Raw genomic sequence first — 56387 nt, forward strand, 5'->3', positions numbered from 1 at the left:
GCCCCCGCCGCCCCCGCCGCCCCCGCCGGGAGCCGGCGGCCCCGTCCCCGCCGGTCCCTGCTCGTCCGGCTGCGCCCCGTCCTCGTCTTCGGCGTCGCGCTGAGCGGGATGTTCGCCACCGGCGTGCGCACGTACCACGCGGTGCCCGGCGAGGTGCTGTACCCGCTGAAGCGGGTGGCCGAGTCGACGGTGCTCGTCCTGGCTTACGACGAGAAGGACCGGGCGGAGCGGGAGATGGCCGCGGCCCGGCTGCGGGCGGCCGAGACCGCCTCGCTGATCGGCGAGGCCGCCCCCGACCGCCGCCGGCTGATCGCCCAGACGCTCGACGACATGGAGACGAAGACCAGGGCCGCGCTGACCCGCGTGGCGCTGCGGGGCCATGCCGACGGCGAGGCGCGGCGGTTCGCGCGTCAGCAGCGCAAGGTGGTGGAGCCGCTGCTGCCGAAACTCGACGGGGAGAATCGCGACAAGGCCACGCAGTACCTGCGTTACATCGACACTTTCACGGCTTCCGGACGCTGACACGTCATGTCCCGCTCACGTTGGGGACGGTGTCCGCCGGTTAAGCTGATGAGCCATGAGGCGGCTATTGCGACGGAGGGAAGCGGCGGAGATCGCCGGTGAGGTGGCCGCCGCCGCGGCGGTGTCCGCCCCCGAGGTCGTGCCTGATCTGACCGCGGCGGCGTTCTTCGACGTCGACAACACCATGATGCGCGGCGCCTCCATCTACCACTTCGCGCGCGGGCTCGCCTCGCGGGGCCTGTTCACCACCCGCGACCTGGCGAAGTTCGCGGTCGGGCAGGCGTGGTTTCGCGTCCGGGGCAACGAGAACCCCGAGCACATCGCCAGGGCCAAGGAGATGGCCCTCGCCTTCGTCGCGGGGCTCAAGGTGGACGAGGTCGTCCGGCTGGGCGAGGAGATCTACGACGACGTGATGGCCGACCGCGTGTGGGCGGGCACCCGCGCGCTGGCCCAGGCGCATCTCGACGCCGGGCAGCGGGTGTGGCTGGTCACCGCGACCCCGGTGGAGCTGGCCCGGGTCATCGCGCAGCGGCTCGGGCTCACCGGCGCGCTCGGCACGGTCGCCGAGACCGCCGACGGCGCCTACACCGGGCGGCTGGTCGGCGACCTGCTGCACGGCCCGGCCAAGGCCGAGGCCGTACGGGCGCTGGCCCGGCGCGAGGGCCTCGACCTCGCCCGGTGCTCGGCCTACAGCGACTCGTCCAACGACCTGCCGATGCTCTCGCTCGTGGGTCACCCGTACGCCATCAACCCCGACAGCGAGCTACGCGAGCACGCCAGGGACAACGGCTGGGAGACCCGCGACTTCCGGACCGGCCGGAAGGCGACCATGATCGGGCTGCCGATCGCGGCGACGGCGGGGGCCATAGCGGGCGGCGTCGCCGCCGGCATCGCGCTGCGCCGCCACTACCGCTCCACCCTCTGACGCCCGGGCCGGAACCGCGAGACCGGCCGTCAGATCGGGGGGAACGCGGCCCCCCGGCGCAGCCGCAGGGCGTCGAGCCGCCGCTGCATGGTCTCCCGGACGTGGTCGGTGAGGTCGAAGACCACCGCGGGGTCGTCGGCCTCCTCCGGGTCGTAGGAGTCGGTGCGGACCGGCTCGCCGAACTCGATGAGCCACTTCGACGGCAGCGGGACCAGGCCGAGCGGCCCGAGCCAGGGGAACAGCGGCGTGATCGGGAGGTACGGCAGGCCGAGCAGGCGCGCGAGCGAGGGGACGTCCCCGATCTTGGGATAGATCTCCTCCGCGCCGACGATCGCACATGGGACGATCGGTACACCGGCCCTGATCGCCGAGGCGACGAACCCGCCCCGGCCGAACCTCTGCAGCCGGTAGCGATCGGAGAACGGCTTGCCGATGCCCTTGAAGCCCTCGGGGAAGACGCCGACGACCTCACCCTTGCGCAGCAGGCGGTCGGCGTCCTCGGGGCAGGCGAGCGTGTGCCCCGACTTGCGGGCGAGATGCCCGAGCACGGGGAGCTGGTAGACCAGGTGGGCGCCGAGGAGGCGCAGCGGCCGGCCCAGCTCGTCGTTCACCGCGACCTGGAGCATGAGCGCGTCCACCGGCAGCGTGCCGGAGTGGTTGGCCACGATCAGGGCCCCGGCGTCGGCCGGCACGTTCTCCAGGCCGAGGGTCTCGGTCCTGAACCAGTGCCGGTACAACGGGCGCAGCGCCTCCAGCAGCACCCGGTCGTTCAGCTCGGGATCGAAGCCGAACTCGTCGACCTCGTAGTCGCCGGTGATCCTGCGGCGCAGAAAGGCGAACAGCTCCGCGAGCCGCTCGCCGGAGTCGTCGCCGCTCCCGGGGTCGGCCGGGCGGCCGTTCCCGGCCGCGCGCCGGTCCTGGAAGTCGTTCATCGGGTCACCGCTTCGTCACGAGGCCGGCCAGCCAGTCGACCGCGGCGAGCGGCAGGTGACCGGGGCCGCCCCGGGACCGCAGGAAGTCGTCGAACGCCGCCGCCGTGCCGTACTTCGGGCGCCAGCCGAGCTCGGCGGTGAGCCTGGCGGTGTCCACCGCGCGGCCGTGGCTCATCAGCGTGAGCTGCTCGGGCGAGAAGTCGACCAGCCGGGCGCCCCTGGCCAGCCCGCCGACCAGGCGGAAGGCCGGGGACGGCAGCGGGACCACCGGCCGGCCCGTGCGCCGCGCGCACTGCGACAGCAGCAGGACGCCGTCGCCCGCCACGTTGAACACGCCGGGGTGGTCCGTCCCGGCCGTACGGCACAGCGCCTCGACGGCGTCGTCCTCGTGGACGAACTGCAGCCGCGGATCGAAGCCGAGCACGGTGGGCAGCACGGGCTGCGAGAAGTAGCGCGTGAGCGGCGAGTCGACGCCGGGCCCCATGAGGTTGGCGAACCGCAGCGTGGTCGTCGTCACGTCGGGCCGCCGCCGGGCGAAGCCCCGGACGTACGTCTCGACCTCCGTGGCGTCCCTGGCGTACCCGTGGTGCGCCACCTCGACGGGCTCGGTGTCCTCCGTGAACACGGCCGGAGCGTGCGGCGAGGAGCCGTACACGGCCGTGGTGGAGCGCACGACCACGCGGCGCACCGTGGCGGAGCGCTGGCAGGCCGCGAGCAACTGCATCGTGCCGATGACGTTGTGCTCCTTCATGGCCGGCCGGCCACCGCCCGTCCCGCCGGCCCGGTGGTCTCCACGGCCGCTGCCGCTGACCAGGCTGAGGTGCACGACCGTGTCGACGTCGGCGTCCCGGATGACCCGAGCCAGGTCCGGGCCGCGCAGCGCGACACGGACGAACTCGGCGCGGCCGAGCACCGGGCAGTCCTGCCCGCCGTCCCGCCCACGAAGGGGTGGCGGCGGCTCGGTGTCCACGCCGATGACGCGGTCGATCTCCGGATCGCCCGCGAGCGCGGCCGCCACACGGGCGCCGATGTGACCGCGGACACCGGTGACCAGCACGGTACGAGTCATCGACGCCTCGCCGGGGGTGTGCGTGTGCGTGTTCGACGGTCGCCCGGTCCCTCGGGACCGGTGCGCGCTCCGTCTCGGCTACTTCTTGTTACGCCGCTGGATGCGGGTCTTCTTCAGCAGCTTGCGGTGCTTCTTCTTGGCCATGCGCTTGCGGCGCTTCTTGATCACAGAGCCCACGGGACCCCCAGGTGAAGGTGGTGACAGTCGAACCGGCGCGCGAGCGCACACCGGCTCAACAGACTACCGGCGATCCACGGTAGATCGCTCCCCCGGGGGACCCCGCGTCGGGCGGGGGCCGGCCACGCCGCCGTCAAGCGTGGTCGTCCGAGGGCGTTCAACCCGCTTCGATGAACGCGTCCCGCAAGTAGTCGTGCACCGCCTGCTCGGGCACTCTGAAGGACCGGCCGACACGGATGGCCGGTAACTCGCCCGAGTGCACGAGCCGGTACACCGTCATCTTGGACACCCGCATGACGGTCGCCACCTCGGCCACCGTCAAGAACTTCACCTCGCTGAGAGGTCTTTCGCCTGCACCCATCGGACGCCTCTTCCGCACGTGTTTCCGGGTTATCCCCACTGGTGCCATCGCTCACGCACGTGTACTGCCGTCAGCGTAAGTCCGGACTCCGAGTAGGCAAACCCCCCATTCCATCATCAGCGGAGCCGTGTGCCGTCAAAATCGGGAAAGTCGCTGGCAGCAGCAGGGCCGTGCCCCTCGCCTCAATCTTGGAACGGACCAACTTCTCTCACATAAGAGTCGCCCAGGATCAGAAAAAAGTTGGCAACCGCCCGACACACCGGTGCAAAAGCGGGCGCGAAATGCCCGATTTGGGAGGTCCGTAAGGGTGTCAGAGGCTACGGGCGATGCGCGCGATCAGATACGAGGTCAACGGGGCGTAGTGCCGGGGAAGCACGTTGTCGTCGAGCGGGACGCTGACGGCGATCTTGCCCTCCGCCTCCCCCACGAACAGCGCGGGGTCGTTGCTGTCGGCGAAGCCCACCGTCTCGACCCCGGCCTCGCCCGCCGCCCCCGCCCAGCCGTGATCGGCGATCACCAGGTCGGGGCGCTCCTCGGCCAGCATCGCCCGCATCGGGTGCGGGTCGTGGGTGTGCACGAACGTGCCGCGGTCCTCCAGCATCGCCACGCCGTCGAGGTAGCGGATGCGCCTGCGGCGGCCGAGCCCGCCGACGTACGTCCACCCCTCCGCGGGGGACAGCAGGGTCGCCCCGTTCCCGGCCGCGAACCTGGCCAGGGCGAGGTGGACGGTGAGCAGGCCGGTGGGGTGGCCGGTGGCCACGACGATCCGGGCCGAGCCACGCCGCAGGACCTTGGCGACCCGGTCCCCCATCTCCTCCACCGCGTCGATGGTCCGATCGGGGTCGATGGTGTCCTGGCCCTCGCGGTGGCCGGGGTCGGCCGCCACCCCGGCCCGGTCGGCCATCAGCCGCAGCACGTCGTGGTAGGACCACTCGCCCTCGAAGGTGAGCCCGAAGAGGTAGTGCGGGTCGCGCAGCGCGAGCGACCGGTAGTGATCGAGGTTGTTCTCCCGGCTGGTGGCGACGTCGCCGGCGATGGCGGTCCGTACGAGGTGCTCGCGCAGTTCGGCCCGGGAGGGCGAGGCCGGGGACGGCGGGGAGGAGGATCGGGAGGACGGCGGGGAGGACGGTCGGGTCACGACTGCTACAGCGCTCCTCGGCTCGGCGCAATTCCGGACATGTCAGGGCATGGGATCCAGGCCGTGGAAGGGGAACACCGCCTTCCTGGTCGCTACGACGGCCCGGTCGACGGCGTCGGCTGGATCGTACCCTTCGGAGAAGTCACGCCACTGTGGGTGCCGCCCGTCGGTCATCCGCAACGGCGGGACCTCTCCGGTCCGTTCCGTCACGTACGTCCGCCAGGCCTCCGGCGTGGCGGTGCCGGGGTCGACGGGACTCCCGGCGGCCTCGGCGATCAGGTGCGTCCAGGCTCTCGGCACGACCTGGACGAGTTCGTAGCCCCCGCCGCCCAGCGCGATCCAGCGTCCGCCCGCGGTCTCGTGGGCCAGCCGGTGCAGCGCGGCGTACGTCGTGCGCTGCCCGTCGAGGCTGAGCATGAGGTGCGCCAGCGGGTCGAGTGCGTGGCTGTCGCATCCCTGCTGGGTGACCAGGACCTGCGGCCGGAAGTGCCGCAGCAACGGCGGGACGACCGCGTGGAAGGCCCGTAGCCACCCGGCGTCGCCGCAGCCCGCCGGCAGCGCGACGTTGACCGCGGTGCCCTCGGCGCCCGTCTCGTGCGGGAACCCGGTGCCGGGGAAGAGCGTGCGCGGGCTCTCGTGCAGGCTGATCGTGAGCACCCGGGGATCGTCGTGGAACGCCGCCTGCACGCCGTCGCCGTGGTGCACGTCCACGTCCACGTACGCGACGCGGGACGCGCCGTGCGACAGCAGCCACGCGATCGCCACCGCCGGGTCGTTGTAGACGCAGAAGCCGCTGGCGGCGCCGGGCATCGCGTGGTGCAGGCCTCCCGCGACGTTCACCGCGTGCTCGGCCGTACCGTCCCACACGGCCCTGGCGGCGGCCAGCGTGGCCCCGGTGACCAGCGCGGACGCCTCGTGCACCCCGGCGAAGGCGGGGTTGTCCTCGGTGCCGAGCCCGTACCGCAGGTCGGGGCGGCCGTCCCGGGAGACGGTCTTGACCGCCTCGATGTAGTCCCGCTTGTGGACCAGCGCGATCTCGTCGTCGGTGGCGGGGACGCAGCCGGTCGTCTCGACCGTGTCGAGCACGCCCATCTCGCGGGCGAGCGCCATGGTGAGCTCGACGCGCACGGGCGCGAGGGGGTGGCCGGGCCCGAAGTCGTACGTGACCAGGGCGTCGTCCCAGACGACCCGCACCGCCCGGCTCATGCGGCGACGCCATCGCAGTGACTCATACCAGAACGTTATCGCCCGTACCCGAACCTTGACGCCGTCGCTCCGGCTCGTGTCCGGGCCTCGTGCGTGACCGTCACAGCGGGGCCCCGCCTCGCCCGTGCGTCACGGCTCGCGCGTACGGCCCTCAGCCGGAGGCGAGACGGCGGCTGCGCTCGCAGGCGGCCTCGATCGCGTCGAGGAACGCGGCCCTGACCTTGTGCCGTTCCAGCTCGGCGATGGCGGCGATCGTGGTGCCTCCGGGCGAGGTCACGGCCTCGCGCAGGATCACCGGGTGCTCCCCCGAGTCGCGCAGCATGATCGCGGCGCCGACGATCGACTGGGTGACCATGTCGAGGGCGGCGGCGCGCGGCATGCCCAGCAGGATCCCGGCGTCGACCATCGCCTCGACGAGGTAGAAGAAGTACGCCGGGCCGCTGCCGGACAGCGCGGTGGCGGCGTCCTGCTGCGCCTCCGGGATGCGCAGCACCTTGCCCACCGGGCTGAGCAGCGCCTCGGTGCGCCTGAGGTGCTCCTCGGAGGCGTGCGCCCCGGCCGAGATGACGCTCATGGCCTCGTCGACCAGGACGGGCGTGTTCGACATGACGCGGACGACCGCCACGCCGTCCCCGAGCCTGGTCTCCACGAAGGCGGTCGTGATGCCGGCGGCGACGGAGATCACCAGCCGGTCGGCGGGCACGTGCGGAGCGATCTCGGCCAGCAGCGCGCCCATGTCCTGCGGCTTGACGGCGAGGATGAGCGTCTCGGCCAGCTTGGCGGCCTCGGCGTTGCCCGCCACCCGCACGCCGTACCGCTCGCGCAGCGCCTCGGCCCGCTCGGGCCTGCGGGCCGTCGCCACGATCTCGTCCGGCCGCAGACCGGCGCGTACCAGCCCGGAGAGCAGGGCCTCGCCCATCTTTCCGGTCCCGAGGATCGCGATCATCCCTGTGCCTTCCTGTACTCGCCGGGATCTGCGCGCAGCTTACCGATCCCGCCGGAGGAGCGTGTCGCGGCCCGGCGGCCTCCGACACCTCGCGTCATCCCATGCCCACCACAAATGTTGCGGTTTTGCATCCAAGTGACGGCAAGTGTCGCTTTACTACTCTTTTGCCCGGATGATCGGCCGAGGGTGTCCATGAATCGGCTCCATCGACGGGGCCACCGGCGCCGAAGGGGTGCACGTGAAGAAGATCCTCGTTGCGCTGGCCGCCGCTGGCCTGGGTCTGAGCGGCGTGCTGGCCGCGTCGCCCGCGGCCGGCGCACCCCCGGGCGCCGAGCACGCGCCGCCGGCTCCCGCGCCGCAGTGGACCCAGTGCGAGGGCCTGCCCACGGGCGTCGAGTGCACGAAGATCGAGGTCCCCCTGGACTACGGCCGTCCCAAGGGCGAGAAGATCAAGATCGCGGTCTCCCGCAGGAAGGCGACGGACACGGCCCACTACCAGGGCGTGATCCTGTTCAACCCCGGCGGCCCCGGCGGCAGCGGCCTCGCGTACCCGGCGGTCATGCAGACGCGGCTGGGGCCCACGCTCGCCGCGCAGTACGACCTGATCGGCTTCGACCCGCGCGGCGTCGGCTCCAGCGAGCCCTCGCTGAGCTGCGACCCGCACTTCGCCGACCCGGTGCGGCCCGACTACGTGCCCGCGAACATCACCGAGGAGCTGGCCTGGGCCCAGCGCTCCCGGAACTACGCGGAGGCGTGCGGCCGGATCTACGGCGACCTGCTCAAGAACATGACCACGGCCGACGCGGCCAACGACATGGACCAGATCCGCAGGGCCCTCGGCCAGGAGCAGATCAGCTACGTCGGCTACTCCTACGGCACCTACCTCGGCGCGACGTACGCGACGCTGTTCCCGAACAGGGTCCGCCGGCTCGTGCTGGACAGCATCGTCAACCCCTCGCGGGTGTGGTACGAGGCCAACATCGACCAGAACCACGCGTTCGAGGGCCGCGCCAAGGACTTCTTCGCCTGGATCGCCCAGTACGACTCGACCTACCACCTCGGCACCACCGGCGACGAGGTGGAGAAGGCGTTCTACGCGGCCCGCGCCAAGCTGAAGGACACCCCGGCGGAGGGCCGGGTCGGGCCGGACGAGTTCGACGACACCTACCTGGCGGGCGGCTACCTCAAGAGCCGCTGGCCGCTGCTCGCGGACGCGCTGTCCCGGTACCTGACCGCCGGTGAGGCGGCTCCGCTCCTCGCCGCCTACGGCACGTACGGCGACTCCAGCGGCGACGACAACACCTTCGCCGTCTACTCCGCGGTCGAGTGCTCCGACGCGAGCTGGCCGCGCGACTGGCCCAGGTGGCACCGCGACATGTGGCAGTCGTACCGCGCCGCGCCCTTCCTGAGCTGGGGCAACGCCTGGTTCAACGCGCAGTGCGCCTTCTGGCCGGTGCGCGCGGCGCACGAGCAGCGGATCGACGGCCGGCTCATCAAGAACGCGCTGTTCTTCCAGGACACCAAGGACGGCGCCACGCCGTACGAGGGCGGGGTCGAGATGCACAGGCGCTTCCCGAACTCGCGCCTCGTCGTCATGGACGGCGGCGGCAACCACGGCCTGACCGGACGGGGCAACGCCTGCGTCGACGACGCCTGGAAGGCCTACCTGACCGACGGCACGCTGCCCGCGAGCCGTCCGGGGCCGGACCTGCACTGCGCGCCGTTCGCCGACCCGGTTCCGCCGGCCCGGGCCGCCGCGCTGAACGCGACGCCGACGCAGATCGACGACTGGGTGCCCGGCGAACGCTGACCTCTCCCGGCCCACCCCCCGATACACCCCCCACGGCGAGCCCCCGGCCTGTGACAGGCCGGGGGCCCGTCCGTCTCCGGGCGCCGCTTCACGGCGTACGGCGGCGCAGCGTCACGGCGCCGAGGAGGAGCGCGAGCACGGCCGACCCGGCGACCAGGGCCACGTCGCGCCAGAACTCGCCGCCCGGGCCGGTGTCCGCGCAGGCGTGCGCCATGGCCTCGATCGCGTACGACATGGGCAGGACGTCGGAGATCCATTCGAGCACGGGCGTCATCCGGCCGCGGGGCACGAGGATCCCCCCGAGCAGCACCTGGGGGATCATGACGACCGGCATCAGCTGCACGGCCTGGAACTCCGTACGGGCGAACGCGCTGCACAGCAGGCCGAGCGCGGTGCCGAGCAGGGCGTCGAGCAGCGCGACGAGCACCAGCGGCCACAGGGGGCCCGGGATCTCCAGGCCGAGCCAGGTGAGGGAGACCGCCAGCGCCAGCGCCACCTGGACGCAGGCCGCCAGGCCGAAGGCGAGGCCGTACCCGAGCAGGAGGTCGAGCCGCCCGAGCGGCATCGCCATGAGCCGCTCCAGCGTCCCCGACGTACGCTCGCGCAGGGTGGCGATCGAGGTGACGAGGAACATCACCAGGAACGGGAACACGCACAGCAGGACCGGAGCGAACCGGCCGAACGCCCGCTCGTCGTCGATCACGTAGTAGAGCAGGATCATCACCAGCGTCGGCACGAGCACCATCAGCGCGACGGTGCGCCTGTCGTGGCGGAGCTGGGTCAGGATGCGGCGCGCGGTGGCGAGAGTGATCACGAGGCTCATGCCGCGGCCCTCTCGGCGATCAGGCGCAGGAACGCCTTCTCCAGATCGGACGTGCGGGTGCGCCCCCGCAGCCCGTCGGGGGTGTCGTCGGCGAGGATCTCCCCCTGGCGCAGCACGACCAGCCGCTCGCAGCGCGCGGCCTCGTCCATGACGTGGCTGGAGACGAGGAGCGTCGCGCCGCGCTCGGCGAGGCGGTGGAACAGCGCCCACAGCTCCTGCCGCAGCACCGGGTCGAGCCCGACGGTCGGCTCGTCGAGCACGAGCAGTTCGGGCCGGCCGAGCATGGCCACCGCGAGCCCGGCCCGGTTGAGCTGACCGCCGGAGAGGGTGGCGCCGAGCTGGTGGGCGGCGTCCGCGAGTCCCACCTCGGCCAGCACCCGCTCGGGGTCGTCCTTCGGCGCCCCGAGCACGGCGGCGAAGTAGCGGAGGTTCTCCAGCACCGTCAGGTCGCGGTAGACGGCCGGGCTCTGGGTCGAGTAGCCGATCCTGCGCCGCAGGCCCGCGCTCCCGGCGGGCTCGCCGAGCACGGTCACCTCCCCGCCTGAGACGACCTGGACCCCGACGACCGCCCGCATCAGCGTCGTCTTGCCGCAGCCGCTCGGCCCGAGCAGCCCGGTGACCTGACCTCGGGGCACCTCGAAGGTCAGCCCGTGCAGCACTTCCGCCCTACCTCTGGACACCCGCAGACCGCGTACGGCGACCGCGGGAGCCGATAAATTCATCATGTGATGAAATTAAGCCCACGCAGCCCGGCCCGTCAATGAACCACCGGCGCTTGACAGCCGTGTAAGGGACATGAGAAAGCTCTGGCTCGTGGCCCTCCTGTTCCTGGCGGTCGCCTGCGGAGGGGCGTCCTCCACCTCGGCCCACCCCGAGCAGCCGGAGGGCTCGCCCTCCGGCGCCGGGACGGGTCCCCAGTCGGCTCCGGCTCCGGTCGTCCCGCCGGGGGCCGGGACCGTCGCGCCCGGCGCCTCCGCGTCCCCCGTGACCCCGGCGGGGCCCACCCTGAACACGCGCGCGGTCCCGTGGGAGAGCGCCACACCCGCGGACGGCGGCCGCTCTCTCGACGTCGTGTGGTGGTCGGGTGTGGAGCCCTGCCAGGTGCTCGACCACGTCGACGTGAAGGAGACCGTGCGCGAGGTGACGGTCACCGTGTACGAGGGGCAGGACCGGCGCTCCCCCGACGCCGTCTGCATCGCGATCGCCATCCGGAAGACCACGCAGGTGCGGCTCGAGTCCCCTCTGGGCGACCGGAAGGTGGTGGACGGCGCAAAGTAAGGCAAAGCCGGGCCGTGAGCTTCGCCCTGGATGGGGCAGGCGCGGACGTGGTGCGGGATCGCGGATGCGGGGACTAAATCCGCGCGCCCCGGGGTTGAGCCTCGTAGACTCAAGACGTTTGACAGGAACCCGGATCGGGTCCATCATTTGAGTCTGACCGACTCAACTTTGACTACAAGGACGTACTCATGGCACGTGCGGTAGGTATCGACCTGGGGACGACCAACTCCGTCGTCTCGATTCTCGAGGGCGGCGAGCCCACGGTCATCGCGAACGCGCAGGGGTCGCGGACCACGCCGTCCGTGGTCGCGTTCGCGAAGAACGGAGAGGTCCTCGTCGGCGAGGTGGCCAAGCGGCAGGCGGTGACCAACGTCGACCGCACCATCCGCTCGGTCAAGCGTGAGATGGGCACGAACTGGACCGTCGAGATCGACGGCAAGAAGTTCACGCCCCAGCAGATCAGCGCTTTCGTCCTGCAGAAGCTCAAGCAGGACGCGGAGGCGTACCTGGGCGAGAAGATCACCGACGCGGTGATCACCGTTCCCGCCTACTTCAACGACTCGCAGCGGCAGGCCACCAAGGAGGCCGGCCAGATCGCGGGCCTCAACGTGCTGCGCATCATCAACGAGCCCACCTCCGCGGCCCTGGCCTACGGCCTGGACAAGGAGAAGGACCAGACCATCCTGGTCTTCGACCTCGGCGGCGGCACCTTCGACGTGTCCCTGCTCGACGTCGGCCAGGAGGACGGGCACGGGTTCGTCGAGGTCAAGGCGACCAGCGGTGACAACCACCTCGGCGGCGACGACTGGGACCAGCGCGTCGTCGACGAACTGGTGACCCGCTTCAAGAACGCGCACGGGGTCGACCTGGCCAAGGACAAGATGGCCCTCCAGCGCCTGCGCGAGGCGGCCGAGAAGGCGAAGATCGAACTGTCGGCGCAGACCGAGACCACGATCAACCTGCCCTACATCACCGCCTCCTCCGAGGGCCCGCTGCACCTGGAGGAGAAGCTGACCCGGGCGGAGTTCCAGCGGATCACCGCCGACCTGCTCGAACGCTGCAAGGGCCCCTTCCACCAGGTCATCAAGGACGCCGGCGTCAAGGTCTCCGACATCGCCCACGTCGTGCTGGTCGGCGGCTCGACCCGCATGCCGGCCGTCTCCGAGCTGGTCAAGGAGCTGACCGGCGGCAAGGAGCCCAACAAGGGCGTGAACCCGGACGAGGTCGTCGCCATCGGCGCCGCGCTCCAGGCCGGTGTCCTCAAGGGCGAGGTCAAGGACGTCCTGCTGCTCGACGTGACCCCGCTGAGCCTCGGCATCGAGACCAAGGGCGGGATCTTCACCAAGATCATCGAGCGCAACACGACGATCCCGACCAAGCGCTCGGAGGTCTTCACCACGGCCGAGGACAACCAGCCGTCGGTGCAGATCCAGGTCTACCAGGGCGAGCGTGAGATCGCGGCGTACAACAAGAAGCTAGCCACCTTCGAGCTGACCGGCATCGCCCCGGCCCCGCGTGGCATCCCGCAGATCGAGGTCACCTTCGACATCGACGCCAACGGCATCGTGAACGTGTCGGCGAAGGACCTCGGCACGGGCAAGGAGCAGTCGATGACCATCACCGGCGGCTCGGCCCTGGGCAAGGACGACATCGAGCGGATGATGCGCGAGGCGGAGTCCTACGCCGAGGACGACCGGAAGCGCCGCGAGGACGCCGAGGTCCGCAACAACGCGGACGCGCTGGCCTACCAGACGGAGAAGTTCCTCCGCGAGAACGACGACAAGGTCCCGGCCGACGTGAAGACCGAGGTCAACGACTCCCTCGCCGAGCTGAAGAAGGCGCTGGAGGGCACCGACACGGCCGTCATCCGCGACTCCGCCGAGAAGCTCGCGACCGTCAGCCAGAAGATGGGCTCGGCGATCTACGCCCAGTCCCAGGCGGCCGGAGCCGAGGGCGCCGCGCCCGGCGCGGACGCCGGTGCGGGCGGCCAGCAGGCCAAGGCCGACGAGGACGTCGTCGAGGCCGAGATCGTCGACGACGAGCGGGAGGGCGGCACCAAGTGAGCCCGCGTGAGAACGGTTCCGGGGAGGAGCCGGTGATCCGCGACAACCGCAAGATCGACCCGGAGACCGGCAGGGCCCGTGAGGCCACCACGGCGGACGACGGCGTGGCGCAGGAGGAGTCCTCCTCCGTCGCCCAGGAGCCGGAGGCCGTGGCGGCCGACGGGTCCGCCGCGGACCTGCTCGCCGAGCGCACCGCCGATCTCCAGCGCCTGCAGGCGGAGTTCAGCAACTACCGCAAGCGGGTCGAGCGCGACCGGATCACCGTCAAGGAGCAGGCCGTCGCGAGCGTGCTCACCGAGTTGCTGCCGGTGCTCGACGACATCGGGCGCGCCCGCGACCACGGCGAGCTCACCGGCGGCTTCGCGAAGGTGAGCGAGTCGCTGGAGGCGGCCGTCGGCAAGCTGGGCCTGGCCACGTACGGCACGAAGGGCGACCCCTTCGACCCGACCGTGCACGAGGCCCTGCTGCACAGCTACTCGGCGGAGGTGACGGAGCCGACGTGCGTCGAGATCCTCCAGCCGGGCTACCGGATCAACGACCGGATCCTGCGCCCGGCCCGGGTGGCCGTCGCCGAGCCGAGCGAGGAGGAGGCGCCGCGCGACGCGGCGGACGACTCCGGCGCCGCCGATGGATCCGACGAGAACTGAACAGCCCGGGGTCTCTCCCGATCGGGAAGGATCGGGAGAGACCTCAGTCACTCCCCTTTCGTGTGAAGGAAGCGATAGATGAGCACCAAGGACTACTTGGAAAAGGACTACTACGCCGTCCTTGGTGTGCCCAAGACCGCGAGCGCCGAGGAAATCAAGAAGGCGTACCGCAAGCTCGCCCGGCAGTACCACCCCGACGCGAACCCCGGCAACAAGCAGACCGAGGAGAAGTTCAAGGAGGTCTCCGCGGCCTACGACGTGCTCTCCGACGCCAAGCGGCGCAAGGAGTACGACGAGGCGCGCACGCTCTTCGGGTCCGGCGTGGGCGGGTTCACCGGCGCGGGTGGCCAGCGGCCAGGCGGCGGCAGCTTCAACTTCGACCTCGGCGACCTGTTCGGGGGCTCGGGTTCGGGCGAACGGATCGGGGACCTCTTCGGCGGGCTGTTCAACCGGGGCGGCGGCCCGCGCACGACCACCACCACCGGCCGGCCACGGCGCGGCCAGGACGTCGAGTCCGAGGTGACGCTCGCCTTCGGCGAGGCGGTCGACGGCACCACGGTGTCGCTCCGGCTCACCAGTTCGTCCGCCTGCGCGGCCTGCGGCGGCACGGGGGCGAAGGCCGGCACCACGCCGAGGGTCTGCCCGACCTGCGAGGGAACCGGGGCCGCCAGCCGCAACCTCGGCAACTTCGCCTTCTCCGAGCCGTGCCGCGACTGCCGCGGCCGGGGCCTGGTGGTCGACGACCCCTGCCCCGTCTGTGAGGGCAGCGGGCGCGGCAAGAGCACCCGCACGATCCAGGCGCGCATTCCCGCCGGGGTCGGCGACGGCCAGCGCATCAGGATCAAGGGCAAGGGCGCGCCGGGTGAGAACGGCGGCCCGGCGGGCGACCTCTACGTTCTGGTGCACGTGAAGCCGCACCCGGTGTTCGGCCGCAGCGGGGAGAACCTGACCGTCACGGTCCCCGTCACCTTCCCCGAGGCCGCGCTCGGCGCCGAGATCAAGGTGCCGACGCTCAAGGGCATGCCGGTGACCCTCCGAATCCCCGAGGGCACGCCGAACGGGCGGACCTTCCGGGTGCGCGGGCGCGGGGCCCCGCGCAAGGACGGCACCAAGGCCGATCTGCTGGTCACCGTCCAGGTGATGGTGCCGCAGAACCTGGACGACAAGGCCCGCGCGGCCCTTGAGGAGTTCAGGAACGCGACCGAGGGGCCGGACCTCCGCGAAGAGCTGATCAAGCAGGCCAGAAGCGAGTGAGCCGATGGATGCCAGGTTTTTCGACATCTCCGACGACACACCTGTCTATGTGATCTCCGTGGCCGCCCAGCTGTCCGGGCTGCATCCGCAGACGCTCCGCCAGTACGACCGGCTCGGCCTCGTCAGCCCCGGCCGTACGGCGGGGCGGGGACGGCTGTACTCCACCCGGGACATCGTGCTGCTGCGCGAGGTCCAGCGGCTCTCCCAGGAGCACGGCATCAACCTCGCCGGCATCAAGCGCATTCTCGAACTGGAGACGGAGAATCTGCGCCTGCGCGAGGAGGTCACGCGGCTGCGGGGTGAGCTCACGATGGTGCGGGCCCTGGTCCGCTACGAACTGCCACCTGCCTGAACCTGCCACCTGCCTTAACGGGGAATCGAGGCATCGTCATATGGACTACAAGTTCACCCAGAAAAGCCAGGAGGCCCTGTCGGCGGCCGTGCGCCGCGCCGCGGCCGACGGCAATCCCGAGGTGGCGCCCGCCCACCTCCTGACGACCCTGCTGGCGCAGAACGGCGGCATCGCCGCCTCGCTGCTGCAGGCCGTCGGCGCGGACCCGGCGAGGCTGCGCGCCCAGGCCGAGGAACTGCTGAGCCGGCTGCCCAAGGCGCAGGGCTCCACCGTGAGCGCGCCGTCCAGCTCCCGCCAGCTGCTGACCGTGATCAACACGGCCGCCCAGCGGGCCAAGCAGCTCGAAGACGAGTACGTCTCGACCGAGCACCTGCTGGTCGGGCTGGCGACCGACGGAGGACAGGTCGCCGACCTGCTGAAGGGCGTGGGCGCGACCCCCGACGCGCTGCTGGAGGCGTTCGAGAAGGTCCGCGGGCACGCGCGGGTGACCAGCGAGACGCCGGAGGACACCTACCAGGCGCTGGAGAAGTACGGCGTCGACCTCACCGAGGCGGCGAGGGCGGGCAAGCTCGACCCGGTCATCGGTCGCGACAGCGAGATCCGCCGGGTCGTCCAGGTGCTGTCGCGCCGCACCAAGAACAACCCCGTGCTGATCGGCGAGCCCGGCGTCGGCAAGACCGCCGTGGTGGAGGGCCTCGCCCAGCGGATCGTCGCGGGTGACGTGCCCGAGAGCCTGCGCAACAAGCGTCTCGTGGCGCTCGACCTCGGCGCGATGGTCGCGGGCGCGAAGTACCGCGGCGAGTTCGAGGAGCGCCTCAAGGCCGTGCTCACCGAGATCAAGGAGAGCAACGGCCAGATCGTGACGTTCATCGACGAGCTGCACACGATGGTCGGCGCGGGCGCGGCCGAGGGCGCGATGGACGCGGGCAACATGCTCAAGCCCATGCTGGCCCGCGGCGAGCTGCGGATGATCGGCGCCACCACGCTCGACGAGTACCGCGAGCGCATCGAGAAGGACCCGGCGCTGGAGCGGCGCTTCCAGCAGGTCTACGTCGGCGAGCCGACCGTCGAGGACACGATCGCGATCCTGCGCGGGCTCAAGGGCCGTTACGAGGCCCACCACCAGGTGCAGATCTCCGACAGCGCGCTGGTCGCCGCCGCGACGCTCTCCGACCGCTACATCACCGCGCGCTACCTGCCCGACAAGGCCATCGACCTGGTGGACGAGTCGATGTCGCGGCTGCGCATGGAGATCGACTCGCGGCCGGTGGAGATCGACCAGCTCCAGCGGAGCGTGGACCGCCTGAAGATGGAGGAGCTCGCGCTCGCGAAGGAGACCGACGAGGCGAGCCGCCAGCGCCTGGAGAAGCTCCGCGAGGAGCTGGCCAACCGCCAGGAGGACCTCAACGCTCTGGTCAGCCGGTGGGAGCGGGAGAAGGCCGGCCTCAACAAGGTCGGCGAGCTGAAGAAGCAGCTCGACGAGGCACGTGGCGCGGCCGAGCGGGCCCAGCGCGACGGCGACTTCGAGGCCGCGTCCCGGCTCATGTACGGCGACGTGCCCCGCCTGGAGAAGGAGCTCGCCGAGGCCACCAGGGCCGCCGAGTCGGCGGAGGCCGAGGCCGAGCCGATGGTGAAGGAGGAGGTCGGCCCCGACGACATCGCCGAGGTCATCTCCTCGTGGACCGGCATCCCCGCCGGGCGGCTGCTGGAGGGCGAGACCGCCAAGCTGCTGCGGATGGAGGACGAGCTCGGAAGGCGCCTCATCGGCCAGCGCGAGGCCGTGCAGGCCGTCTCCGACGCCGTACGGCGGGCCCGGGCCGGCATCGCCGACCCCGACCGGCCGACCGGCTCCTTCCTGTTCCTCGGCCCGACCGGCGTCGGCAAGACCGAACTGGCCAAGGCGCTCGCCGAGTTCCTGTTCGACGACGAGCGGGCCATGACCCGCATCGACATGAGCGAGTACGGCGAGAAGCACAGCGTCGCCCGGCTGGTGGGCGCGCCGCCCGGTTACGTCGGGTACGAGGAGGGCGGCCAGCTCACCGAGGCCGTACGGCGCAGGCCGTACACGGTGGTGCTGCTGGACGAGATCGAGAAGGCCCACCCCGAGGTCTTCGACATCCTGCTCCAGGTGCTCGACGACGGCCGGCTCACCGACGGGCAGGGCCGCACGGTCGACTTCCGCAACACCATCCTGATCCTCACCTCGAACATCGGCTCGCAGTTCCTCGTCGATCCCACGATGGAGGGCGAGAGCAAGCGCGAGGCGGTGCTGAACGCGGTGCGGGCCTCGTTCAAGCCCGAGTTCCTCAACCGGCTCGACGACATCATCGTGTTCGACGCGCTGGGCACCGAGGAGCTGTCGCAGATCGTGGACCTGCAGGTCGCCAGGCTCGCCAAGAGGCTGTCCGACCGGCGACTGAGGCTGACGGTCACCCCCGCCGCCCGGGACTGGCTCGCGCTGACCGGCTACGACCCGCTGTACGGCGCGCGTCCGCTGCGCCGCCTGATCCAGTCGGCGATCGGCGACCGGCTCGCCAAGGAACTGCTGTCGGGAGCCATCCGGGACGGCGACGAGGTAATCGTCGACATCGACGAGGCGGGAGACACGCTGAAGATCGGGCCCGCTCGGTAAGGTCTTCTCCACCATTGCGGCAAGCGCGCCCCGCCCTTTTCCCTCGCTGCTACGTTCGGCGTTCGTCGGACTACCGTACGCGATCAGGGGGACGTGGATGTCCAGGACATCACGAAGTATTCGAGGGCGGTGCGCGGCGCTCGCGGCGGTCACCGCCGGAGTGAGCTGGCTGACCTGGGGCACGGCGATGGCGAAGGACGGCGCGTCGTCCGACGCCTGCCGTCCCCGAAACCACGACGTCACAGGCCACGACGTCACGGGCCGCGACGCCACGGGCCGCGACGCCACGGGCCATGACAGCACGGACCAGGGCGTCACGCGTCACGAGATCGCGCGGCGCGAGGCCACGGACCGGAACGTGAGGGGCGTTCCGGCCACCCTGGCCCCGGCGGCGGGCGTGCTGAGCATCGCGGACGCCGCCGGATCCGCCGCCGGGCAGGGGCACCGCTCGCTTCCCGGCAGGCCCGTCCCGGATCCGGCCGTTCCCGGGGTGGCCAAGCCCGTCCTGCCGGCCCTGACGGCTCCTCGGGCACTGCCGGGCACGTCCTCCGCCAGGGCGCTGACAGGCCTGGTGCCGAGGACCGGAAACGCACCGGCCGCCGGAGCCGCGCCGGTCCGCGTGCCCGGCACGGCCGGCGCGGGCGGCGGCCGCGCGGCGGGTGTTCCCGGCGCCGTCAGTGGCGCGACCGGTGTTCCCGGCGCGGCCGGCCGCGCGGCGGGTGTTCCCGGCGCCGTCGGCGGCGCTACTGGTGGTGTTCCGGGCGCGGTCGGCGGCGCGACCACCCCGGCGGCGGCCGGCATACCGGCGAGGTCTCTCCCCGTCGGCCTGGCCACCACTCCGTCAGCGGCGAAGCCGATCTCCGCCGGCACATCGGTCCTCCCGTCGTCGACGAAGCCGATATCCCTTGGCACGTCCGGGCTTCCGTCGGCCACGAAGCCGCTCGCCGCGGGCGCCTCGGCCCTCTCGTCGCCCGCGAGGTCGCTCACGGTACCGGCGGCGACCGTGGCGGGGTCGCGTGTGCCGGCCGCCGCGCCTGTCGCGAACTCCGGCACGCTGCTTCCCGCCAGGAGCGCCGTTCCGCTCCTCGCCGTCGCGCCCGCCAGGCCCAGCGCCTCGGACGCGGCCTGCCCGCCGCAGGCGCCGCAAGGACTACGCGGCGAGCCGGCCGAGCAGGAGCGGGTGCGTCCCCTCACCGAGGGGCGGCCGCGGGCGCGTCGGCACCCGAGGCCGGAGGAAGATGCGGGCAACGCCGGCGGGCAGAGCCGCGCCGCCCACAACACCGCCGCCCACGACACCGCCGCCCACAACCCGGTCGCCCACAACCCCGCGGGGCAGAACCCTGCCGGGCAGGGGTCCGCCGCACGCCCCGCCGAGCAGGCCGGACTGACGCCGCAGAGCAGCACCGTCAGCACCAGTTCCCAGAGCGGCGCCTCCGGTCAGGAGCAGACCACCGAGACCTTCCCACGCAAGCACCCGCACCGCAGGCACCATCCCCACAAGCAGGACGGGACGCCGGAGCAGGCCGCGAACCAGGCGGGCCGGCCGGCGAGCGCGGCCCAGGAGGACACCGGGACGGCGACCGAGCGGAAGAACGGCGCCGGGCACAGGCGTCAGCGCGACGACGCCGCCGCACCGGCCCAGGCCGGAAGGCCGCAGGCCGCCGGCCAGGACAGAACGGGGCAGGGCAAGGCAGGACAGGGCAAGTCAGCACCGGGCAAGTCAGCACAGGGCAGGAAAATCGCACCGGCCGTCCAGCCTGAGACGGTGGGCGGCAGGCGCGTTCCGCGTCTCCAGCCGCGCGAGTACCCCCGGGCCGCCGCGCACCCGCAGGGCGGCGACATCACCACCCCCGCCGCCCTCACCAGGGCGACGGGCACGCACGGGGTGACCGACTTCGCCGCCGCGACCGGGAACAGGATCCTGCCCTGACCCGGCACACGACAAAGGGGGCCGTGACACACGGCCCCTTTCTCGTTCCCGGGATGCCGGAGCTCTCAGGGGACCACCACGGATTCGTCGCCGGTGCTCGGATGCGGGCGGTCGGCGGCTCAGCGGGTGATGTCGAGAAGGGCGTCGAGGTCGTCCTCGGGCAGCCCGAGATCGACCCGGATGCGGTAGCGGGTGCGCAGCAGCGAGTCGCGGATGCCCGAACCGGTGGGGCCGCAGGCGCGGATGCCTTCGGTGGCCCAGTCGTGCGCCGCCTCCGCGTCGCCGTACGCGACCAGGGTCTCGGCGATGGTGAGCGCGGTGGCCGGGTTCCAGTCACCCGCCCGGATCGCCGCGATCATCGCTCTGGCCTCGTCCGGCCGGTCCAGCTCGAACAGGGTGTCGGCGATGCCGGCACGTGGATCCACCTGCACCTCACCCCCGTCCTCGATGGCGCTCTGGTAGCGGTCCAGCGCGGCGGCCGGCTGGCCGGCCTGGCGCCACTCCTCCGCCGCGAGCATGAGGATCGCCGCCCTCGACATCTCGCCCGACTCGTACCCCTGGGCCAGCGCGTCGAGGCGACGGGCGAGGGCACCGTGGTCATCGAGCAGCAGGGCCTGTTCGAGCAGACGGTCCACCTGCTCATTTGTCACATGTGCCACAGTGCCGAGGCTACCGACCCGAGCCTCGTTTCGCAGGGCAACGCCAGGCATTGACGAAGCAACGATTAGTAGACCTTCCACTACTATGCGCTTTTCTCTGCAGATAGACGGGCATATCGCACCACGCCTGCGCATTCGAGCCCTGGCGAGGAGCGTCCAGCATGTCCAAGCGAGTGATCCTGACTCTCGCCTCCGCAACGGTGCTCGCCGCCGTGGTCCCGGGTGTCGCCGGTTACCTCACGGCGCAGTACGAGGCGCTCGGTCAGGCTCGCGCCGAACTCGCCCGGCTGCAGGCGCAGTTGCGGATGATGGAGCTCACGATCGAGCCCGCGGCGCTGCGGTGCCGCGCCGGTGAGTCCGGTGGGCGATCCCCGCTTCAGGTGGACGACGACGACGCGCGCCAGCTCATGATCCCCCCGCGCACCCACACCCGCTCGTGGCAGAACACTGCGTACGTGCCGGGCAACTCGCCGGGGCTGCTGCCCTCCATCGAGGCGCCCGGCATCACCGGCCCCCGTGTCACAGGCCCCGGCACCGTCGACCTCCGCGCGATCTACCCCCGGGCCGTCGATCCGCGCGTCATGACCGGGCCCCAGGCTCCGTCCGAGCCCGCCCGTCCAGGGGAGTGAGTCACCGCCGGCGCGACTCGGCGGCGGCGAGCTGCCGCGAGAGGTATCCGCGCACGAGTTGCTTGGCCTCGGTCACGATCACGGGGTCGCCGTGCGGGTCATGGCGGAAGGCGAGTTTGAGCACCGCGTCCCCGGCCTCCACCGCGACGAGAATGGCACGGTCCAAATCCTCGCCGTCGGCGAGCCCGAATTCCGTCAGCAGCAGCGCGCGGAGGCGTCCGGCGATCACCGTGCTGTTGTCCGCGACGGAGTCGAGCAGGTCGAGGTCGAAGACGTCGCCGAAGTGCAACGAGCGGAAACCCGGCACGCTCCGGTGCATCTCGACGTACTCGTCGATGATGGCGTCGACCGCGTCCCACCAGCCCGTGTAGTCCTCGATCATGAAGCGGCGCCCGACCCGCGCGGCGAACAACTCGGCGTTGCGCCGGGCGAGCGCCTGGCTGAGTGCCCGCTTGTCGGGGAAGAACTGGTAGACCGAGCCGATGGCCACCCCGGCCCGCTCGGCGACCCGGGTGGTCGTGAGGGCGTCGTACCCGCCCTCGTCGAGCAGTTCCGCGCAGGCGTCGAGCATCCGCTCCACCCTGCGGACGCTACGACGCTGCGCGGGCCGCCGCCGCAGCGGCTCTCCGGCGTGCGACGAGCGCGGCGACATGCTCTCACCACCCCTGGGACCCCGGCCTTCGACGACGGGATCACCAATCTCCGACACCACCCGGCTGGACATCCACCCATCTTGCCTGTTTCGGGGTCCGCGGTCAGGGCTTAGCGGCCACTCGCCGGAAATGCGGCAAGATTCCGGTGCCGCCGCCGTCACGAGTCCTGCGGCGCGGCCGACAGGCCGGTGCAGCCGCGCAGCGCCCGGTACGCGCCGACCGCCTGCTCCCTGGCGCCGCCGGTGACCGGAACGGGCACACCGCCGTTGATCCGGGCGGGGGTCCACTGGTCCTTGAGGACCTTCCTCCCGTTGATGGTCAGGGTCAGCACGCCGGTCGTGCCGGTCTGCGGACCCCAGTTGTAGAAGGCGAAATTGCCGAGGCCGTACTGCACGTACGCCTGGCCGGAGTAGCCGCCGCCCAGCAGGATGTGCGCGTGGCTGCCCACCACGACGTCGGCTCCCGCCTCCACGAGCTTGTCCGCCAGGCCGCGCTGCACGGGTGTCGGGCACTTGACCAGTTCCGTGCCCCAGTGGAGGAACACGATGACGGTGTCGCTGTTCTTGCGGGCCTGCCGTACGGCGCGCAGGATGCGCGGCTCGTTCTTGGCGGAGGCGAGCCCGCCCTTGTCACCCGCGGCGGTCCAGGACTGGATGAACTGCTCGTCGAGCACCTGGGTCGCGCCGATGATCGACACGCGGTTGCCGTTGACCGTCCTGCGGTACGGCCGGTACGCCTCGGTCTCGTTCGCGCCGATGCCGACGACCGGGAACTTCGACGACTTGATGGCGGCCAGCGTGTCGCGCAGGCCGCTCTCCATGTAGTCCATGCCGTGGTTGTTGGCCATCGTCACGACGTCCACCCCGGCGGCCTTGAGAGCGGTGAACGCCGTCGCCGGGGCGCGGAAGGTGAACTGCTTGCCCGGCGCGGGCGTGCCGCCGGTGGTGATGGCGGTCTCGAGGTTGAGCGCGGTGAGGTTCGACCTGCGCAGCACGGCGGCGATCGGGCCGAGCGCGGTGCGCGGGTCGGCGTTCAGCCGGTTGCGCAGCACGCCCTCGAAGTGCACGTCCCCCGCGAAGGAGATCGTGTAGGGCCGCCGCTGCGGCTTGGGGGAGGACGACGCGGAGGTGGTCGTCGTCTCCTGCCGCTCCTGCCGCGACGCGCCGGGAACGGACTCGCTCTCCGCCGCGCTGCAGCCGGCGACGAGGAGGGAGGACGCGAGGAGGGTGAACAAGGCCGGGGCGAGGGGAAGACGTCTCACGGCACCTGAGCATGCCATCTCCCGCCGTCTCGCGGAGGACGCGTTCCGGTTCCGCCCGCGCGTCCCGCGGATTCTCGCCGAGACTCCGCCGCCCCGAGTACGACTCGCGTACGGCTCGCGCCCGCGCGGGACGCGGGCCGTACGCGGGCCCGTGACCGGTTGGAGAACCGATCAGAGAAACCGGTCGGAGAAACCGGTCAGAGGTCGAACTCGCCGTCCTTGACGCCGCCGACGAAAGCGTCCCATTCGGCGGGCGTGAAAACGAGCGCCGGACCATCCTGGTTCTTGCTGTCGCGTACGCCGACGTGGCCGCCCGGCAGGACGGCCACCTCCACGCAGGCGCAGTTGTTAGAGCTCCGGCTGCTCTTCCACCAGGCGGCGCCGGACAGGTCAATCGAGTTCATAAAAGGTGTTCTCTCCCCCCGGAGATTCTCACGCGCGGATTTCCGGGGCGGTCTTGGGGCTCTATCGCCAATGACGGACAGTTTTTTCCAAAAGCCTGCGGGAGTCGTCCACGTCAAGGGCCTTCGTCTCCAGGTAGTCGAATGCCACCTCGTACCGGTAGACGATTGTCTCGTCCTCGACCAGACGCCCGCCCAGGAGTGCCTCCAGGTACACGACGTCATGGAATTCGGGCAGTTTGAGGTGGCTGAACGCTCCGGTGTTGATCGGGTGGGCCGCGTCGAGCGGGAGGATCCGCAACTCGACGTTCGGCAGCTCAGACACCTCGATCAACCGCCCGAGCTGCTCCCGCATCACCTCGTTGCCGCCGAACCGGCGCAGCAGGACCGACTCCTCGACGACGGCCGAGATGGCCAGCGGATTGTCCACCCGCAGAACCGCCTGCTGGCGGGCCATCCGGACCTCGATCCGGCTGCGGACGCCGCCCGGCGCCTCCAGGGTGCTCCGCTGCCCGCTCTCCATCATGGCGCGGACGTACGCCTCGGTCTGAAACAGACCCGGCACCACCTGGGGTTCCCAGTCGCGTGCCGCTGTGGCTTCGGCCTCCAGGCCAAGGAACGTCGTGTATTCCTTGGGCAGGGAGTCGCGATAGTCCTCCCACCAGCCCTTCCGGGTCGCGTCCCGGTGCAGGGCGAGCAGCTCTTGGCGTTGGCGCGAATCTACCATGTAGATCACCAGAAGCGCCTCAACGTCGCTCTCGCGAGGCGAGGTGCGCGCCGTCTCGATTCTGCTGATCTTCGCCGCGGACCAGCCGAGCCGGGTCGCGACCTGGTCGCCGGTCATGTCGGCGCGCTCGCGCAGCCGGCGCAGTTCCTGCCCCAGCCGCCGCCGCCGGACGGTGGGACTGCCGTGCTCGGGCATCCCGGCCGACCTCCTTCGTCCGGTGGGGCGGGCGCGCGGGTGCGGAGCGCCCTGTCCGAAGATACCTCGCCCGCTCATGCAAGTTGCACTGAAAATTGCACTGCATCAGCGGAAGATTGTTGCGGATTTCTTTTCGCCAACTATTGCAGCGGAATGTGAACTGGGTCACGATCGATACGGGAAAGGTCTCCCGGACGGTGGGGACGCCGGCGGTCGCCGGCGGAATGCTCCGGAGCCCTGTTTCCACCCGGGGCACGCGCCCGGCCCGTTTCAAGGCAGGGGCGCCGGCCGCCTCGGGTGCGCGTGACGACGGGAGGCATCCGGGCCAGCGGGATTTCGACACCCGGCCGTGCGAGGCCGGCGCTCGCGCCACGCGAGCAGTTTCCACTACAGGGCCGTTCCGGGCGCGGAGCGCACTCTCCGTTCGTTGAACTCAGGACTGCGAACTCAGGACTGCGAACTCAGGACTGCGAACTCAGGACTGCGAACTCAGGGCCGCGAACTCAGGGCCGCGAACTCAGGACGACGAACACAGGCCTACGAAAACAGGGCCATCAACTCAGCACGACGAGATCTCCGCTTGGCACCCATCCGGAAGGAGTCTCCCATGAATCCCCCCGGTGCCGCCTGGTTCTCATTGATAAGAAGCCGGATGACGACGGCCGACCTGGCCCTGTGCGCCGAGCAGGACAGGTGGGCCCGTGAGCTCAGGTGGACCGTAAGCCGCACCGGCTTCGGCGCCCGGCAGTATCGCGATCCCCGCTTCGACCTCGTCCAGGAACTGGAGGAGGTCGGCCGCCTCTTCCGCGCGTGACCCGGTGACGCCGTGACGGTTGCGAGCGACGTGACGGGGTGTCACCGTCGCCGCACGCCCCGGCGCGGCACACGCTCGCGGATCAGGCGGAAGACGACGGCGACCGGTTAGGCTTGCGCGGGTGACGACCGCGCTCATCCACGAACGGCTGCAGTCCCAACTCGCCTTCCACACCGAGATCGACAAGCTGAAGCGCGTCATCCGCCGGAACTCTCTCATCGACGGATCGCGCCGGGAGAACGACGCCGAGCACTCCTGGCATCTGGGCGTGATGGCGATGACCCTGGCCGAGCACGCGCCTCCCGGCACCGACATGGCCCGGGTGGTGGCCATGCTGCTCGTGCACGACATCGTGGAGATCGACGCCGGCGACACCTTCATTTACGACGCCGTCGCGGTGGAGGGGCAGGCCGCCCTCGAACGCGCGGCGGCCGACCGGATCTTCGGGCTGCTGCCGGAGGACCAGGGAGCGCGCCTGCGGTCCCTGTGGGACGAGTTCGAGGAGCGGCGCACGCCGGAGGCGAGGTTCGCCAGGGCGCTCGACCGGCTCGCGCCGATCATCGCGAACCACCACAACGAGGGCGGCACCTGGTCGCTGTACAAGGTGACCGCCCGTCAGGTGATGGAGAAGGTGCGGCTCATCGAGGAAGGCTCGGCCACGCTCGGCGAGTACGCCGCCGGGCTCGTCGCCGCCTCCGTCGCCCGGGGCCACCTCGCGCCCTGAGCCCCTCGCCGCGGACTCGGGCCCACGCGCCTGAAACCCGCGTATACCGTCTCATTCCTGTCCATGTTCACACCTGTGACGCGCGGGTACGTGATCCGGTGTTAGGGGGCGAGACATGGAAGAGACGACGAGGTCGCGGCGTACGGGCCGGATGGCGCGGAGAGTCCCCGCCGCCGAGGTCTTCGACGGGCTTGAGCGGGCCACCGTGCTCGACCGGCCGATCGCTGTCATCTCCAAACAGGTGCGCCGCAAGCTCGGCCCGGGCAAGACCCGGGACTTCCTGCACGGCGTGCCCATCGGACATCCGCTGCACCCGGCGCTCGCGATGGTCAGCTTCGGCTGCTGGCTGTCGGCCGGGGTGGTCGACATGACGAAAAGCGGGTCACGGGCGGCCCGCACGCTGATCCTGGCGGGGCTGGGCAGCGCCGTCCCCACGGTGGCGGCCGGCCTCACCGACTGGTCCACGCTCCACCGTGAGCAGCAGCGGGTGGGCCTGGTGCACGCGATGACCAACGCCGCCGCGGCGGTCTGCTACACCGGCTCCCTGCTGTTACGGATGCGGGGACGTGAGCGGGCCGGCCGGACGCTGGCGTACGCCGGGCTCGCGGCGGCCTCCGCGGGCGGCTACCTCGGCGGGCACATGTCCTACCGGCAGGCGGCCGGGGCCAACCACGCGGAGTCGGTCGGCCATCTCGTGCCGCTGGGCTGGCACGACCTGTGCGCCCTGAAGGAGCTGCCGAACGGGCGGCCGGTGCGGCGGCGGCTGGGCTACATCGACCTGTTCGTCATCCGTCTCGGCGACGACGTGAGCGTGCTCGCGGACAACTGCTCCCACCTCGGCGGCCCCCTTCACCAGGGGCGCGTCGCGATGGAGGACGGCGAGCCCTGCATCGTCTGTCCCTGGCACGGCAGCGCCTTCCGCATCTCCGACGGCAGGGTGACGCACGGCCCCGCGACGTCGCGCCAGCCGGCCTTCCAGACCCGGCTGCGGCAGGACGGCGTGGTGCAGGTCCGTCCCGCCGAATGACCGCCCCGCCGAGTGACCACGCCGGTCGCCGCGGGGCCGCGGCCACCGGCGTCACTCACTCGGTGTCGGGGCCGCGGTCGTCGGCGGGATGCTCGACCAGCGCGAGCACCCGGTTGGACATGAACCTCGCGGTGCGGACGGGCGTGCCCGACCGCGTCACCTCGGTGACCTCCACGACTCCCCGGCCCGTGGTGACCTCGATCCGGCGTCCCGCCCTGGTCGCGATCACCTCGTACGTGCGCGGGGTGCCTCCGGCATCGATCACGATCTCCACCCGGTCGCCCTTCACGAGGGCATACATACCCTTTCAGAACACCAGCTTCACTATCGCCACGATTCCGACGACAACAATGAATCCCCGGAGCAAGGGCGCGGGCAGCCGGCGGCCGAGGCGGGCACCGAGGAAGCCGCCCGCCGCCGACCCCAGCGCCACCGTCAGCGCGGCGGCCCAGTCCACCGGCGCGATGAACGCGAACAACACCGCCGCCGTGGCGTTGACCAGCAGCGACAGCAGGTTCTTGGCCGCGTTGACCCGCTGCAGGTCCTCGTCGAGGAAGCTGCCGAGCAGGCCGATCAGGACGATTCCCTGGGCCGCGCCGAAGTAGCCGCCGTACACGCCGGCGCCGAGGACGCCCAGCCAGAGCCACGGCCCGCCGTGCGGGTGCGGCCGGCGCCGCGCGGCCAGCCACTCGTTGATCCTGGGCTGGAACACCACCATGAGGCAGGCCAGGCCGATGAGCACCGGGACGATGACCCGGAAGGCCTCCGCGGGCAGGCGCAGGAGCAGCAGTCCGCCGCCGAGCGAGCCGAGCACCGACGCGACACCCAGCCGGACCAGGCGCTCGCGCTGACCCCTGAGCTCCGCGCGGTAGCCGAGCACCCCGGTCACCCCGCCGGGGACGAGGCCGACGTTGTTCGACACGTTGGCGACGATCGGCGGGAACCCGACGGCCAGCATCGTCGGGAACGTGATCAGCGACCCCGATCCCACGACCGCGTTGATGGCCCCGGCCCCCACACCGGCCGCGAAGACCGCGACCGCCTCCCACGGCGTCACTCGCACCTGCTCCCTCGTACGGCTGTCGCCTCAGGGTAGGCGTCGCCCCCGCGCGGGCGGCCGGAGGGGGACCTGACCGGCCGTGCCCCGGAGGGTCAGAGGGGCCGGGCGTACCAGCGGCCGTTCTGCCCCCGGTCGAGGTGCAGCGGGACGCCGAAAGTGGTCGACAGGTTCTCCGCGGTCATCGCCGCCTCGATCGGCCCCTGGTCGACGACCGCGCCGCCGCGCAGCAGCAGCACGTGCGTGAACCCGGCCGGGATCTCCTCGACGTGGTGGGTGACCAGGACCATCGTGGGCGACGCCGGGTCCTGGGCCAGCGCGCCGAGGCGGCGTACCAGGTCCTCGCGGCCGGCCACGTCGAGCCCGGCGGCGGGCTCGTCGAGCAGGAGCAGCTCGGGGTCCGGCATGAGCGCGCGGGCGATCTGCACGCGCTTGCGCTCACCCTCCGACAGCGTCGAGAAGCGCCGCCGGATCAGGTGCGCGCAGCCGAGCTGGTCGATCAGCTCGACGGCGCGGGTGACGTCGTTGGAGTCGTACTCCTCGTTCCAGCGGCCGAGGATGGCGTACGACGCGGTGAGCACGAGATCGATGACCTTCTCGTCCGGCGGGATGCGCTCCGAGAGCGCCGCGCTGGCCAGCCCGATGCGGGGCCGCAGGTCGAACACGTCCGTCTGGCCGAGCCGCTCGCCGAGGATCTCCACCGACCCCTCGGTCGGGAACAGCAGCGAGGCGGCCACCTGGAGCAACGTCGTCTTGCCCGCGCCGTTGGGTCCGATGACCACCCAGCGCTCGTCTTCGCGGACGCTCCAGTCGATGCCGCGCAGCAGGGCGGCGCCGTCCCTGCGGACGGCCACGTCCTGAAGCTGAAGCACCTGACCGCCCATCGTGGTCCCCCTCCTGTGGTTCTCTGGGATAAAACTATGGCAGTCCGACCACATATCGTGGATCGGGTGCACACCGATTCACCGATCTCGGCCACGCTCGTCGCCTGGGGCAACGCCTGGCTCCTGGGACACGTGAGTCTGGAGACCGCCCTCGACCGCGTCGAGCGCGAGGCCGGGCCCCAGGTGGTGGCGGCGGAGGGGATCGAGACCCCCCTGCTGGCCTTCCTCCTGGACCGCAGGATCGAGGGGCTGAACGCGTTCCGCCTCGCCCTGCCGGTCTCCGGCGACCCGCTCGGGCTCACCGGTCCTCCCTCGTTCAACGGCGTCGCCATCGACGCCGGTCAGGCCGCCGTGGCCGTGCTGCCCGGCAGGTGCCTCGGCCTCGTGCCGTCCGCCGACCTGCGCGGCTCGTCGTACCGCGGCGTCCGCTGGGCCACGGCCGAGGCGTCGGCGGCGGCCCCCGACGTGCCCTCGCTGGCGGAGGCGGAGCAGTCCCTGCGCACCGCCATGGTCGCCGCCACCGAGGCGCTGCTCGGCGTGGGCGGCCCGGCGCAGGGCTTCCCCGCGGCGGACGCGCTCGACCGCGCGGGCGAGTCCCTCGCCCCCGGCTACCCGGGCAGGGCGCACCGGGTCGGCGCGCTCGCCGCCCGGCTCGCCGTCGCGCTCCGCCTGGCCGACGAGCGCGGGCTCACCTCCGGGCAGGTCGCCGTGCGCGGCGCCGCCCTGCGCGACCTCGACCGGGCCGTACGGCGGGCCAGGGTCGCCGCTCACAACGCGATCGTCGAATCCCAGGTCTGACGGCCGGCGCTCAGGACAGGCCGTGCCGTACGGCGTAGAGGGCGGCCTGGGTGCGGTCCTGCACGCCGAGCTTCATGAGCACGTTGGAGACGTGGGTCTTCACCGTCTTCTCCGCCACCACCAGCGCACGGGCGATCTCCCGGTTCGACCGTCCCGCCGCGATGTGCCGCAGCACCTCGCGTTCCCGGTCGGTCAGCGTGGCCGCCTGCTCCGGTCGCGCACGCTCCGCCGGGCCCGACAGCATCGCCTCGGCCGCCTCCGGGGCGAGCAGGACCTGCCCGCTGTGCACGGCGTGGATCGCTCGCACGAGCGCGGCCGGGTCCACGTCCTTGTAGAGGAAGCCCGCCGCGCCCGCCCGCATCGCCGGGGCGACGTCGCCGCGGTCGCTCACCGAGGTGAGGACGATCACCCGTACGTCCCGCCCGCTCAGCTCCGCCAGCGCGCCGAGGCCGTCGAGCACCGGCATTTTTAGGTCGAGCAGCAGCACGTCGGGGCCGAGCGACTCGGTCAGCGCGACGGCCTCGGCGCCGTCGGCCGCCTCGCCCACGACGCCGATGTCCTCCTGGATCTCCAGGAACGTGCGCAGGCCCTGCCGTACGACGGGATGGTCGTCGGCGATGAGCACGCGGATCACGCGGGCACCTCCAGTCGTACGGTCGTGCCGCGGCCGGGCGTCGAGGAGACCGACAGCCTGCCGCCGACGGCCTGGGCCCGGTCGCCCATCGAGGGCAGCCCGAGGCCGCGCGCCGCCGTCCCGTTCATGTCGTCGCTGTCGAACCCCGCGCCGTCGTCGGTCACCTCCAGCGCCAGGGTGGTCGCGGCTCGCGTCAGGCGGACGCCGATGCGGCCGGCCCCGGCGTGCCGTACGGCGTTGTGCAGCGCCTCCTGGGCGACCCGGAGCACGGCGACCTCGACCTCGGGCGGCAGGTCGCCGGGCGGCTCGCCCTCGGCCGCGAACACGACGGTCGCGGGATGCAGGCGGTCGAGCAGGGCCACCTGCTCGCGCAGGCTCTCCACGAGGCCGTACCGGTCCAGCTCGGGCGGGCGCAGTTCCACGATCACGGCGCGCAGCTCGGTCAGCGCCTCGCCCGCCATCCGCTCGACCCGTTCGATCGCCTCGGCCGCCCGCTCGGGCTCGGTGCGGGCCAGCGCCGCGGCGGCCCGCGCGGTCAGCCGCAGCGAGAACAGCTTCTGGCTGACGGCGTCGTGCAGCTCGCGGGCCATCCGCGTACGCTCCTCGATCACCGTGAGCTCGCGCCCGCGCTCGTACAGGCGGGCGTTGGTGAGCGCGATGGCGGCGTGCGCCGCGAACAGCGTCAGCAGGTCCTCGTCGGCCTCGTCGAACCCGCCGGGCGTCCGCTTGTTCGACAGGAAGATGATCCCGAGCACGGTGTCGCCGTCCGTGATCGGCACGCCGAGGAAGTCCTTGAGCACGGGATGGGCCTTCGGCCACCACCCGTACCGGGGATCCTTACGGATGTCGGGCAGCCGGACCGGCCGTCCCTCGCGCAGCAACGCGCCCAGCATGCCGTGCTGGCGCGGGGTGGGGCCGATGGCCTTCCACTGCTCGTCGGAGATGCCCTCGGCCACGAACTCGGCGAACGCGCCGTCGTCGTCGGGCACGCCGAGCGCGGCGTACCGCGCGTCCAGCAGCCGCCGCGCGGACCGCACGATGACCTGGAGGACCTCGCGGACCGACAGATGACGGGTCACCGCGAGCACGGCCGAGCTGACCGCCTGCAGCACGGCGTCCCGATCCCGGTCGGCCGGGTCGTGGGCGGCCGGGTCGTGGGCGGCCGGGTCGTGGGCGTCGGGGTCCGGGGCAGCGCGGTCCAGGGCGGCTCGCTCGCGGGCGCACCCGTCCGGACCCGGCCGGGGCGGCTCGGGCGGGGGGACGGTGTCGGCGGGCTCGGGCACCCACCCAGCGTAGGTCGCCCGGTGCCCGGCACGCGTCGGCCGGTGGGCCTAGGGCCAACTGCCGAACCCATGCCGGACCGTGGTCCGATGCCCGCCTGACGTGCCGTTTCCTAGCGTGAGGCGCATGAGACAGGCACTCATCACCGGAGCGTCGCGAGGGCTGGGACTGGCCCTCGCCAGAGCGCTCGCCGACGACGGCTGGTCGCTCCTCCTCACCGCGCGGGGCGAGGAGGACCTGATGTCCGCGGCCTTCGACCTCGGCGCCCGGGCCATTTCCGGGGACGTCGCCGATCCCGCGCACGTGGCCCGGCTCGCCGAGGCCGTCCCCGAACTGGACCTGCTCGTCAACAACGCGAGCGGGCTCGGCCCGGCCCCGCTGCCCAGGCTCGCCGACTATCCGCTGGACGCGTTGCGGGCCCTGTTCGAGACGAACGTGGTCGGGCCGCTGGCGCTGGTCCAGGCCACGCTGCCCGCGCTGCGCAAGCGGCGGGGCGCGATCGTGAACATCTCCTCCGACGCCGCCGTGGAGGCGTACGAGGGCTGGGGCGGGTACGGCGCGACCAAGGCCGCCCTCGACCAGGTCTCGAACGTCCTCGCCGCCGAGGAGCCCGACGTCGCCGTGTGGTGGGTGGACCCGGGCGAGATGCGGACCCGCATGCTGGCGGACGCGGTCGGCGAGGTGGAGGCGGGCGCGGCGCCGCCTCCCGAGAGCGTGGCGCCGGCGCTGCTGCGCCTCGTCGCCGCCCGTCCCGCGCCGGGCCGCTTCACCCGCGGAGACCTGCGATGACCGGCGCCGGCGGCCGGACGACGGCGGAGACCGAGGGCCGCCCGGATACGCCATTGGGCGGGGATGGGCCGGCGGATGCGATCGGGGGGCCCGCCAGGCCGCAGGCGTCGGGCGACTCGCTGACGTTCGCGCTCGCGGCGCCGCTGGAGGCCCGTGAGCCGCCGGAGGCGCGCGGGCTGCGCCGCGACGAGGTCAGGCTGCTGGTCTCCCGCCGCGACACCGGCGAGGTCACCCATCACGTCTTCGCCGACCTGCCGTCCCTGCTGGCCCCCGGCGACCTGCTCGTGGTGAACGACTCCGCCACCCTGCCCGCGGCCGTACGGCTCGACCGCCTGGCCGTGCACTTCTCCGGGCGGCTCGCGTCCGGCGACTGGCTGGTGGAGTTGCGCCGCCGAACGGCCACGGCGACGGAGCCCTACCTCGGCGCCGCGCCGGGAGAGTGGCTGCCGCTGCCGGGAGGGGCCACGCTGCGCCTGGTCGAGCGGGAGACGGCGCGGCTGTGGCGGGCCCGACTGGACCGCGACGTGCTCTCCTACCTCGCCGCGCACGGCGCGCCGATCCGGTACGGCTACGTGCGGCGCGACTGGCCCCTCGCGGACTACCAGACAGTCTTCGGGGTCGAGCCCGGCAGCGCGGAGATGCCGAGCGCGGGCCGCCCGTTCACGCCGGAACTCGTGACCGCGCTGGTGAGCCGGGGCATCGGCATCGCTCCGATCACGCTGCACACCGGCGTCGCGTCTCCGGAGAAGGACGAGCCGCCCTATCCGGAGTGGTTCTCGGTCTCCGCGCGTACGGCCAGGCTGGCGAACCTCACCCGCACGCACGGGGGCCGGGTGATCGCCGTCGGCACGACGGTCGTACGCGCTCTGGAGACGGCGGCGGCGGTGCGGCCTCCGGTCGCCGAACCGCACCGGGGGGAGGCGGGGCCGGACGGCGACGGGGTGCGGGAGCTCTCGGGGTGGACCTCCCATGTCGTCACCCCGGCGGGAGGCGTCCGCGCCGTGGACGGGCTGATCACCGGCCTGCACGAGCCCCGGTCGAGCCACCTGATGATGCTGTCGGCGATCACCGGGACCGGGGTGCTGGCCGACGCGTACGACGAGGCGCTGCGCGAGGGCTACCTCTGGCACGAGTTCGGCGACAGCCATCTCATCCTGTGATATGTGACGAATCTGAGATTTTGTTGGTCAAGGCTGTTCGTATGCGAACACTGATCCGTAAGTCGACGACGTCGCTGGTCGCATCACTGGCCGCCGGAGCGCTGGTGGTCTCCGTCCCCACCGCCACCTCGGCGGCGACCACGGCGACGCGAGCGGCCACCAGCACGGCCACCAGCACAAGCACGACCACCACCGCGGCGGCCGCCGCCCCGGTCGCCATCAAGGTGAGCTATCCCTACCGCGTCAGGGCGGGCCGGGTGGTGTCTTTCAAGGTCACCCTCGTCAACAAGCTCAAGACCAGGACAGACGAGATTTTCCTGGCCGCGAAGTTCCCCAAGAACGTCAGCAAAGCCCGCATTTACGTTCCGCAGGGTTCTCACTACAACGAGCGGTGCACCAGGGAACGGATCCGGGCGCTCTGCGTGCTGCCCGGTCTCAAGAAGGGGAGGATTTACACGTTCTGGGCCAAGGCCTGGGTGAGCGGATCGGCGCGGGGCAAGCTCTACGGCTATTTCGGCGGAGCGGTGACCGACACGTCACTCAACACCGACCCCAAGCAACTGCTCAGCGAGTTCGGTGACAGCATCAGCTGGGTGAAGACGAAGAGCACAATCACCCGCTGACATTCGGATCCGCAATCTTCACATTAAAGATCTTTACGGATGATGTGGGGGGATGGTACAAAATCTTCCCCATTGCGGGGGAACCTCCCTTTCCCCCCATCGTCCTCAGGAGACACACACTCATGCGTCACCCGATCGTGAAGATCGTCGGCCTCGCGACGGCCGCGCCGCTCGCGGGGGCCCTGTTCCTCGCCGCGGCCCCGGCGGCGTCGGCCGCCCCGGCGTCCACCGCCGCGGCGACCGCTAAGGCGGAGCCGTACTCGAGCTTCTACGTGGTCGCGAAGGGCCCGAAGAAGGCCAAGGCCGGCTCGCGGATCACCTACACCGTCGGCGCGGTCAACCAGGGCCCGCACCTCGCCGACACGTACTTCGTCGGCGGCCAGCTGCCCAAGGGCATCGAGCGCAAGGTGTACTACAGCGCTCCCAAGGGCACGGGGTGCGCCTTCTTCCCCGACGGGTTCTGGTGCGTGGTGCCCCGCGCGCTCGAGGTCGACGACGCGGTCTCGTTCTCGATCACCGTCAAGCTGAAGAAGGGCGCCCGCGGCACCGCCCTCGCCCGCGTCGGCGTGGACCAGTGGGACGTCCCCAACGGCGCCGAGGACCTCAACCGGCGCGCCTGGAAGGAACTGGGCGTCAAGCACTGGTACTTCCTGAAGACGGTCAAGACGAAGATCGTCCGCTGACCTCGCCATAGCGAGCCCCGACGACGCCCGTCTGCCCCGGCAGGCGGGCGTCCGCCGTTCCCGGGGTCACCGTCCGAATGATCGGCCGGTCGGCTCAGGCCGCTATGGCGGGTCTGCCGGAGTCCGGCAGGAGCGCCGTCCTGACCTGGGCCTCGGTGATCCTGGCCAGCGCCGCGCGCGCCGCGCCGCGCCGGGACCACTCGCCCCGTCCCGGCTCGCCGTGCGCGTCCACCCGGCCGCGCGGGGCCGCCTGGTCCAGGCGTACGCCAGGGAAGACGGTCACCTCCGCGACCAGATCCCGGGTCGCGACGATGCGCAGGAGCGACGCGACCAGGGTGTCGTCGCCGACGAACGACGGCCGGGTGGACGGCCTCGCGCACTCGCCCACGCCTTCCACGAAGCGCAGCGCGACCGGCCGTACGGGCACTCCCGCGTCGAGCGCGGCCTGGAACACGGCCGGGCGGAAACGCCCCATCTCCCGGCCGCACCAGGTGGTGCCCTCCGGGAACGCCGCCACGCTCTCGCCGCGGCCCAGCGCCGCGGCCATGTCCGCGACGACCCGCGGCAGGGTGGACAGCGCGTCCCTGTCGACGAACAGCGCGCCGCCGCCTGCGGCCAGGGTGCGGACCACCGGCCAGCGGGCCACCTCCGCCTTGGCCAGCGGACGGCAGGGGAGGGTCGCGGCCATCACCAGGGGATCGAGCCAGGAGACGTGGTTGCCCACGAGCAGGGCCGGGCCGCCGTCGTCGTGCACGGCCCGCGCCCGGGCGGAACCTCCGAGACAGGAGAACCCGCGGCGGACCACCACCCTGATGCCGAGTGCCCGCAGGAACAGCCGCGACCAGCGGGCCACGGCCGTTCCCCGCCGGGCCGTACGCCCGATCACGAGCGCGAGCGGCAGACCGGCGGCGAGGACGGCGACCGCGCCCGCGAGCCGGGCGGCCCGCCGCAGCGGCCCGGCCGTCCGCGTCTCGGCCCGCAGGCACGCGGCGGGCGCGCAGGACGACACGGGCAGCCAGACCGAGCGCTCGGCCGAGGAGCCAGCCGGGGAGATAGCCGGGGGAACCGGCGCGAGGGCCGGCGACGGGGGCGGTGCGGGGGTGGGCGGCAGGGGCGTGACCGCGCTCACCGCGTCTCTCCCAGAAAGTGCCGCAGGTAACGCGGGTCGGTCTCGGCCAGCGAGAGCAGCACGAAGAAGTCCGCCGTGCCGAAGTCCGGGTCGTATGCGGGTGCTCCGCAGATCCAGGCGCCGAGCCGCAGATATCCGCGCAGCAGCGGCGGCAGCACGAACCGGTCGGGCCGGGGCACACCCGCGTCGCGCCAGGGCGTGCGCGGGGTCACCCGATACTCCTCCGGCCCGAGCGGCACCCGGTCGACCACCCCCGCGGCGACCACGCCGCCGTCGTCGAGCGGCACCGAGCAGCAGCCCGCCAGCCAGGTGCAGCCGTGATCGGTCAGGTAGCGGGCGATCCCCGCCCACATCAGCGCGACGACCGCCCCGCCCCGGTGCGCGGGATGCACGCAGGTGCGCCCCGCCTCGACCAGGCCGCCGCGCAGGCCCTTCAGCGCGGCGAGGTCGAACTCGGTCTCCGAGTAGAGCCGGTCCGAACGGCCGGGCGGCAGCAGACGGTAGGTGCCGACCACGGTGTCCCCCTCGCGGACGAGGAGATGGTCGCAGTACGCGTCGAACCGGTCCGCGTCGTGACCGTTCAGCGGCGAGTCGAGCCGGGCGCCCATCTCGACGGCGAAGACCTCGTGGCGCAGCCGCTGGGCGGCGCGGACGTCGGCGGCGCTCTCGGCGAGGCGCACGGTGTAGCGGCCGCTGTGGTGGCCGGTCCGCAGAGAGCCGGGCTGGAGTGGCCCAGGGCCAAGGGAGATCGTCATATGTCGTCACGTCCTTCCTCGGGGCATGCGCCCACCACCATGACGACATGCGGAAATGACGCCGCTCCCTCAGCCCGGGGGCACGAAGGCGTCCGCATCGTGAACCTCGTGCGCGGCCACGACAAGCCGCACAGTAACCTCAAACAACGTGAACCAGCGCACGCTCCTGATCACGCTGACCGGTCCGGATCGCCCGGGCGTCACCTCACGGCTGTTCGCCGTACTGGCCGGGTTCCCGGTCGTCGTGGCCGACGTGGAGCAGGTCGTCATCCGCGGCCGACTCACCCTCGGCGTGCTCGTCGCCTACGCCGGAGGGCCGCCCACCGGCACCGGAGGCACCATCGGCGGGCTGTGGACGGCCGTCGAGCAGGTGGCCGCCGATCTCGACATGGACCTGGAGATCGCCACCGGCACGACCTCCAAGGAGAAGAGGCGGCGCGGACGACTGCACGTCACCGTCCTGGGCGCGCCGTTGCTGCCCGCCGCGATGGCGGGGATCTCCGGGCGGATCGCCGCGAGCGGCGCCAACATCGACAGGATCGAACGGCTGTCGAGCTATCCCGTCACCTGCATCGAGCTCGCGGTCTCGGGAGCCGACCCGCAGGCGCTGCGGACCGAGCTCGCCACCGAGGCGGCCGCCCAGCAGGTGGACGTGGCGGTCCAGCGCAGCGGCCTGCACCGCCGTGCCAAGCGCCTCATCGTGATGGACGTCGACTCGACGCTGATCCAGAACGAGGTCATCGAGCTGCTGGCCCGGCACGCCGGCTGCCTGGACGAGGTCGCCCGGGTCACCGACGAGGCCATGCGGGGCGAACTCGACTTCGCCGAGTCGCTCGTCAGGCGGGTCGCGCTGCTCGAAGGCCTGTCCGAGGAGGTCTTCGAGAAGGTCGTCAAGGAGGTCGTCCTCACCCCCGGCGCGCGCACGCTGGTCCGCACGCTCAAGCGGCTCGACTACCGCTTCGCGATCGTCAGCGGCGGCTTCACCCAGATCACCGACTCTCTCGTGGCGGACCTCGGCATCGACTACTCGGCCGCCAACACCCTGGAGGTGGTGGACGGCCGGCTCACCGGCCGGGTCGTCGGCGAGATCGTGGACCGGCCGGGCAAGGCCCGCGCGCTGGAGCGGTTCGCCGCCGAGGCGGGCGTCCCGCTGAGCCAGACCGTGGCGATCGGCGACGGCGCCAACGACCTCGACATGTTCGCCGTCGCCGGGCTCGGCATCGCGTTCAACGCCAAGCCGATCGTCCGGCAGGCCGCCGACACGGCGGTCAACGTGCCCTACCTCGACTCGATCCTCTACCTCCTCGGCATCTCCCGTGAGGAGGTGGAGGCGGCCGACGCGGAGGACGGCATGCCGCCCGCCACCACCTGACGTCCCTCACCGTACGGTCACGAAGGCGCCGCCCACCGCGGCGCACAGCCGTACGGCGTCGGCGTCCAGCGAGCGCAGCGCCTGGTCGGCGGCGGCGGTCCGCAGGAGCGCCCGGCGCGACCCGGCGCCCTCCGGCGCCGACTCCAGCTCGGCGAGCCGGCGCTCGGCCTGCCCGCCGACCCACAGGGCGTCGTCGGCCAGCCCGCGGCTCACGCCCGCGCCCGGCTCGTACGGCTCCCCCGCCTGCACGGCCTGCGAGGCGGACTGGAGCTGCCCGGCCACGGCGTCCAGGACGTCGGCGACCGGCCCCGCCCCGAGCGGCTCGTCCCGGAGCAGCGAGAACATCGTCAGCAGGTCGTCGCGGACCCGCTGGGCGGCGTCGAGGGCGCCGCCGACGGCCTCCGGGGCGGTGCCGCCCGGTTCCCGCGCGATGTAGCCGAGCGCGCCCGCGACCATCTCGGCGTCCACCCCGGCCTTCCTGATCCGGGCCTCGGCCCGATCGGCGCCCGCCCTCCCCCGCGCCAGCTGTGCCAGCGCGCGGGCGGCCGCCGCGTGCGAGCCGAGCATCCGGCCCACCCGATCGGCGAGCCGCCGGGTCTCGCCCCGCGGCCACAGCAGCCGCGTGCAGGCGATCGCGATGGCCCCGCCCGCGAGGGTCAGGGCGACCCGCGACTCGGCGATCCGCGCGGTCTGCGGCACCTGGAAGTCGAGCAGCAGCAGTACGCACATCGTCATGAAAGTCGCCCAGTAGGCCTGGTGGGTCGGGGCCAGGCCGAACGCCAGCGCGGCCGACACCCCGATCAGCGCCACGAGCGCCCAGTGGCCCGGCGTGAGGTGCAGCACGGCTGCCGAGACCAGCCCGCCGACCGTGCTGCCGCCCACCCGCGCCCACACCCTCGCCCGCGTCTCGCCGTACGTCGGCTGGATGGTGACCAGCACCGCGATCACCAGCCAGTGCGGGAACGCGGGCTTGAAGAGCACGATGACGACCGAGGCGAAGGCCGTGCCGAGGACGACGCGCAGGGCGTGCCGCACCCGGGGGTCGTCGAAGGCGAGCGGCGGGGGCGCCGCGAGCCCGGCGAGGCCGCGCGCCGCGGCGTCCAGCCCAGTGACATCGAGCCGGGTGACGTCGAGCCGGGCGTCGAACCCGGGTGCGCAGAGGCGGCGGGCCTGCGCGGCGGCCCCGTCCAGCGCCGCCTGGATCCGCCCCACGCTGTGGGCGACCTGACGCAGCAGGACGAGCACGACCATCTCCCGCTCCCCGCCGGCGGTCCGCTCGCGCAGCCGGTCGACCCGGGCGCCGAAGTCGACCACCGGTTCCCGCAGCGGAGGGCAGTCGGCCAGGTAGGCCCGCAGCGCGCCGGCGAGCGACGCGGTCAGGTCGGCGATCCCGGCCTCCTCCATCGCGCGGGGCGCCCGGCGCCGCAGCGTGTCGGACAGGCCGCGCAACGCGACGATCTCGTGGAACACCCGGCGAAGCGCGAGCGCGACCTCGTCCGCCGCCCGCGAGCGTTCGCGGCGCAGCCGCCGGGCCCGGGCCGTGCCGACCTCGGCGAGCGCGTCCGCCGCCGCGCGGCGGCGCGCGTCCCACTCGTCCCGGCCCGAGTCCAGGCCCGAGTCCAGGCCCGGATCCGGGCCCGCTTTCCGCACCGCGGCGGGGTCCGCGTCCGAGTGCGCGTCCGGGCCTGTGCTCCGGGCGGTGGCATCGGCGGCGTGGCCGGTCACCGAGCCTGTTCCTGTGCCGTTTCCTGGGCCTGTGCCTGGGCCTGTGCCGTTCACCGGGCCTGTCCCTGGCGCTGTCTCTGGGCCGGTCACGGCCTCGGCCAGCGCGGCCAGGGCGGCGGTCACCTCGTTCAGCGTCGTGATGACCGGGCGGGTGCGCCGCCACGGCCAGGGCAGCGTGAGCAGGACGGCCGGCAGCAGCCCGCCGAGCAGTTGCAGGCCCGTGTGCGGCACGGGGTCGAGCGGCAGCGGGTTCGCGGCCGTCAGCAGCAGCGTGAGCGCCGGGGTTACGCCGATCGGCCGCACCAGCCCGCCGAGCCCGGCCAGGGCCGAGGCGGCGCCGATCATGAGCAGGCTGCTGCCCGACACCAGGACCCCGAGCGCCGTTCCCACGCCGACCGAGACCACCACCCCGAGCAGGTACGGCGTCCGCACGCTCGCGGGGTTCGCGATGGCCCGAGCCGCCACCAGCCACGCGCCGAGCCCGGCCGTCGCGCCGCCGGCCGGGTGGCCGGTGAGCAGGCCCACGAGCAACGGGACCACCAGGCAGCAGGCCCCGGTCAGGCCGAAGCCGAGCGCGAGGCGCGGATCCTCCAGCCTCGGCGCCCTGGCGAATGCGATGTTCCGGAGCGGCAGGAGCAGGTCCCTACCCACGATCCGCGGGCGTTATCACCCCGGGACGGGCCGGAGCCGGTTCGCGTCAGGGACGGGGGCCGGGCGCGTCAGGGACGGCCGACGCGGATCAGCCGTCCCGTCTCCGGCCCGGCCTCCTCCCATGGCACGCCGATCTCGATCACCGCGTACGCGCAGGTCGGGAAGCCGTCGAGCCGGGTGCCGGTCAGCGCCGTGACGAGTTCGTGGACGCCGGGGTTGTGGCCGACGAGCACGAGGGACGCGATCTCGGCGTCCGTACGGCGCAGCACGCCGACGAGATCGTCGGGGTAGGCCTCGTAGATGTCCCGCTCGATCTCGGCCGGGACGCCGGGGGCGAGCAGTTCGGCCGTCCTGCGGGTGCGGACCGACGGCGAGCACAGGACGAGCGCGGGGGCGAGCCGCCGGATCTCCTCGCCGGCCGCCCGCGCGTCCCGCTCGCCGCGGGGGGTGAGGGGACGTTCGCTGTCGGGGAGACCGGGCGCGTGCCCCGCCTGGGCGTGCCGGACCACGACGAGCGTGCGGACGCTCACGGCTTCGGTGACGGCATCGCTCACGGCTTCGGTCACGGCTTCACTCAGGGCATCGCTCACGGCATCGCCCAGACGGCGAGACCCACGATCAGGGCGAGCATCGCCACCATGGTCAGCAGGATCAGCGCGAGCGTCCTGCCCCCGTTCGGCTTGTCCATAACGGCCCAGTGTACGGACGAAGGTCCCCCGCTTGACCAAGCAGGGGGCCTTCGGACGAGCGCGCCGTACGGGCCGTCAGTGTGACGGCCCGCTCGGGCGTCAGTGCGCGACGGGCTCGCTCGCGCGGGCGGCCGCGTCGGCCTCGCCGGACGGGGCGATGGCCGTCGCCCGGCGCTTGGAGACGACCACGGCGCCCACGACGACCGCCACCGCGGCGACCGTCGCGACCACGCGCACCGTCACGTTGTCGGCGTACGTGACGACGGCCGGGGCGATCAGCAGCGCGACCAGGTTCATCACCTTGATCAGCGGGTTGATGGCCGGGCCGGCGGTGTCCTTGAAGGGGTCGCCGACGGTGTCGCCGATCACGGTCGCGGCGTGCGCCTCGGAGCCCTTGCCGCCGTGGTGGCCGTCCTCGACCAGCTTCTTGGCGTTGTCCCAGGCACCGCCGGAGTTGGCCAGGAACACCGCCATGAGCGTGCCAGACGCGATGGCGCCGGCGAGGTAGGCGCCGAGCGGCGCGTACCCGAGCGCGAAGCCGACCGCGATCGGGGTCAGCACGGCCAGCAGGCCGGGCGTCGCGAGTTCGCGCAGCGAGTCACGGGTGCAGATGTCCACCACCCGGCCGTAGTCCGGCAGCTCGCTGCCGTCCATGATCCCCGGCTTGGTGCGGAACTGCTCGCGCACCTCGTAGACGACCCGGCCGGCGGCGCGGCCGACGGCGCTGATCGCGAGGCCGGAGAACAGGAACACCACGGCCGCGCCGACGATGAGGCCGACCAGCACGTTCGGGGCGTCCACCGAGAGGCTGAAGTCCGCGAACGAGCCCAGGGCGTTCTTCACACCCTGCGACGCCTTGGCCAGCTCGCCCTCGACCGCCGTACGGAACGAGCCGAACAACGCGGTCGCCGCGAGCACGGCGGTCGCGATCGCGATGCCCTTGGTGATGGCCTTGGTGGTGTTGCCGACCGCGTCCAGGGAGGTGAGCACGCGGGCGCCCTCGCCCTCGACGTCGCCCGACATCTCGGCGATGCCCTGCGCGTTGTCGGAGACCGGGCCGAAGGTGTCCATGGACACGATCACGCCGACCGTGGTCAGCAGACCGGTGCCGGCCAGGGCCACCGCGAACAGGGCCACGGTCACGTTGCCGAAGCCGAGCAGGAAGGCGCCGTAGACCGCGCCGCCGATGAGCAGCGCCGAGTAGACCGCCGACTCCAGGCCGACCGAGATGCCGGACAGGATGACCGTGGCCGGGCCGGTGAGCGAGCTCTCGCCGATCTCCCGGACCGGTCGGCGGTTGGTCTCGGTGAAGTAGCCCGTGAGGATCTGGATGGCACTCGCCAGGACCAGGCCGACGAGCACGGCGCCGATGGCGATCAGCCGCGGGTCGGCGGTGACCGCCGCGACGTCCGGCGACGCGCCGGACAGGCCGGCGAAGCTCGACGGCAGGTACGCGAACGCCGCCGCGGCCACCAGCACCGCCGAGATCGCGGCCGAGATGAAGAAGCCGCGGTTGATGGCGGACATCCCGGAGCGGTCGCTGGCGCGGGGGGCGGTGGTGAAGATGCCGATGACCGCGGTGATCACACCGATCATGGGGACGATCAGCGGGAAGACGAGGCCCTCGGTGCCGAAGGCGGCCCGGCCCAGGATCAGGCTGGCGACCAGGGTCACGGCGTACGACTCGAAAAGGTCGGCCGCCATGCCGGCGCAGTCGCCGACATTGTCACCGACGTTGTCGGCGATGGTGGCCGCGTTGCGCGGGTCGTCCTCGGGGATGCCCTGCTCGACCTTCCCGACCAGGTCGGCGCCGACGTCGGCGGCCTTGGTGAAGATGCCGCCGCCGACCCGCATGAACATCGCGAGCAGCGCGGCGCCGAAGCCGAAGCCCTCCAGGACGTTCGGCGCGTCGCCCTTGTAGACCAGCACCACGATCGCGGCGCCCAGCAGGCCCAGGCCGACCGTGAACATGCCCGCGACACCGCCGGTCCGGAACGCGATCCGCATCGCGACCCGCTCGCCCGACTCCCGGGCGGCGGACGCGACACGGACGTTTCCGCGTACGGCGAGCCACATTCCGATGAATCCCGTCAGGGCGGAGAACACCGCGCCGACGACGAAGAACACGGATCGGCCGATCCGCTCGCCGGTCGAGCCGGCCGGAAGCAGCAGAAGCAGGAACGGAATGATGACGACGAATATCGCGAGCGTGCGGAACTGCCGCGTGAGATAGGCCGCGGCGCCCTGCTGCACCGCCCGCGCGATGTTCTGCATCCGCTCGGTGCCCTGCCCGGCGGCGAGCACCTCTCGTACCAGTCCGCCCGCGACGGCCAGAGCGAGCAGCGCCACGACGGCGACGACGATGACAAGGGTGAGATGGGAACCGTTCAAAGCTACCGCTGCGCTTTCGCCAGCGGCGTGATAGGCAGACATCCGTCCTCCTCGGCCAGACGGGGTTTCGGTCCTCCTGCCCGGACGACGCTACGGACGAACCCTCTGGCCGTGCGGCGCACTCCCCGGGCGGTTGGCAAGTGCCGCTTCCGGTTGCATCCGCAATACCTTGGCCGGTGCCGGGAGTCTACGCAGCGACGCCGCGGATATGAAGGCCCTCGTGCCCGGGAATCGGGTCGGCGTCCGATGATGAACGAACATTTGCACCACTATGAAGGTGCTTTGACCAGCGCGGTCAGGATCATGTCCGGCACCATTCCCCTGGTTACGACACATCCTTGCTCTGGATTTCGGACAACCAGAACCTCTGCCGACACCTGCCGGCGGACCCGTCGGAACGCGGGCATACCAAAAGATCGAGTGTCACGCCGGGGGCGACACTCGATCTGTACGGTGGTCGGCGCGCGGAGCCGGAGAGCCGGAGCCGGAACGCGGGAGTCAGAACGCGGCGACGCCGTTGGCGGAGGCGGGCCAGCTCATGCGGATGCGCATGCCCTTCGGCCCGGGAAGCACCTCGACGTCGTCCGCCAGCCCCGCGATGACCGCGATGCCCAGATTGTCGATCTCGGGCATGAGGCTGCCGTTCGCCTCCAGGACCTGCGGCATCACGTCGTCGCCCGGAGCGGCGTCGGTGACCGTCACCTCGAAACGCCCCGCGTCGTCACGTAACTCGATGCGTACGGGCTCCCCGGGGCAGTGGAGGCGGTGTGCCTCCACGGCCCGCGAGCACGCCTCTCCGACGGCGAGCCGCACCTCGTCCAGGATCGCCTCCGCCACCCCGGTGCGCCTGGCGATGGCCGTGGCGACCAGCCTGGCCGTACGCACATGGGCGGGCAGGGCGGTGAACGTCAGCTCGACGGTGGCCATGGTGCTGGTTCCCCGGCCCTCACTTGTCCCGGCCGTGGGCTTCCTTGGCCTCCTCGACCGAGGCGTAGATCCCGAAGACCTTCGTCAAGCCCGTGATACGGAAGATCTTCAGAATGCGCTCCTGTGTGCAGACGAGCTCCAGGGAGCCGTCATGCGCCCGCACGCGCTTGAGACCGCCGACCAGCACGCCAAGGCCCGTCGAGTCGAGGAAGTCCACCTTCTCCATGTTCACGAGCAGGTGGAAGTTGCCCTTGTTGACCAGGTCGATCAGCAGCTCACGCAGTCTGGGCGCGGTGTAGACGTCGATCTCACCCTCGACATCGACGATGGTGAGGTTGTCCTCGGAATGGTGGTCCAACTTCAGATCCACAGATCCTCCAGCGCCTTACTTGCGTAGGTCTCCATACGGGTCCTGCATCCTGGTAGTCCAGAAGCACGACCCCGACGCGCGGCATTCAACCACGCTACGACTCCGTGTCTATACGAAATCACGACTCCGGGCGACTCTCCCCGCAGATGCCAAACTGGAAACCAGTGACTCCGACTTCTTCGTCCTCTGCCCGAACAGGCGACCTTCTCACCCGCCTGCTCGCGGTTCCCGCACGCCGGGGGCGCGTGACCCATGTGGAGCATGTTCCAGCACGTCACGCGGGTGAGGCAAGATGGCCCGACTGGGCCCCAGATCTCCTGGTCGCGCGACTGAGCCTCCAGGGGGTCGAAGGGCTGTGGGAACATCAGCTTCACGCCGCCGAGCTGGTTAAACGTGGCCAAAACGTGATCATTGCCACAGGAACCGCCTCCGGAAAATCACTGGCGTACGTCGTCCCGGCCGTCACGGAGATCTTCTCCGGCGGCACCGTGCTGTACCTCACCCCCACCAAGGCGCTCGCCGCCGACCAGTTGCGAGCGTTGCGGAAGTTACGGCTGACCCAGGTGCGCGCCGCGACGTACGACGGGGACACCCCGCCGGAGGAACGCCGGTGGGTCCGGCAGAACGCCAACTACGTGCTGACCAACCCCGACATGCTGCACCGATCGATCCTGCCGAGGCACGCGTCCTGGTCGTCCTTCTGGCGGCGGCTGCGCCTGGTGGTCGTGGACGAGTGCCACGGCTACCGGGGGGTCTTCGGCTCGCACGTCGCCCAGATCCTGCGCCGGCTGCGCCGGGTCTCGGCCAAGTACGGCGCGTCCCCGGTGTTCCTGCTGGCTTCGGCCACCGCGAGCGACCCCGCCGCCGCGGGAATGCGCCTGACCGGCCTTGAGATGGCCGAGGTGACCACGGACGCGTCACCCAGGGGTTCGACCACCTTCGCCCTGTGGGAGCCGCCTCTGACCGATCTACGCGGGGAGAGCGGCGCCCCGGTCCGCCGTACGGCCACGGCCGAGGCCGCCGACCTCCTGGCCGACCTCGTGATCGAGGACGTCCGCACGCTCGCCTTCGTCCGCTCCCGCCGCGCCGCCGAAGCCGTGGCCCTGTCCGCGCGGCACACCCTGGAGGAGGTCGAGGCCCTCGTCGACGACGATCCGCCGTACGGGGAGGACCACCCCTGGGCGTCCCCGCTGCCGGACGAACCCGGCGAACCGGCGGAGGCGGCGGAGGTGGAAGAGGCGGTGACGGCCCCTGCGGCCACCCGGAGAGTACGACTGGCGGACCGGGTGGCGGCCTACCGGGCGGGCTACCTCGCCGACGACCGCCGGGTGCTGGAGAAGGCCCTGCGGTCGGGGGAGCTGACCGGCCTGGCGACCACCAACGCACTCGAACTCGGCGTCGACGTGTCGGGGCTCGACGCGGTCCTCATCGCGGGATGGCCGGGGACGCGCGCCTCGCTCTGGCAGCAGGCGGGCCGGGCCGGGCGCGACGGGCAGGACGCGCTGGCGGTCCTGATCGCCCGGGACGATCCCCTGGACACCTACATCGTCCACCATCCGGAGGCGGTGTTCGGGCGCCCGGTGGAGGCCATCGTCCTCGATCCGGACAATCCGTACGTGCTGGCTCCGCACCTGTGCGCCGCCGCCGCGGAGATCCCGCTCGGCGAGCAGGACCTGGAGATCTTCGGCCCCTCGGCGCGGGACGCGCTGGACGACCTCGTGAACCAGGGGCTGCTCCGCAGAAGGCCCGCCGGCTGGTTCTGGACGAGCCGGGACAACGCGGCCGACCTCGCGGACATCCGCGGCTCGGGCGGCGCCCCGGTCCAGGTCGTGGAGGCGTCGACGGGCCGCCTGCTGGGCACGGTCGACGAGCCGTCGTCGCACACGATGGTCCACCCGGGCGCCGTCTACCTGCACCAGAGCGAGACGTTCGTGGTCGACGTGCTCGACCTCGACGCCGGAGTCGCCCTGGTCACCGCCGCGGAACCGGACTACGCGACCTTCGCGCGGGACGTCACCGACATCCGGGTGATCGAGTCACTGCGTTCGAGGGACCTCGGCCCGGGCACCCTGCACTTCGGGTCCGTGGAGGTCACCCGGCAGGTGGTCTCGTACCTGAAGCGCCGCACCCAGACCGGGGAGGTGCTCGGCGAGGAGCCCCTCGACCTCCCGCCCCGCACGCTGTGCACCCGCGCGGTCTGGTGGACGCTGCCCGACCCCGCCCTCGCCGGCCTGCGCGGGGAAGGCCGCCCGGCGAATGCCGGAGAAGCGGAGCGTACGGCGGACGCCGGCTCGCGGTCCGCAGGACGCACGAAGGATCTCGGGTCGGGGTCGGCGAGCGCTGGGTCGCGGTCTGCGGGGCGCTTGGCGGATTCCGGGTCGCGGTCCGCGGGGCGCTTGGCGGATTCCGGGTCGCGGTCCGCGGTGCGCTCGGCGGACACCGACGGCCCTGCCGCCGGGCACCCGGTGGACCTCGGCGGGGCGGCGCACGCGGCCGAGCACGCCGCCATCGGTCTCCTCCCCCTCTTCGCGACCTGCGACCGCTGGGACATCGGCGGCGTGTCCACGGAGCTCCACCCCGACACCGGCCTGCTCACGGTCTTCGTCTACGACGGCCATGACGGAGGCGCGGGCTTCGCCGAGCGGGGGTACGCCCGGGCGTCCGACTGGCTGACGGCGACGCGGGAGGCGATCGCCTCCTGCGAGTGCGACCGCGGCTGCCCGTCCTGCATCCAGTCCCCGAAGTGCGGCAACGGCAACGAACCACTCGACAAGGCAGGGGCCATCCGCCTTCTCGACGTCCTCCTGGGCCCCTGAGACTCCCTGGTCGCCCTCGCCAGGCCGCCGTCCCAGCCCGCGGGCCGGAGCCTCGCTGGAGCGGTGAGCCGCGCGTGGGCGGCGGGGACCGGCGGGGCAGCGGAAGGCGGTCACCACCCGAGGCCAGCACCCGAGGCCAGCACCCGAGGCCACGGCCCGCGGTCACGGCCCGAAGCCACGGCCCGCGGTCACGGCCCGAAGCCACGGCCCGCGGTCACGGCCCGCGGTCACCACCCGAGGCCAGCCCCGAGGTCACGGCCCCTGGTGGGGTCACAGGCCGCGGTCCCCCGTCACGGCCCCGGGCCGGCCGGAGGTCGCGGTGGCGGTCAGAAGTCGCGGTGGCGACCGGAGTAGGGATCGTCGTCCTCGTCGGTCCACACGTCGGGCTCGGGCTGGCGCAGCGGCCGATCCGGAAACTGACCGCCGGCCATCGCGCCCGCCGCCACCGACCCGGCCGGTACCGTCGCGGCCGGAACCAGCGGGACCTGCTCTACCGGCACGCGTGCCGGGGCGGCGCGCCCGTCACCCGGCTCACGCTGCTCCCGCTCCGTCTCCGTCCCCTGCTCCGTCTCCGTCCCCTGCTCCGTCTCCGGCACCGGCTCCGGCTCCGTGTCGGTCGGGGACACGGCGAGGCCATGGCCGGGCAGCGTGATCTCGCCGCTCGTGTCGGGCTCGTGGGCCGCGTCCGGGCCGGACCGGGTGTCCGCCTCCGCTTCCGGTTGACCTCTGCGGCTCTTCGGCGTCGCCAGGATCACGGCGGGGCGACGGGTGGGTGCGTTCCCCCGGCTCTTCGCGGTGGCAACGCTGCCGGCCGTCGCGGCACCGCCGACGTCAGCGGCGTCCCCAGCCCCGGCGCTCGATCTGCCGATGATGGGCTTCGGCCGGGCGGCGGCGGGTTCTCCGTCTCCCGTGGTGTCGCCGGTCACGCCCTTGCGCCGCAGCCACGCCCCGAGATTGGCGCCGATGAGCAGCAGGACGACGGCGATCGCCACGTACACGCCGAAGTTGAGGCCGCCGAGCGGCAGAAAGGACGACTGGGCGGTCGTCTTGGGCGCCTCGGTCTGCTCCGGCACCAGGACCGGCTCGGTCTGGTCGCTTCCGCCGTTCGCCTCCGGCAGTGTGAGCTCCCCGTCCTTCGGCAGCTTGGGCTCGGGGTTCGGCACCGTGGTGGGAAGGTGGGTCTTCGGATTCTTCGCGGCAGGTGACGTGACCGCCGACTGATCGGGCCTCTTCGACGGCGACGGCGTGGCAGAGGGGCTCCGGGAGGCCTTCGGCGCCGGAACCGTCACATAGACGGGGGCGGAGGGGGAAGAGGCGATGGTGCCGCCGACGCCGTCCGCACGCACCGCGCGCACGCTGACGTCCACCTTCTGCCCGGCCGTCCTGGCCGGGAGCGTGAGGCTCGCCCGGCAGGTGGAGCCGGGGCAGGCGGAGTCGACGGTCACGGAGCCGGACTTCCCGGCCTTCGCCGAGGTGATCTCGTACTTCTGGAGGTCGGGCTCGCTGCCCTTCGCCCAGCTGACGAGGACGGTCGTGGCGTTCTTCAGTTGCGCTCCGACGCCGGAGGGAGCCTCGGGCGGACGGCTGAGGACGAAGGTCGAGGTGGCATAGGTCTTGTGCGTGACCTCGCCGAGAAGGGTCACCGTGAAGGTGCCGTTGGGGGCGTCACCCGGGTCGAACGATCCGCTGATCGTCTGGTTCGCTCCCCCGGAGGCGATCTCCTGCCGGGACACGGAGGGGCCCTCGACGAACAGGGACATCTTCACCTGGTACCAGTCCGTCTTGGCGGACACGGCCACCGGGCCGGGCGCCTTGACGACCTGCCCGTTCGAAGGAGACAGGATCTCGCCGTCCGCCGCGGCCGGAGAGGCGCCCGCCAGCAGCGCGGACACCACCGCGATCGGAACGATCAACGCCGCGGTACCAAGCCTGGGAACCCCGGTCACGACGCATCCCTTCGTGGAGAACCGTCCACCCCTGCCTCGGCCGGCCGAAGGCGTGGGGCGACTGAGAGTACGGGGCACTTTATGCCAGCCGCCCCCTCTTGGACGTTATGTCTAAGAAGATGTGATTCTATTGCGACACAAGTAGTTTCATATCGCGGAAGATCTGAAAAGCGCCGCGTGCCGTCCGTCAAGTAAGCCGCTGGTCGACGGCCTCGATTCGCGTGGCCGTGCCGACTACGCCTCGCCGAGTGCCACCACGGTCGTGGGCGGCGACTTGTCCGCCCGCTCACTGACACCCGCTCCCGCCTCATGCCGTCGCACCGGCCGGGCCGGCCGTCGCGGACGCGACAGCCGTCTCCGTGCCGAGGAGCGGCACCTCGAACCGTACGGACACCTCGACCTCCGCGACACCCTCCGCGATGGCGCAGGACCGCAGGGACGCATGGTTGGCCACCGCGATGGCCTGTGCCCGGTCACACGCCTCCTCCGGAGCCGCGAGGGTCCAGCGGGCGGCGCCGAGCGCGGCGAGGTCCGCGGCGCTCTGCGCCCGGTGCCGCGCGACCCGCGCGAGGCCCGCCTGGACGACGACCATCGCCGCCAGCCAGACGACGGCCATCAAGGTGATCGACCAGATGGTCGCCGAGCCCCGCTCCCGGGCAGGACGCACCACGTCCGCACCGGCGGGCACGCCCCTCATCGGCGTTCCTGCGTTCCGACGTCGTCCAGGTGGGGCGAGGAGCGGCCGCCACCATGCGCTTCGCCCGGGCCGGCGTCCCGCTCCCGTCTCGTCCGCGCTCCGGACATTTTGGGCGCACCCGACGATATGGACAGCGGCGGCAGAGCCGGGGTCGCGGGTCCTGGCGATCCGCGCGGAGTCGACGGCATGGACCGGGCGGGCCTCAGTGTGGCGGACCCGAGCGACCTGGGCGGAGTCGACGGCATGGACCGAGCGGGCCCGAGTGTCGCAGAGAGCGACCCGGGCGGGGGCGGGAGGACACCGGGTTCGGTGTCGGAGACGGCGCTCGCCCTGAGGCGAACCGGGGGCAGGAACGACCTCCACAGCGGCCGGACGGTCGCGGTCACCTCGACCCGGACGGTGCCCGCTCCCGCGGCGACGGACACGGTGGTGTCCGCCGGAGCCAGTCGCAGGACCACCGCACGCACCTGTTCCGGCGCCTCGCCCCGGGCAGCGGCCCGGGCGCCCGCCCGGGCCGCGTCCACACATCGCAGCTGGGCGTCCGTGGCCGCCACCGCCCACAGGGAGGCGGTCAGGACCAGAACCAGTGCCGGAAGCGCGACAGCGGTTTCCGCCGTCACCGAACCCCGCTCCGGCCGGCGCGTCGTCCCAGGCATCTCAGGCGGCCAGCTTCAAGGCCTTCTGGATCAGCGCGGCCAGCATGGACCGCACCTCCGCGCTGGTGACGATCTTGTAGAGGAGCGCGGCGAAGCCGCAGGCGGCGATCGTCCCGACGGCGTACTCGGCGGTGGACATGCCCGCGTCGGCCCTCGTCCTCGCCTGCACCACCCATTGGATGCCCAGCTTCCGCGCCCGGCTTGTGGCCCTTCCGACGGCTCGCCGCATACCCGGCCATCCTCGCTTCGGCCCGGACGCCATGGCCGCGACGACGGCCGGGCCGACGAGCCACGCCCCTCGCCCACAGGCGAGGTCGAGCACCCGCCACACGGCATCGCCGAGCGCCGTCCACCGTCCTGAGCGTGCCCGGTGCCGGCCCGCGCCCGCCGCCGATCGCCGCCGGGGCTCGCTGTCCGTCCGGCTCGTCCGGCCGGTCGCCGCCGCGTGCCTGCTCATCGGTCCTCCTGACCCGTGTGGGGCGGCTCGTCCGCCCTCGTCCAGGCCAGGTTGCGGCAGGACGGGCGACCCCGTTCGGGCCGAACGCGGTTCTGTGGACAACGCTCCCGCCGAGCGCGTTCTCCACAGGGACCGCAGCCCTGCCCGAATACCGATCACGCTGGTCATGGGGCTTCGGCGAACCGCCGTACCCCGCACTGTCCACAGGTGTGGATGGCGGTGTCCACAGGCTGTTCACGGCAGGAGGATCTGACCCGCCAGGCCCGCGACCATGGGGATGACTCCGAGGAGGACGAAGGCCGGGAGGAAGCAGAGCCCGAGCGGAGCCACGGCGTGGACGCCCACCCGTCGTGCCGCCGCCGATGCCGTCGCCCTGGCGGTTCGTCGGGCGTCGTCGGCGAGCCTGGTGAGGACGTCGGCTACCGGCGCGCCGCTCGCAGCGGCACGGACCATGGCCCTGGACAGGGCGGCGAGCGAGGGTTCGGCCGAGAGCCCGGCCCAGGCGTCCTCCGGGGCCGCGCCGAGGCGCAACTGAGCGCCCACCCAGGTCAGCCGCTCGCTCACCGGACCCGGCATCGCGGCGGCGGTCGTCTCCACGGCTCCGCTCATCGGCTGTCCTGCCCGCAGGCAGGCGACCATGAGGTCGACGGCGAACGGGAGATCCGCCTCCATACGCGCCCGCCGCCGCCCGGCCTCGGCGGGCTCCCGACGACGGACGGCGATGAAGACACCCGAGGCCGCCGCCACTCCTGTCACCAGGCCTGCGGGCCCTCCGACCAGTAGGAAGAGCGCGAACCCCACAGGCAGCGCGACGGCCGCTCCCCGGCGGGACATGCTCTCGCCTTCCGGCGGGCGCGCCGTCGCGCCGGCCTCCCCGCGTGTACGCGGCGACGCGATGGCGGCGAGACGCCCGGCGGCCGAAGGACGAGCGGGCCACGCCAGCACGGCCAGCGTCGTCAGAACCCCGGCCAGCACGCAGATCATCCGTCATCGCCCTTCCGCCGGCGGCATGCGTCACCGGCCTTCCCCTGTGCAGGAACACTCGCTCCCCTGCGCCCGACGCCCGACGATTCCGCGCCCGGCGCTGTGGCACTCGACACCATGGGGTGGGCCGCCGCGCCCCGCGCCCGACCCTGCGCCGACTCCGTTGCCGACCTGTTGCCGGCCCTGTTGCCGGTCAGCGCGGGCCGGAGCCCGGGGGCTCCTCCGCCCGCGCGACGAGCCTGTGGGTCCACAACAGGCCGGCGGCGTCCAGGGCGAGCCCGGCGACCAGGCAGGCGAGACCCGCCGGGCCGCCGAGCAGGAACGACAAGGGGTTCATGCCGAGACCCGCGGCCATCAGCAGCCCGAGCGCGGGCAGGCCCGCCAGCATCCGGGCGGTCGCCCTGGGTCCGGAAAGCTGGGCCGCCACCTCCTCGCGATGCGCCTGCGCCTCCCGCAGCGACACGCACACCCGTTCCACCAGCGCGGTCAGACCACCGCCGGCGGCCACGCTCACCCGCCAGCACACGGCCAGCCGGACCAGGCCCTCCCCGCCTCGGGCCGGCGCGGCGGCGAGCAGAGCGGCCGCGACGTCACCGCCGTCTCTCGCGGCGGCGATCACCGGGTCGAGCGCCGCGGGGTCCGGCGGCCGCACCGACGAGACGGCCCGCGCCAGGGCGTCACCGGGAGGCCGGCCCGCCGCCAGTTCGGCCGCGAGGCCCTGGCACAGCTCCAGGGACACCGCTCGCCAGGCCGCGGCGGTAGCGCCCGGACGCGGGGGCCTGGCGAGTGCCGTCCACAACCGGCCGGAGCCTCTTGTCCCCCGCCGTGCGCCGGTGAGACGGGCCAGCCGCGCCGCCGCGGGCTCCGGCCCGGCCCACAGCCAGGCGGCGAGCGCCGTGGCGAGCACCGCGGCCAGCCCCAGGGACAGGAACCGGCCGTCAGCGGGCGGCACGACGGCCTCCCGGCTCCGGGCAGAGGTCCCGCAGCGTGCCGAAGGACGGCCCCCGGCTCACCCGGCCCTCCGCGTCGAAGGCCAGCGCCGGCACCGCCGTCACCAGGCCGGACGGCCCACGTTCGAGGACGCAGACCTCCGCGACCCGGCGCCGGCCGCCACCTGGTTCCCGTACGAGGTGGACGACGAGGTCGAGGGCGGCGGCGATCTGGCTGTGCACCGCCTCCCGGGACAGCCCCGCCGCGCAGGCGAGCGCCTCCAGCCGGGCGGGCACGTCCGCGGCGTTGTTGGCGTGCAGCGTGCCGCAGCCTCCCTCGTGACCCGTGTTGAGCGCCGCCAGCAGGTCGACGACCTCCGATCCGCGCACCTCGCCCACGACCAGGCGGTCGGGCCGCATGCGCAGGGCCTGCCGTACGAGATCGCGCAGTCCCACGCCGCCCGCGCCCTCCAGGTTGGGCGGCCGGGCCTCCAGCCGTACGACGTGGGGGTGGGCCGGGTGGAGCTCCGCGCTGTCCTCGACCAGCAGCAGGCGCTCGTCCGGACCCGCGAGGGAGAGCATGGCGCTGAGCATGGTCGTCTTGCCGGTGCCGGTCCCTCCGGTGACCAGGAACGCCAGCCGCGCCGCCATAATCGCCCTAAGGATCGCGGCGCCCTCCTCCTCGGCGAGTTCCTCCAGCGCGAACGTCCGCCGCGACGGCAGCCTGAGGGACAGGCAGGTCCCCTCGGCGGCGATCGGGGGAAGCACCGCGTGCAGCCGCACGCCACCGGCGAGCCGGGCGTCCACGTAGGGGCAGGCGTCGTCGAGGCGCCGTCCGGCCGCCGCGGCCAGGCGCTGGGCGAGGCGGCGCACCTCGTCGTCCCCGGAGAACGTCACGCCCGTGCGGCGCAGGCCGTCCCCGTCGTCCACCCACACCTCTCGCGGCCCGTTGACCAGCACGTCCGTGACACCCGGCTCGGCCAGCAGGACTTCGAGCGGCCCGGCGCCGATGAGATGGGCACGCAGGGTGCGCGCGACGGCGAGCACCTCGGCGTCGCCGAGCACCGCGCGTTCCGCCCGCAGGGCCGCGGCCACCTGGGCGGCGGTGGGCGCGGCGTGGGCGTGCGACAGCCGTACCCGGACGGCCTCGACCAGGTCGGCGCTCACGCCGGGCACGGTCGCCGGGCCCTCGCGGCTCATCGGCCCTCCGTCGCCGGCGGCGACCACCCGGCCCGGCCGGCGCCGAGCCCGCCCGGCAGGGAGTCGAGCAGATCCGCGCAGAAGCGCCCGAGCGGGGCGCGGCCCAGCGGCGGCGGGTCTCCCCGGTCCAGGATCTCGGCCAGTCCGCGTACCTCGGGGAGCACGCCCGCGCACGGAACGGCGAGGGAGGCCGCGACGACCTGGGAGTCCAGCGATCCGGCCCGCATCACCAGGCGCAGGTCGCCGGTCCCGGGGCGCAGCAGCGTCACGGTCTGGGCGGCGGCGAGCGCTCCCCGGAGGTCGGCGGGGACGACGACGATCGTCGCCGCCGCCCTTGTCAGCGCCTCCGCCTCACCCTCCCCCACATGGCGTGGCAGGTCCACGACGACCAGGTCGCACCCGCGCCGCGCGGCGTCGAGCACGGCGCGCATCGCCTCGCGGGGGATGCGCACGGGCTCCCCGCGGTGCGCCGAGAGCACGGTGAGCTCTCCGAAGGTGGGCAGCGCCTCCTGGAGCGCGGCATAGCTCACCCGGCCCTCCCGTCCGGCGACGTCGGGCCAGCGGGCGCCCAGCGCCTCCTCCTGGCCGAGGAGCACGTCGATGCCGCCGCCGAGAGGGTCCGCGTCGACGAGCAGCGTGCGGAGCCCGCGACGCGACGCCGTGAGCGCCAGGGACGCGGCGAGGACGGTGGCGCCCGCACCGCCCTTGCCGGCGGCGACGCAGACGACCGTCCCGGCCCGGGTCTCCGGCTCGGCCGCGTCGCCGAACTCCTCGACCAGAAGCCGCTCGGCCTCGGGCAGTTCCAGCACGGTGCGCGCGCCCACGGCCACGCATCTGCGCCACATGTCGGGATCGCCGGCCGCCCGCGTGACGACGACCACGTTCGGCCGGGGCGGCGGGCCGGTCACGGCGAGGTCGTCGGCCAGGTCGGCCCCGACCACGACCAGCGGCGCCCGGATCCAGTACGGCCGGGCATGGGCGGCCGCTTGGGCGACGTCCAGTTCGACGCCCGCCGCGGCGGCGATGCGGAGCAGATCGTCGAGGAGTTCCTGATCGTCGGTTACGGCCAGCGGGCGTTGCATCGGCTTCTCCCTGTCGTCCGGGAGCACCACGATGCGGCAGGACCGGAACCCCGGCGGGGCGCGGACCGGGTCCTGTGGACGACGCGCGTTCTGTGGACGACGCCGCCACCATCCGGACGCGGGGCAACAGCGGAGACCGATGGGAGGCCGATCGGAGAGCGCACGGAGACCGGCCGGAGCCGGCCGGAGAAAAAGGGCGACCCCCGCCGGGGGGGATAGCGGGGGTCGCCGTGGGTCCGGCTCTGGGGGGGTAGAGCCGGGCCGTTATTCCGAAAGCTTTAAACACGAAGCCGGGGCGTGGCAAGAGGTCCGCCGCTCCGATGACACAGATGCCGCCTCTGGGGGGAGACGCACCCGTATGCTGCCTGATCGGGAGAGGTAGGTCGAGCCCGCCGCCGATTTGAGTAAAATTTTTTCTCCGAGTCAGTGTTACATGTGAACACGCGCAATCGCAACGGTGCGCCAGGGGGCGCATCGCATCACGTGCCCCGCCTCGCCCCATCCTTCACAGGCGTCACAATCAGGAAAAAGGGTGCTAAAGAGGATG

Annotated in this window: 55 protein-coding genes; 21 read left to right on the forward strand and 34 right to left on the reverse strand. The window is 72.5% G+C overall.

All coding sequences use genetic code 11. The features are described from left to right. Together HHX40_RS34095 and HHX40_RS34100 are read left to right on the forward strand one after the other, a co-directional pair. On the forward strand, positions 1-522 hold a 522-nt coding region (locus HHX40_RS34095; RefSeq protein ID WP_220499933.1), incomplete at its 5' end, for a DUF5667 domain-containing protein. Positions 523-577: 55 nt separating this feature from the next. After that, positions 578-1447: an HAD family hydrolase gene (locus HHX40_RS34100; RefSeq protein WP_182883855.1), complete on the forward strand. Its 870-nt coding sequence runs from the start codon at positions 578-580 to the stop codon at positions 1445-1447. A 29-nt stretch (positions 1448-1476) separates the two neighbouring features. Here the strand turns inward: HHX40_RS34100 and HHX40_RS34105 are convergent, their stop codons facing one another. The 7 genes from HHX40_RS34105 to proC form a co-directional block, all read right to left on the reverse strand. Next, a complete protein-coding gene (locus HHX40_RS34105; protein ID WP_182883856.1) occupies positions 1477-2379 on the reverse strand; it encodes a lysophospholipid acyltransferase family protein in 903 nt (300 codons plus the stop codon). A gap of 4 nt (positions 2380-2383) precedes the next feature. Beyond that, positions 2384-3448 (reverse strand): NAD-dependent epimerase/dehydratase family protein, encoded by a 1065-nt coding sequence (locus HHX40_RS34110; RefSeq protein WP_182883857.1) that lies wholly within the window; start codon positions 3446-3448, stop codon positions 2384-2386. A 78-nt stretch (positions 3449-3526) separates the two neighbouring features. After that, positions 3527-3625, reverse strand: a complete 99-nt coding sequence (locus tag HHX40_RS34115; RefSeq protein ID WP_018654693.1) for a 30S ribosomal protein bS22 — start codon at positions 3623-3625, stop codon at positions 3527-3529. A gap of 157 nt (positions 3626-3782) precedes the next feature. After that, positions 3783-3986, reverse strand: a complete 204-nt coding sequence (locus HHX40_RS34120; RefSeq protein ID WP_030456159.1) for a helix-turn-helix domain-containing protein — start codon at positions 3984-3986, stop codon at positions 3783-3785. A 310-nt stretch (positions 3987-4296) separates the two neighbouring features. Further along, positions 4297-5124 carry a phosphatase gene (locus HHX40_RS34125; protein ID WP_182883858.1) on the reverse strand — a complete coding sequence of 276 codons (828 nt, stop codon included), beginning with the start codon at positions 5122-5124 and terminating at the stop codon, positions 4297-4299. Between the two features lie 42 nt (positions 5125-5166). Then, positions 5167-6330 carry an acetoin utilization protein AcuC gene (locus HHX40_RS34130; RefSeq protein WP_182883859.1) on the reverse strand — a complete coding sequence of 388 codons (1164 nt, stop codon included), beginning with the start codon at positions 6328-6330 and terminating at the stop codon, positions 5167-5169. Between the two features lie 151 nt (positions 6331-6481). Continuing rightward, positions 6482-7276: a pyrroline-5-carboxylate reductase gene (gene proC, locus HHX40_RS34135; RefSeq protein WP_117409144.1), complete on the reverse strand. Its 795-nt coding sequence runs from the start codon at positions 7274-7276 to the stop codon at positions 6482-6484. A gap of 238 nt (positions 7277-7514) precedes the next feature. Between proC and HHX40_RS34140 the strand changes: the two genes are divergently transcribed. After that, the gene (locus HHX40_RS34140; protein WP_182883860.1) at positions 7515-9086 is read left to right on the forward strand and encodes an alpha/beta hydrolase; all 1572 of its coding nucleotides are present in this window, start codon (positions 7515-7517) and stop codon (positions 9084-9086) included. 88 nt (positions 9087-9174) lie between these two features. Here HHX40_RS34140 and HHX40_RS34145 read toward each other — a convergent pair whose 3' ends face one another. Beyond that, positions 9175-9909, reverse strand: coding sequence for an ABC transporter permease (locus HHX40_RS34145; RefSeq protein ID WP_182883861.1), 735 nt, complete (start codon positions 9907-9909; stop codon positions 9175-9177). Continuing rightward, positions 9906-10634, reverse strand: a complete 729-nt coding sequence (locus HHX40_RS34150) for an ABC transporter ATP-binding protein (RefSeq protein WP_182883862.1) — start codon at positions 10632-10634, stop codon at positions 9906-9908. Before HHX40_RS34150 ends, HHX40_RS34145 begins: the two co-directional genes overlap by 4 nt. A 70-nt stretch (positions 10635-10704) precedes the next feature. Here HHX40_RS34150 and HHX40_RS34155 point away from each other — a divergent pair, with 70 nt between their 5' ends. From HHX40_RS34155 to HHX40_RS34185, 7 genes are all read left to right on the forward strand, one after another. Further along, positions 10705-11187 (forward strand): hypothetical protein, encoded by a 483-nt coding sequence (locus HHX40_RS34155; RefSeq protein ID WP_182883863.1) that lies wholly within the window; start codon positions 10705-10707, stop codon positions 11185-11187. 188 nt (positions 11188-11375) lie between these two features. Beyond that, a complete protein-coding gene (gene dnaK / locus HHX40_RS34160) occupies positions 11376-13250 on the forward strand; it encodes a molecular chaperone DnaK (protein ID WP_117409139.1) in 1875 nt (624 codons plus the stop codon). Then, positions 13247-13897 carry a nucleotide exchange factor GrpE gene (grpE, locus tag HHX40_RS34165; RefSeq protein ID WP_117409138.1) on the forward strand — a complete coding sequence of 217 codons (651 nt, stop codon included), beginning with the start codon at positions 13247-13249 and terminating at the stop codon, positions 13895-13897. Before dnaK ends, grpE begins: the two co-directional genes overlap by 4 nt. A gap of 78 nt (positions 13898-13975) precedes the next feature. Next, positions 13976-15151: a molecular chaperone DnaJ gene (gene dnaJ / locus HHX40_RS34170; protein ID WP_117409137.1), complete on the forward strand. Its 1176-nt coding sequence runs from the start codon at positions 13976-13978 to the stop codon at positions 15149-15151. A gap of 4 nt (positions 15152-15155) precedes the next feature. Next, positions 15156-15503: a heat shock protein transcriptional repressor HspR gene (locus tag HHX40_RS34175; protein ID WP_117409136.1), complete on the forward strand. Its 348-nt coding sequence runs from the start codon at positions 15156-15158 to the stop codon at positions 15501-15503. Between the two features lie 40 nt (positions 15504-15543). After that, a complete protein-coding gene (gene clpB / locus HHX40_RS34180) occupies positions 15544-18135 on the forward strand; it encodes an ATP-dependent chaperone ClpB (protein WP_182872907.1) in 2592 nt (863 codons plus the stop codon). A gap of 97 nt (positions 18136-18232) precedes the next feature. Next, complete coding sequence (locus HHX40_RS34185; protein WP_182883864.1) at positions 18233-20065, forward strand: hypothetical protein; 1833 nt, start codon at positions 18233-18235, stop codon at positions 20063-20065. A gap of 119 nt (positions 20066-20184) precedes the next feature. Here the strand turns inward: HHX40_RS34185 and HHX40_RS34190 are convergent, their stop codons facing one another. After that, positions 20185-20724 (reverse strand): tetratricopeptide repeat protein, encoded by a 540-nt coding sequence (locus HHX40_RS34190; RefSeq protein WP_310738397.1) that lies wholly within the window; start codon positions 20722-20724, stop codon positions 20185-20187. A gap of 161 nt (positions 20725-20885) precedes the next feature. Between HHX40_RS34190 and HHX40_RS34195 the strand changes: the two genes are divergently transcribed. Further along, the gene (locus tag HHX40_RS34195) at positions 20886-21353 is read left to right on the forward strand and encodes a hypothetical protein (protein ID WP_182883865.1); all 468 of its coding nucleotides are present in this window, start codon (positions 20886-20888) and stop codon (positions 21351-21353) included. A 1-nt stretch (position 21354) separates the two neighbouring features. Here HHX40_RS34195 and HHX40_RS34200 read toward each other — a convergent pair whose 3' ends face one another. The 4 genes from HHX40_RS34200 to HHX40_RS34215 form a co-directional block, all read right to left on the reverse strand. After that, positions 21355-22005, reverse strand: coding sequence for a TetR family transcriptional regulator (locus tag HHX40_RS34200; RefSeq protein ID WP_117409131.1), 651 nt, complete (start codon positions 22003-22005; stop codon positions 21355-21357). Positions 22006-22163: 158 nt separating this feature from the next. Further along, entirely contained in the window at positions 22164-23285 is a 1122-nt protein-coding gene (locus HHX40_RS34205) for a CapA family protein (RefSeq protein WP_182883866.1), read from the reverse strand. A gap of 179 nt (positions 23286-23464) precedes the next feature. Continuing rightward, positions 23465-23671 (reverse strand): DUF397 domain-containing protein, encoded by a 207-nt coding sequence (locus HHX40_RS34210; protein ID WP_117409129.1) that lies wholly within the window; start codon positions 23669-23671, stop codon positions 23465-23467. Positions 23672-23732: 61 nt separating this feature from the next. Next, positions 23733-24590 carry a helix-turn-helix domain-containing protein gene (locus HHX40_RS34215; protein ID WP_117409128.1) on the reverse strand — a complete coding sequence of 286 codons (858 nt, stop codon included), beginning with the start codon at positions 24588-24590 and terminating at the stop codon, positions 23733-23735. 607 nt (positions 24591-25197) lie between these two features. On the opposite strand from HHX40_RS34215, the gene HHX40_RS34220 reads away from it, so the two are divergent. From HHX40_RS34220 to HHX40_RS34230, 3 genes are all read left to right on the forward strand, one after another. Further along, positions 25198-25404 (forward strand): hypothetical protein, encoded by a 207-nt coding sequence (locus HHX40_RS34220; protein WP_150935745.1) that lies wholly within the window; start codon positions 25198-25200, stop codon positions 25402-25404. Between the two features lie 121 nt (positions 25405-25525). Next, positions 25526-26128 carry an HD domain-containing protein gene (locus tag HHX40_RS34225; RefSeq protein WP_117409127.1) on the forward strand — a complete coding sequence of 201 codons (603 nt, stop codon included), beginning with the start codon at positions 25526-25528 and terminating at the stop codon, positions 26126-26128. 115 nt (positions 26129-26243) lie between these two features. Further along, complete coding sequence (locus tag HHX40_RS34230; protein ID WP_182883867.1) at positions 26244-27155, forward strand: Rieske (2Fe-2S) protein; 912 nt, start codon at positions 26244-26246, stop codon at positions 27153-27155. A 55-nt stretch (positions 27156-27210) separates the two neighbouring features. Here the strand turns inward: HHX40_RS34230 and HHX40_RS34235 are convergent, their stop codons facing one another. The 3 genes from HHX40_RS34235 to HHX40_RS34245 form a co-directional block, all read right to left on the reverse strand. Then, positions 27211-27456 carry a hypothetical protein gene (locus HHX40_RS34235; RefSeq protein WP_220499935.1) on the reverse strand — a complete coding sequence of 82 codons (246 nt, stop codon included), beginning with the start codon at positions 27454-27456 and terminating at the stop codon, positions 27211-27213. A gap of 6 nt (positions 27457-27462) precedes the next feature. Then, on the reverse strand, positions 27463-28212 hold the full coding sequence (locus tag HHX40_RS34240; protein WP_182883890.1) for a sulfite exporter TauE/SafE family protein: 750 nt from the start codon (positions 28210-28212) through the stop codon (positions 27463-27465). Positions 28213-28307: 95 nt separating this feature from the next. Further along, positions 28308-29096: an ABC transporter ATP-binding protein gene (locus tag HHX40_RS34245; protein WP_182883868.1), complete on the reverse strand. Its 789-nt coding sequence runs from the start codon at positions 29094-29096 to the stop codon at positions 28308-28310. 66 nt (positions 29097-29162) lie between these two features. Here HHX40_RS34245 and HHX40_RS34250 point away from each other — a divergent pair, with 66 nt between their 5' ends. Then, on the forward strand, positions 29163-29894 hold the full coding sequence (locus HHX40_RS34250; RefSeq protein WP_310738399.1) for a hypothetical protein: 732 nt from the start codon (positions 29163-29165) through the stop codon (positions 29892-29894). 10 nt (positions 29895-29904) lie between these two features. On the opposite strand, the gene HHX40_RS34255 is transcribed toward HHX40_RS34250, so the two are convergent. Further along, the gene (locus HHX40_RS34255; RefSeq protein ID WP_182883869.1) at positions 29905-30528 is read right to left on the reverse strand and encodes a response regulator; all 624 of its coding nucleotides are present in this window, start codon (positions 30526-30528) and stop codon (positions 29905-29907) included. Next, complete coding sequence (locus HHX40_RS34260; protein ID WP_310738400.1) at positions 30525-31811, reverse strand: GAF domain-containing sensor histidine kinase; 1287 nt, start codon at positions 31809-31811, stop codon at positions 30525-30527. The genes HHX40_RS34255 and HHX40_RS34260 overlap by 4 nt, the downstream gene beginning before the upstream one ends. Before the next feature lie 124 nt (positions 31812-31935). Between HHX40_RS34260 and HHX40_RS34265 the strand changes: the two genes are divergently transcribed. From HHX40_RS34265 to HHX40_RS34280, 4 genes are all read left to right on the forward strand, one after another. Continuing rightward, entirely contained in the window at positions 31936-32598 is a 663-nt protein-coding gene (locus HHX40_RS34265) for an SDR family NAD(P)-dependent oxidoreductase (RefSeq protein WP_182883870.1), read from the forward strand. After that, a complete protein-coding gene (locus tag HHX40_RS34270; protein WP_182883871.1) occupies positions 32595-33758 on the forward strand; it encodes an S-adenosylmethionine:tRNA ribosyltransferase-isomerase in 1164 nt (387 codons plus the stop codon). Before HHX40_RS34265 ends, HHX40_RS34270 begins: the two co-directional genes overlap by 4 nt. Positions 33759-33799: 41 nt before the next feature. Continuing rightward, positions 33800-34381, forward strand: coding sequence for a hypothetical protein (locus HHX40_RS34275; protein ID WP_182883872.1), 582 nt, complete (start codon positions 33800-33802; stop codon positions 34379-34381). 122 nt (positions 34382-34503) lie between these two features. Further along, positions 34504-35064, forward strand: a complete 561-nt coding sequence (locus HHX40_RS34280; protein ID WP_117409118.1) for a DUF11 domain-containing protein — start codon at positions 34504-34506, stop codon at positions 35062-35064. Positions 35065-35158: 94 nt separating this feature from the next. Here HHX40_RS34280 and HHX40_RS34285 read toward each other — a convergent pair whose 3' ends face one another. Together HHX40_RS34285 and HHX40_RS34290 are read right to left on the reverse strand one after the other, a co-directional pair. Continuing rightward, on the reverse strand, positions 35159-36193 hold the full coding sequence (locus HHX40_RS34285) for a lysophospholipid acyltransferase family protein (RefSeq protein ID WP_220499936.1): 1035 nt from the start codon (positions 36191-36193) through the stop codon (positions 35159-35161). Then, positions 36190-36948 (reverse strand): GNAT family N-acetyltransferase, encoded by a 759-nt coding sequence (locus HHX40_RS34290; protein ID WP_182883873.1) that lies wholly within the window; start codon positions 36946-36948, stop codon positions 36190-36192. The genes HHX40_RS34285 and HHX40_RS34290 overlap by 4 nt, the downstream gene beginning before the upstream one ends. A gap of 148 nt (positions 36949-37096) precedes the next feature. Between HHX40_RS34290 and serB the strand changes: the two genes are divergently transcribed. Further along, entirely contained in the window at positions 37097-38320 is a 1224-nt protein-coding gene (serB, locus tag HHX40_RS34295; protein WP_182872920.1) for a phosphoserine phosphatase SerB, read from the forward strand. 6 nt (positions 38321-38326) lie between these two features. Here the strand turns inward: serB and HHX40_RS38050 are convergent, their stop codons facing one another. From HHX40_RS38050 to HHX40_RS34320, 5 genes are all read right to left on the reverse strand, one after another. Beyond that, a complete protein-coding gene (locus HHX40_RS38050; RefSeq protein WP_182883874.1) occupies positions 38327-40696 on the reverse strand; it encodes an FUSC family protein in 2370 nt (789 codons plus the stop codon). A 68-nt stretch (positions 40697-40764) separates the two neighbouring features. After that, positions 40765-41262: a SixA phosphatase family protein gene (locus tag HHX40_RS34305; protein WP_310738401.1), complete on the reverse strand. Its 498-nt coding sequence runs from the start codon at positions 41260-41262 to the stop codon at positions 40765-40767. Positions 41263-41484: 222 nt separating this feature from the next. Beyond that, positions 41485-43818 (reverse strand): sodium-translocating pyrophosphatase, encoded by a 2334-nt coding sequence (locus HHX40_RS34310; protein WP_182883875.1) that lies wholly within the window; start codon positions 43816-43818, stop codon positions 41485-41487. A gap of 456 nt (positions 43819-44274) precedes the next feature. Next, positions 44275-44703, reverse strand: a complete 429-nt coding sequence (locus HHX40_RS34315; RefSeq protein WP_111700492.1) for an ATP-binding protein — start codon at positions 44701-44703, stop codon at positions 44275-44277. 19 nt (positions 44704-44722) lie between these two features. After that, a complete protein-coding gene (locus tag HHX40_RS34320) occupies positions 44723-45073 on the reverse strand; it encodes an STAS domain-containing protein (RefSeq protein WP_030506779.1) in 351 nt (116 codons plus the stop codon). Positions 45074-45477: 404 nt separating this feature from the next. Between HHX40_RS34320 and HHX40_RS36105 the strand changes: the two genes are divergently transcribed. Then, a complete protein-coding gene (locus HHX40_RS36105) occupies positions 45478-47889 on the forward strand; it encodes a DEAD/DEAH box helicase (RefSeq protein WP_396788580.1) in 2412 nt (803 codons plus the stop codon). 326 nt (positions 47890-48215) lie between these two features. Here the strand turns inward: HHX40_RS36105 and HHX40_RS34340 are convergent, their stop codons facing one another. From HHX40_RS34340 to ssd, 8 genes are all read right to left on the reverse strand, one after another. Beyond that, complete coding sequence (locus HHX40_RS34340; protein ID WP_182883876.1) at positions 48216-49835, reverse strand: hypothetical protein; 1620 nt, start codon at positions 49833-49835, stop codon at positions 48216-48218. 307 nt (positions 49836-50142) lie between these two features. After that, positions 50143-50532 (reverse strand): Rv3654c family TadE-like protein, encoded by a 390-nt coding sequence (locus HHX40_RS34345; protein ID WP_182883877.1) that lies wholly within the window; start codon positions 50530-50532, stop codon positions 50143-50145. Then, positions 50529-51188, reverse strand: a complete 660-nt coding sequence (locus HHX40_RS34350) for a TadE family type IV pilus minor pilin (protein WP_182883878.1) — start codon at positions 51186-51188, stop codon at positions 50529-50531. Before HHX40_RS34350 ends, HHX40_RS34345 begins: the two co-directional genes overlap by 4 nt. Position 51189: 1 nt before the next feature. Continuing rightward, complete coding sequence (locus HHX40_RS37425) at positions 51190-51645, reverse strand: DUF4244 domain-containing protein (protein ID WP_259404159.1); 456 nt, start codon at positions 51643-51645, stop codon at positions 51190-51192. Positions 51646-51879: 234 nt separating this feature from the next. Next, the gene (locus tag HHX40_RS34360; protein WP_182883879.1) at positions 51880-52629 is read right to left on the reverse strand and encodes a type II secretion system F family protein; all 750 of its coding nucleotides are present in this window, start codon (positions 52627-52629) and stop codon (positions 51880-51882) included. 193 nt (positions 52630-52822) lie between these two features. Further along, a complete protein-coding gene (locus tag HHX40_RS34365; protein WP_310738402.1) occupies positions 52823-53581 on the reverse strand; it encodes a type II secretion system F family protein in 759 nt (252 codons plus the stop codon). Beyond that, positions 53568-54758: a TadA family conjugal transfer-associated ATPase gene (locus tag HHX40_RS34370; RefSeq protein WP_182883880.1), complete on the reverse strand. Its 1191-nt coding sequence runs from the start codon at positions 54756-54758 to the stop codon at positions 53568-53570. The genes HHX40_RS34365 and HHX40_RS34370 overlap by 14 nt, the downstream gene beginning before the upstream one ends. Beyond that, entirely contained in the window at positions 54755-55840 is a 1086-nt protein-coding gene (ssd, locus tag HHX40_RS34375) for a septum site-determining protein Ssd (protein ID WP_182883881.1), read from the reverse strand. The genes HHX40_RS34370 and ssd overlap by 4 nt, the downstream gene beginning before the upstream one ends. Positions 55841-56387: the final 547 nt, after the last annotated feature.

The sequence above is a fragment of the Microbispora sp. H10949 genome, assembly GCF_014161435.1.
Taxonomy (GTDB): Bacteria; Actinomycetota; Actinomycetes; order Streptosporangiales; family Streptosporangiaceae; genus Microbispora; species Microbispora triticiradicis.

Coding starts and splice junctions, on each gene's coding strand:
- HHX40_RS34100 (WP_182883855.1), top strand. CDS start 578: ATGAGGCGGCTATTGCGACGGAGGGAAGCGGCGGAGATCGCCGGTGAG.
- HHX40_RS34105 (WP_182883856.1), bottom strand. CDS start 2,379: ATGAACGACTTCCAGGACCGGCGCGCGGCCGGGAACGGCCGCCCGGCC.
- HHX40_RS34110 (WP_182883857.1), bottom strand. CDS start 3,448: ATGACTCGTACCGTGCTGGTCACCGGTGTCCGCGGTCACATCGGCGCC.
- HHX40_RS34120 (WP_030456159.1), bottom strand. CDS start 3,986: ATGGGTGCAGGCGAAAGACCTCTCAGCGAGGTGAAGTTCTTGACGGTG.
- HHX40_RS34130 (WP_182883859.1), bottom strand. CDS start 6,330: ATGAGCCGGGCGGTGCGGGTCGTCTGGGACGACGCCCTGGTCACGTAC.
- proC (WP_117409144.1), bottom strand. CDS start 7,276: ATGATCGCGATCCTCGGGACCGGAAAGATGGGCGAGGCCCTGCTCTCC.
- HHX40_RS34145 (WP_182883861.1), bottom strand. CDS start 9,909: ATGAGCCTCGTGATCACTCTCGCCACCGCGCGCCGCATCCTGACCCAG.
- HHX40_RS34150 (WP_182883862.1), bottom strand. CDS start 10,634: ATGATGAATTTATCGGCTCCCGCGGTCGCCGTACGCGGTCTGCGGGTG.
- HHX40_RS34155 (WP_182883863.1), top strand. CDS start 10,705: ATGAGAAAGCTCTGGCTCGTGGCCCTCCTGTTCCTGGCGGTCGCCTGC.
- dnaK (WP_117409139.1), top strand. CDS start 11,376: ATGGCACGTGCGGTAGGTATCGACCTGGGGACGACCAACTCCGTCGTC.
- dnaJ (WP_117409137.1), top strand. CDS start 13,976: ATGAGCACCAAGGACTACTTGGAAAAGGACTACTACGCCGTCCTTGGT.
- HHX40_RS34175 (WP_117409136.1), top strand. CDS start 15,156: ATGGATGCCAGGTTTTTCGACATCTCCGACGACACACCTGTCTATGTG.
- clpB (WP_182872907.1), top strand. CDS start 15,544: ATGGACTACAAGTTCACCCAGAAAAGCCAGGAGGCCCTGTCGGCGGCC.
- HHX40_RS34185 (WP_182883864.1), top strand. CDS start 18,233: ATGTCCAGGACATCACGAAGTATTCGAGGGCGGTGCGCGGCGCTCGCG.
- HHX40_RS34195 (WP_182883865.1), top strand. CDS start 20,886: ATGTCCAAGCGAGTGATCCTGACTCTCGCCTCCGCAACGGTGCTCGCC.
- HHX40_RS34200 (WP_117409131.1), bottom strand. CDS start 22,005: ATGTCGCCGCGCTCGTCGCACGCCGGAGAGCCGCTGCGGCGGCGGCCC.
- HHX40_RS34205 (WP_182883866.1), bottom strand. CDS start 23,285: ATGGCATGCTCAGGTGCCGTGAGACGTCTTCCCCTCGCCCCGGCCTTG.
- HHX40_RS34210 (WP_117409129.1), bottom strand. CDS start 23,671: ATGAACTCGATTGACCTGTCCGGCGCCGCCTGGTGGAAGAGCAGCCGG.
- HHX40_RS34215 (WP_117409128.1), bottom strand. CDS start 24,590: ATGCCCGAGCACGGCAGTCCCACCGTCCGGCGGCGGCGGCTGGGGCAG.
- HHX40_RS34220 (WP_150935745.1), top strand. CDS start 25,198: ATGAATCCCCCCGGTGCCGCCTGGTTCTCATTGATAAGAAGCCGGATG.
- HHX40_RS34230 (WP_182883867.1), top strand. CDS start 26,244: ATGGAAGAGACGACGAGGTCGCGGCGTACGGGCCGGATGGCGCGGAGA.
- HHX40_RS34235 (WP_220499935.1), bottom strand. CDS start 27,456: ATGTATGCCCTCGTGAAGGGCGACCGGGTGGAGATCGTGATCGATGCC.
- HHX40_RS34245 (WP_182883868.1), bottom strand. CDS start 29,096: ATGGGCGGTCAGGTGCTTCAGCTTCAGGACGTGGCCGTCCGCAGGGAC.
- HHX40_RS34265 (WP_182883870.1), top strand. CDS start 31,936: ATGAGACAGGCACTCATCACCGGAGCGTCGCGAGGGCTGGGACTGGCC.
- HHX40_RS34270 (WP_182883871.1), top strand. CDS start 32,595: ATGACCGGCGCCGGCGGCCGGACGACGGCGGAGACCGAGGGCCGCCCG.
- HHX40_RS34275 (WP_182883872.1), top strand. CDS start 33,800: ATGCGAACACTGATCCGTAAGTCGACGACGTCGCTGGTCGCATCACTG.
- HHX40_RS34280 (WP_117409118.1), top strand. CDS start 34,504: ATGCGTCACCCGATCGTGAAGATCGTCGGCCTCGCGACGGCCGCGCCG.
- HHX40_RS34290 (WP_182883873.1), bottom strand. CDS start 36,948: ATGACGATCTCCCTTGGCCCTGGGCCACTCCAGCCCGGCTCTCTGCGG.
- HHX40_RS34310 (WP_182883875.1), bottom strand. CDS start 43,818: ATGTCTGCCTATCACGCCGCTGGCGAAAGCGCAGCGGTAGCTTTGAAC.
- HHX40_RS34315 (WP_111700492.1), bottom strand. CDS start 44,703: ATGGCCACCGTCGAGCTGACGTTCACCGCCCTGCCCGCCCATGTGCGT.
- HHX40_RS34345 (WP_182883877.1), bottom strand. CDS start 50,532: ATGAGGGGCGTGCCCGCCGGTGCGGACGTGGTGCGTCCTGCCCGGGAG.
- HHX40_RS34350 (WP_182883878.1), bottom strand. CDS start 51,188: ATGCCTGGGACGACGCGCCGGCCGGAGCGGGGTTCGGTGACGGCGGAA.
- HHX40_RS37425 (WP_259404159.1), bottom strand. CDS start 51,645: ATGAGCAGGCACGCGGCGGCGACCGGCCGGACGAGCCGGACGGACAGC.
- HHX40_RS34360 (WP_182883879.1), bottom strand. CDS start 52,629: ATGATCTGCGTGCTGGCCGGGGTTCTGACGACGCTGGCCGTGCTGGCG.
- HHX40_RS34370 (WP_182883880.1), bottom strand. CDS start 54,758: ATGAGCCGCGAGGGCCCGGCGACCGTGCCCGGCGTGAGCGCCGACCTG.
- ssd (WP_182883881.1), bottom strand. CDS start 55,840: ATGCAACGCCCGCTGGCCGTAACCGACGATCAGGAACTCCTCGACGAT.